Raw genomic sequence first — 54935 nt, 5'->3', positions numbered from 1 at the left:
GGCGCTGGAGGACGCGAAGGTCAGGCCGCAGGAACTGAACGCCTACGACATGGGCGTGGTCACGGCCAGTTCTTCCGGCGGCTTCGAGTTCGGGCAGAACGAACTCCAGAAGCTGTGGAGCAAGGGCGGCCAGTACGTCAGCGCCTACCAGTCGTTCGCCTGGTTCTACGCCGTCAACACCGGCCAGATCTCGATCCGCAACGGCATGAAGGGCCCCAGCGGGGTCGTGGTCAGCGACCAGGCGGGCGGCCTCGACGCCCTCGCCCAGGCGCGGCGGCAGATCCGCAAGGGCACCCGTCTCATCGTCTCCGGCGCGATCGACGCCTCGATCTGCCCGTGGGGCTGGGTCGCCCAGCTCGCCGGCGAACGGCTGAGCCAGGAGGACGACCCGGAGCGGGCGTACCTGCCCTTCGACCCGCACGCCGCCGGGCACGTCCCGGGCGAGGGCGGCGCGATCCTCATCATGGAGGACCTCGCGACGGCCCGCGCCCGTGGCGCCCGGATCTACGGCGAGATCGCCGGCTACGGCGCGACCTTCGACCCGAAGCCCGGCAGCGGCCGGGGGCCGGGCCTGCGCCAGGCGATCCGAACCGCCCTCGACGACGCGGGTACGGCACCCGGCGACATCGACGTGGTCTTCGCCGACGCGGCGGCCGTGCCCGACCTCGACCGTGTCGAGGCCGAGGCCGTCAACGAGGTCTTCGGTGCGCGCGCGGTGCCCGTCACCGCGCCCAAGACGATGACCGGACGGCTCTACTCGGGCGCCGCGCCCCTCGACGTGGCGGCCGCTCTGCTGGCGATCCAGGACGGTGTCATCCCGCCCACCACGCACGTGGAACTCGCCCCGCAGTACGACCTCGACCTGGTCACGGGAGCGCCGCGCACGGCCTCCGTGCGGTCCGCGCTGGTGATCGCCCGCGGCTACGGCGGCTTCAACTCCGCGGTCGTCGTGCGCGCCGCGGGCTGACCCGCCGCCCCGGCCGGCACCCCGGCCCCGAAAACAGCACACACCACCCTCAGCACCGTCAGCACTGGAGGAAGTCGACATGTCCGACCGGACGTTCACCCTGGACGACCTGCGCCGCATCCTGCTGGAGAGCGCGGGCGCGGAAGAAGGCGTCGACCTGTACGCCGACATCTCCGACACCGGGTTCGAGGAACTGGGCTACGAGTCCCTCGCGCTCCTGGAGGCGGGCGGCCGTATCGAGCGCGAGTTCGGCGTCAGCCTCGACGACGTCAACCTCTCCGACATCACCACGCCGCGGGCCCTCGTCGAGGCCGTCAACGAGCTGCTCTCGGTGGACACCGCCGCGGCCTGACCCCCTGACCCGGCCTGATCCCCCGATCAGGCGGCCCGCTTCCCCCCCGGCCCCGACCGTCCACGGGCCCCGCCCCTTCCTCCTCCTCAACCCTCCCCGCAACAAGGAGACGTACATGACCGAGCAGAACGGCCGGGTCGCCCTGATCACCGGCGCCACGAGCGGGATCGGCCTCGCCGTCGCCCGCGTCCTCGGCAGCGCGCGGCACAAGGTGTTCATCGGCGCGCGCAACGCCGAGAACGTGGCGGAGACGGTGAAGCAGCTCCAGAGCGAGGGCATCGAGGCCGACGGCACCACCCTCGACGTGCGCTCCACCGACTCGGCGCGCGCCTTCGTCCAGGCAGCCGTCGACCGCTTCGGCACCGTCGACATCCTGGTGAACAACGCAGGCCGCAGCGGCGGCGGCGTCACGGCGGACATAGCCGAAGAGCTGTGGGACGACGTCATCGACACCAACCTCAACAGCGTCTTCCGCCTCACCAACGCCGTCCTCAACACAGGCGGCCTGCGCCACAAGGAGTGGGGACGCATCATCAACATCGCGTCCACCGCGGGCAAGCAGGGTGTCGTCCTGGGCGCCCCGTACTCCGCGTCGAAGCACGGCGTCGTCGGCTTCACCAAGGCGCTCGGCAACGAGCTGGCCCCCACCGGGATCACCGTCAACGCGGTGTGCCCCGGATACGTCGAGACGCCGATGGCGCAGCGGGTGCGGGCGGGTTACGCCGCCGCGTACGACGCCACGGAGGAGGCGATCCTCGAGAAGTTCCAGGCCAAGATCCCGCTGGGCCGCTACTCCACTCCGGAGGAGGTCGCCGGCCTGGTCGGCTACCTGGCCTCCGACCCGGCCGCCTCCATCACCTCCCAGGCACTCAACGTCTGCGGCGGCCTGGGCAACTTCTGAGCCCGTCCGCCCTGTCCGCCGACCACGCACCCATTCCAAGGAGCCTGAGCATGTCGCAGCCCGGCCTGCGCGAGGTGGAGCACGAGATCACGGTCTCGGCTCCGGCCGCTGCCGTCTACCGTCTGATCGCCGAGGTCGAGAACTGGCCCCGCATCTTCCCGCCGACCATCTACGTGGACCACCTGGAGCGCGCGGGGGACACCGAGCGCATCCGCATCTGGGCCACCGCCAACGGCGAGGCGAAGAACTGGACCTCCCGCCGTGTCCTGGACCCGGCCGGCCTGCGGATCGAGTTCCGCCAGGAGGTCTCCACACCGCCGGTGGCCGCCATGGGCGGCACCTGGATCATCGAACCGCAGGGCGCCGACACGTCCCGGATCCGTCTGCTGCACGACTACCGTGCCGTCGACGACGACCCGGACGGCCTGAGGTGGATCGACGAGGCGGTCGACCGCAACTCGCGGTCCGAACTGTCCGCGCTGAAGACCAACGTCGAACTCGCCCACGCCGCCGAGGAGGTGACGTTCTCCTTCGAGGACAGCATCCGTATCGACGGCCCGGCCAAGGACGCGTACGACTTCATCAACGAGGCGAACCTGTGGCAGGAGCGCCTCCCCCATGTCGCCTCCGTCCGTCTCGACGAGGAGGTGCCGGGTCTTCAGACGCTGGAGATGGAGACCCGCGCCAAGGACGGGTCCACGCACCTGACCAAGTCCTACCGGGTCTGCCTCGAGGGCCGCAAGATCGCCTACAAGCAGGTGACCCTGCCGGCGCTGATGACCCTGCACACCGGCTACTGGACCTTCACCGAGGACGCGGACGGCACGACGGCCTCCTCCCAGCACACCGTGGTCCTCAACACCGCGAACATCACCAAGATCCTGGGCCCGCAGGCCGGGGTCGCCGAGGCCCGGGAGTACGTCCGCACCGCGCTGAGCACCAACAGCCGGGCCACGCTGGGCCACGCCAAGGCCCACGCCGAGGCGCGCTGACCATGTCCGTCACCCTGCGCACCCAGGTCCTGGTGGTCGGAGCCGGCCCGGCGGGGCTCATGCTCGCCGGGGAACTGCGGCTGGGCGGCGCCGAGGTGCTCGTGGTGGAGCGGCTGGAGACCCCCACCACCGAGTCACGGGCCTCGACCCTGCACGCCAGGACCATGGAGACGCTCGACGCCCGGGGCCTGCTGGACGGGTTCGGCACTCCGCCGAACGAGCCGATGGGCCATTTCGGCGGCATCCCGCTCGACCTGACGCTGCCCGGCACCCACCCGGGACAGTGGAAGATCCTCCAGGCGGAGGTCGAGCGGGTCCTGTGGGAGTGGAGCACCGGCCTGGGCGCGCAGGTGCTGCGCGGCCACGAGCTGCGCGGGCTGACGACCGCCGCCGACCATGTCGGGGCCGAGGTGCTCGGCCCCGACGGGTCGCTGCGCGTCCACGCCGAGTACGTCGTGGGGTGCGACGGGGAACAGAGCGCCGTACGGCGGCTGGCGGGGTTCGACTTCGCCGGCGCGGACGCCGAGCGGGAACTGCTGCGGGCCGACGTGGCGGGCATCGACATCCCGGGCCGGCGTTTCCAGCGGCTGCCGCGAGGGCTCGCGATCGCGGCCCGCCGGCCCGACGGCGTCACCCGGGTCATGGTGCACGAGTTCGGCAGCCCGGCCCGGCCCCGCACCGCGGAACCGGACTTCGGCGAGATCGCCGCAGTCTGGCGCCGGGTCACCGGCGAGGACATCGGCCACGGCACCCCGCTGTGGGCCAACTCCTTCGGCGACGCCTCCCGTCAGGTGACCGAGTACCGCAGGGACCGCGTCCTGCTCGCCGGGGACGCCGCCCACCGGCAGATGCCGATCGGCGGGCAGGCCCTCAACCTGGCGCTCCAGGACGCGGTCAACCTCGGCTGGAAGCTGGCCGCGACGGTGACCGGCCGGGGCGGCGAGGACCTGCTGGACTCCTACCACGGCGAACGCCACCCGGTCGGCCGCCGCGTCCTGAGCAACATCAAGGCCCAGGCCCGGCTGCTGCTGGGCGGCGCGGAAGTGGAGGCCGTCCGCGAGGTGTTCGGGGAGCTGGTCTCCCTGCCGCCCGCCCGGTCCCATCTCGCCGCGATGATCGCGGGCCTGGACATCACCTACGACGGCGCGACCGGCGGTGCGGACGGCGGCGGTGGGGACGGCGGTGGTGGGGACGGCGGCCATCCGCTGCTCGGCCGGCGCTTCCCCCCGCTGTCCCTGACCACGCCGGAGGGCGGCGCCACGGTGGCCGAGCTGCTGCGGACGGGCCACGGCGTCCTGCTCGACCTCTCCGGCGACACCGGTCGACGGGCCGAGTGGGCCGCCGCACTGCGGCCCTGGACCGGGCGGGTGTCCCTGGCCCCGGCCCGGCCGCGGCGCGGCGAGGATCTCGCCGGCGTCACGGACACCGCCGCGTTCCTGCTGCGGCCGGACGGCTACGTCGCCTGGGCGGCGACGTCCGGCACCGCGGAACTCACCGCGGAACTCACCGCGGCCCTGCACCGCTGGTTCGGCACCCCGCCCGGCGCCCCGGCCGCCACTCCCGCCACCTCACCCGGCCGGCCCACCGCCGCGACCGGCACACCGACCAAGACACCCGCCACATCAGCCGACTACGGCAACCACAGGAGGACCACGATGGGAACGCTGACCGGGAAGACCGCACTGGTCACGGGATCGAGCCGAGGAATCGGCCGGGCGACGGCCCTGCGCCTCGCCGGCGAAGGAGCACTCGTCGCCGTCCACTACACCAGCAACCAGGAGGCGGCCGACGACGTCGTCCGCACGATCGAGAAGGAGGGCGGCCGGGCCTTCGCCGTCCAGGCCGAACTCGGCGTCCCGGGAGACGTCCACGAGCTGTTCCTCGGCGTCGAGCAGGGACTCAAGGAGCGCACCGGCGCCACCGACCTGAACATCCTGGTGAACAACGCCGGCGTGATGGGGGGCGTGTCCCCGGAGGACACCACTCCGGAACTGTTCGACCGGGTCATCGCGGTCAACGCCAAGGCACCGTTCTTCATCATCCAGCGCGCGCTGACGATCATGCCCGACGGTGGTCGCATCATCAACATCTCCACGGGACTGACCAAGGTCGCCAACCCCCAGGAGATCGCCTACGCCATGAGCAAGGGCGCCGTCGAGATGCTCGCGCTGCACTTCGCCAAGCACCTCGGACCGCGCGGCATCACGGTCAACAGCGTCGCGCCGGGCATCACCCGCAACAGCAACCCGGTCTTCGACATCCCGGAGGTCGTCGAGCAGATGGCCCAGTTGTCGGTCTTCAACCGGGTGGGCGAACCCCGCGACGTCGGTGACATCGTCGCGCTGCTCGCGTCCGACGACGCCCGCTGGATCACCGGCGCCTTCGTCGACGCCAGCGGCGGCACCCTCGTCGGCTGAGCGGGCGGGCGGACGGGCGAGCCGGCGGACGGGCGGACGGACAGACGTGACGAGACGAGAGGGGGGCCCGACCATGGGACCGACGACAGCGGCACCGGTCGCCGGCCGGCCGGGCGCGGGCGGCGGGGCCGGACGCTGGACCCCGCGCCAGTGGGGCCTGCTGCTCGTACTGGCCGGCAACATGCTCATCGACGCCCTGGAGGTGTCGGTGGCCGTGGTCGCCCTCCCGTCGATCGGCGGGGACCTGGGGGCGGACCCGGCCTCGCTGCACTGGGTCATGAGCGGCTTCGCCGTGGGCTTCGGGGCTGTCATCCTGTTCGGCACCCGGCTCGTGGAACGACTGGGGCGTCGCCGGGTGTACCTGGCGGCCGTCACCGTCTTCGCCGTCGCCTCGCTGGCCGGGGCGCTGGCCGACGCCGCGTGGCTGTTGATCGCCACCCGCGTGGTCAAGGGGGTGTGCGCGGCGCTCACCGCCCCCACCGGACTGGCGATCATCACCAGTACGTTTCCGGAGGGCCCCGCCCGCGACCGGGCCGTCTCGGTGTACAGCCTCTTCGGAGCGAGCGGCTTCTCCCTGGGACTGGTCCTCTCGGGGCTGCTGACCGAGGCCAGCTGGCGCTGGACGTTCGCCTTCCCCGCACCCGTCGCCGCCGTGCTGCTCCTGGTCGGACTGCGTCTCGTCCCGGACCAGCCCGGCAGGGGCCGGGCGGACGGCGGCCGTCCGTACGAGCTGCCGACCGCACTGGGCCTGCCCGGCGCCCTGCTGGCGCTGGTGTACGGGATCGGGAACGTACCCCGACACGGCTGGGGCGCGCCCGGGACCCTCATCGGATTCGCGCTCGCCGCCGCACTGGGTGCCCTGGTCGTGGCCAGGGAGCGGCGGGCCGCGCATCCGCTGCTGCCGCTGCGGGTGCTGGCCCGACCGGCCCTGCGGCGATCCGCGTTCGGTGCCGCGGCCCTGAACGGTTCCTATCTGGGGCTTCTGTTCGTCCTCACCTTCCATCTCCAGACCGTGCTGGGGTGGTCACCGGCCAGGACGGGACTGGCGCTGCTGCCCGCCGCCCTGCCGCTGACGATCTCCGCCGCGTACTCCGGGCGGCTGGTCAAGCGGTTCGGGGCGCACCGGCTGATCGCGGTGGGCTCCCTGGCCCCACCGCTCGGCTACGCCCTGTACCTGCGCGCGTCGGTGCCCACCCGGTACGCCACCGACGTACTGCCCACGCTGCTGCTGCTGGGCCTGGCCTTCGTCCTGTGCTTCGCGGCCCTGCACATGCAGGCGCTGAGCGCGGCCCCGAAGGGGGAACCCGGCAGCACGAGCGGCGTCTACCAGACCGCCGTCCAGTTCGGCGCCGCGCTGACGCTGGCCCTGGTGGCCGCGCTGATGTCGGCTCACCGGCCGGGGCCGGGCGCGTCCTCCGCGGACGTCCTCGCCGGCCACCACCCGGCGCTCCTGCTGATCACCGCCGTCGGCGTGGCGGGCCTGGCCGTCTCGGTCACCGGCGTCCTGCCGCGGCGTACCCCCGAACCGGGCACGTCATGACGGGGCGAGGGCAGGACCCCCCGATGTCACCACGTGCGGCCTCGCACGGCACCCGGTCCCCCCGGCGGGCGGCGCAGGCGGGCCCGGACGGCCGTGTCGCCGTCGGCCTCTGGCTGGTGCGGCTGCCGCCACCGCCGGCCGCGGGACTCCGGCTCGCCGTGGACGAACTCGACGCCGAGGAGCGCGCCCGTGCCGCCTCGTTCCTGCGGCCCCGGGACGCCCTGCTCTACACCGCCGCCCACATCGCCCTGCGCCGGCTGCTCGCGGCCACCCTCGGGCTCGCGCCGCGGGAGGTGGCGTACGGCCGTGAGCCCTGCCATGGGTGCGGCGGACCGCACGGCAGGCCCGTGCTGCGGCCCGGCCCCGGCGACCGCGGCCACGGACCCGCCGTGCACTTCTCGCTGTCCCACAGCGGCGGAAAGGCCCTCGTGGCGGTGGCCACGGTGCCGGTCGGAGTGGACGTCCAGCGGACGCCCCCGGCGCGGACCGCGCAGGTCTGCGCGCCCCGGCTCCATCCCGGCGAGCGCGCCGAACTGGAGGACCTGCCGCAGGACCGGCTGGGCGCCGCCTTCGGGCAGTTGTGGGCCCGCAAGGAGGCCTACCTCAAAGGCATCGGAACCGGCCTCCAACGCCCCCCGCGCGCCGACTACCTGGGCACGCCGGGGCGCGGCGGCTGGCTGAGGCCGCCGCGCTGGACCGTCCTCGACCTGCCCGGCGGTCCGGCGCACTCGGCCGCCGTCGCCGTCCGGGGCACCCCCGCCGACCCCTGCCCGGTCCGCCCGCTGCCCGCCCGGTGGCTGTACGAGGCCGACGCCGCCCGCGTCCTGGCGGAGATGACGGAGACGTCGGAGACGACATGGGAGACGACGTCGGAGACGGCGCACCCGACCACGGCCACTCGCGTGAAGGAGACACACCTATGACCACCACCGCCTTCGTCTTCCCGGGGCAGGGTTCACAGCGCGTCGGCATGGGCCGCGAACTCGTCACCCGCTGGCCCCACCTGCTCGACGCCTACTACCGGCCCGCCGACGAGCTGCTCGGTCTCCCGCTCAGCGAGCTGTGCTGGGAGGGCCCGGCCGACACCCTCGCGGACACGGCCGTCACCCAGCCCGCCATCCTCCTGACCAGCGTCGCCACCCTCGACGTACTGCTGCGCAACGGGGTCCGCCCCACTCTGGTGGCGGGCCACAGCCTGGGCGAGTACGCCGCACTGGTCGCCGCCGACGTCCTGGACTGGCTCGACGCCCTGCGGCTGGTCCGGCTGCGCGGCCGGCTGATGGCCGCCGTCAACGAGCGGGTGCCCGGCCGGATGGCCGCGGTCATGGGTCTTGACCTGCGGACCGTGGAGGGCCTGTGCGCCGCCGTGCGGGAACTGAGCGGCCAGGTCGTCGAGGTGGCGAACGACAACGAGTTCGCCCAGACGGTCGTGTCGGGCCAGGCCGAGGCGGTGGACGAGCTGATCACCGCGGCACGCGCGGCGGGCGCCACCCGTGCCCTCGCGCTGAAGGTCGGCGCGCCCTTCCACAGCAGCCTGATGGCCCCGGTGGAGCAGGAGTTCACCGAGGCCCTGCTGCGCACGGAGTTCCGTGACCCGGCGGTCCCGGTGATCTCCGCGGTGACGGCGGCGCCGGTGACCAGCGCGGCGGAGGTCGTCGACACCCTGCGGCGCCAGCTGACGGGACGGGTGCGGTGGACCGAGTCGGTGACCCGCCTGGCCGGCGAAGGGACGGACCACATCCTCGAGGTCGGCCCCGGCAAGGTCCTGTCCGGTCTGTGCCGCCGGATCGCGCCGGACGTGCCCGCCCACACCACGCACGACGGGGACCACGTCGCACGGGCTCTGGAACTCCTCGCGGAGGCCGAAGGCCCCGTCGGTTCCGTCACCACCGTCTGACCGCCACGCCGAAGCCGGCCGACAGCACGCCACTCCACGCCTCGTCACATCTCGCCACGCCACGCCACGCCTCGTCAAGGAGGGGGAAACCATGCCCACCACCGGCAACACGATCCAGGAACGCCTGGACGAACTGGAAGCCGTCAAGGAGTCGGTCCTGGCGGGACCGGACCCCGCGGCCACCGAACGCCAGCACGCCAAGGGCAAACTGACCGCCCGGGAACGTGTCGAACTGCTTCTGGACAAGGGGTCGTTCAACGAGGTCGAGCCGCTGCGCCGGCACCGCGCGACCAGCTTCGGCCTCGAGGCGAGGAAGCCCTACACGGACGGTGTGGTCACCGGCTGGGGAACCGTCGACGGCCGGACCGTCTTCGTCTACGCGCACGACTTCCGGATCTTCGGCGGCGCTCTCGGCGAGGCGCACGCCCAGAAGATCCACAAGATCCTGGACATGGCGGAGGCCGCCGGCGCTCCCGTGGTGAGCCTCAACGACGGTGCCGGCGCCCGCATCCAGGAGGGCGTCACCGCGCTGGCCGGCTACGGCGGCATCTTCCAGCGCAACACCCGCGCCTCCGGCGTCATCCCGCAGATCAGCGTGATGCTCGGCCCGTGCGCGGGCGGCGCGGCCTACTCCCCGGCGCTCACCGACTTCGTGTTCATGGTCCGGGAGACCTCGCAGATGTTCATCACCGGGCCGGACGTGGTCAAGGCCGTGACCGGCGAGGAGATCACCCAGAACGGCCTCGGCGGCGCCGACGTGCACGCCGGCACGAGCGGCGTCGCGCACTTCGCCTACGACGACGAGGAGGGCTGCCTGGAGGACGTGCGGTTCCTGCTCGGGCTGCTCCCCTCCAACAACCGCGAGACGTCTCCGGTCGTCGCGACCGCCGACCCCGCGGACCGGACCACGGACGCCCTGCTGGACCTGGTGCCGGCCGACGCCAGCCGCTCGTACGACGTACGGGCCGTCATCGAGGAGATCGTCGACGACGGCGAGTCGTTCGAGGTGCACGCCGGCTGGGCGCCCAACATCGTCGTGGCGTTCGCCCGGCTGGACGGGCATGTCGTGGGCATCGTGGCCAACCAGCCCGCCGCCATGGCCGGCGTGCTCGACATCGAGTCGTCGGAGAAGGCCGCCAGGTTCGTCCAGCTGTGCGACGCCTTCAACATCCCCCTGGTCACCCTGGTCGACGTTCCCGGCTTCCTGCCCGGCGTCGACCAGGAGCACAACGGCATCATCCGGCGGGGCGCCAAGCTGCTCTACGCGTACTGCAACGCCACGGTGCCGCGCATCTCCCTGATCATGCGCAAGGCGTACGGCGGCGCCTACATCGTCATGGACTCGCGTTCCATCGGCGCGGACCTCGCCTTCGCGTGGCCCACCAACGAGATCGCGGTCATGGGTGCGGAGGGTGCCGCCAACGTCATCTTCCGCCGGGAGATCAACGCCTCCGACGATCCGGACCTGGTCCGCCGGCAGAAGATCGACGAGTACCAGGCGGAGCTGATGCACCCCTACTACGCCGCCGAACGCGGCCTGATCGACGACGTCATCGACCCGCGCCAGACGCGAGCGGTGCTGATCAGGTCGTTGGCGATGCTCCGGGCCAAGCACGCCGAACTGCCCTCCCGCAAGCACGGAAACCCGCCCCAGTGAGGAGTCCTCGCATGACCACCGCTCCCTTCGCCCCGTTCGCGTCCTCCGAACCGCTGATCCGCGTCGAGAGGGGTACCGCCGGCCCGGCCGAACTGGCCGCGCTCACCGCGGTACTGCTCCACCGCGCCGCGTACGGCGCCGACGCGGCCGCCGTCGCCGAGCAGTGCCGGGCGCCGGCTCCGCGCTGGCGCAGGGCGGGCACCCGGCACGCGGCGGGCACCCCGCTGAGCTGGCGGTCGGCGCCCGTAGGGGATGCCGCCCGCCGTCCCTGGCAGGGCTGACCGCCCCGCTTCCCGAGGGCTCCGGCCGTTGTCGCCGTGCCCTCGACCTGTCTTCCTTCGACCGACCTCCAAGCCAGCAGAGGGGATGGACCATCGTGCGCAAGGTGCTCGTCGCCAACCGCGGTGAGATCGCAGTCCGCGTGGCCCGGGCCTGCCGGGATGCCGGTATCGCAAGTGTCGCCGTGTATGCCGAACCGGACCGGGACATCCACGAAGCCTTTCTCGGCCTCGCCACCTGCCTCATCACCCACCGACACGTCCAACGCCTTTGTTAGGACCTCTAAGGCCCCTGCCCCGCCTACCGCGCTTTCGCGCCTCCTACTCTGTCCGTATCCAGGACGAGGAGTTGGAGAGTCAGCTCGGGGACAGGAACACGACGATGTCCGTCTCGCTGCCCGGCAGTGGATCAGGCTCCTGCCAGCCGATGCGGCGGTAGAAGGCGAGCGTGTCGTGCGCCTGGTACCAGGTCAGCAGCCATGACCGACCGCCGCACACGGTGGCGTCGGCGGTGAGGGCGGACAGCAGCCGCCGACCCAGACCGGTGCTGCGGGCGTGTGGACGTACTCCCAGTTCGTCGACCTCGAAGGCACCCACCAGCAGCTCGTTGACCCGGTCGGCGCCAAGCCGTCTGGTCACCTTCCCGTAGGCGCGGTCGGTGCGGAACGGGGCCTGGGTGGTCCAGCCCGTGGCGAAGCCGTCCACCACACCATCGTCCGACACGGCCAGCACGGCACGGAAACCGGGACGGTGCGCATCGGCCTCTAGCCGCTCCCGGAATGCCGCCCGGGTCGCCTTGGCGTTACGGTGCTCCCAGGGCGGTGCGGCGAAGATCTCGACGTATGCCACCGTGAGCTCGTCGGCGACGCTGAGGACATCCGAGCTGAAGTAGCGCATGCCCAGGAACCTATCTCCGGTCCTGCTGCTTTGCCGCAGGTTCCGTCAGTCACTGACTGTTCTGGTAGCAGGGGTCGATGCGGCCGAGCCACGAGTCCTGATCGTCGGCCAACGGCTGCTGCAGGGGGAGCGGGAGGAAACCGCAGGCGAAGGCGAGGCCGGCGTCGTCACCGTCGCCTGTCGTGAACATCACCCGACCGTGGATCTGGGCGCCTCCCAAACCCGTGAACAACGGGCTTCACAACCCGTGAATAGAGCCAACGTGCTCATGACCGGCCCCTTCGTCCAGGCGGATGGCACCAACTGGATCGACATCGACGTCTGGACGTGGGGCAGCATCAAGACCGGGTGGCAGAAGATCCCCCGATTCCTGAACAACTCCTTCGGATGGATGGTCGCCACGGTCTGAACGCCCAGTGCACACGCCGTTCTGTCCGCCAGTTCACCGAGGAGGTGAACAATCGCATCCACCGGGCAACTTGCCGTCGGCCCACCGAGCTCCTGGCCAAAGAAGCCCACCGGCTGCTCCGGCTTCTGGAGAAATCGTTCACCGCGGCTCCCGGCACGACGAGGAAGGTCGCGAACGGCGCAACCATCTCAGCGGACCCGGTCCGCACACTGAGGACCTCCGGAAAACCAAACCCTCTCCAGGTCCCAGGTTCCCAAACTGGGAATCCGCCTCGGCGCGAACGTCGTCGGACACGAGCCGGCCGCCCAGACTGCTGACCCGCGACCGGCATTCCGTCACCTGACGAGCCGCATTTCGTCGGTAGCCGCTCTATGCCGTTGATGCAGAGTCCGGCTCGGAAGACCGTTCAGGATTTCCCCCCGATCGCTCAAGGGCGGAGATCAAGTCGCCCCGCCTGAAAGACCTCGGCACACTGGAAGAAGCGGTGGTCCGTTCGGCCGAACGGAGGATTCAGATGCTGCGGCCCGGAGAACCCTTCCCCATTCCGCCCGGCGCATACGAGGCCCTGGACTCAATGAGAGACGCCTACGCACCCGCGTTGCCGACCGAAGTGGCATTTGGGGTCGGTCTGAAGCGGATCGGCGGCACCTACGTCGAAGAGCTCGCGCTGATCGTCTACGTCCCGGACAAGCGCCCGCCCACCGAGCTCCCCCTGAAAGCGATGATCCCACGGACGTGGGAGGGATACGCGACCGATGTCGTCGAGAGCCACCCCGAGCCGCTCGCGCTCCTCAACGACACGGCCTTCTTCCAGGCGCCTCGCGGCGGTGTCTCCATCGGTTGGGAGGACCCCTTCCAGGTGCATATCGGAACTCTGGGCGCCGTGGCACAGCGACGCAGCGACGGAGCAAGGCGACTGCTCACGGCCAACCACGTCACCCCCGCTCCCGGCATCGAGATGTTCCAGCCGCACCCGGGAGCTCCACAGTCCACACTCCTGGGAATCGTCGAACTGCAAGGGACGGACTGGGACTGCGCCATCCTCGAACCCGACCCAGGCAGAGGAAGTCCCGATTGCTCCGTGCTCGACATAGGAGCCCTCCCCGGCTCGTCCACCGCCCCACCCGGTGATCACGTCTGGAATGCCGTCAGGAAGCGCGGTCGCGCGACAGGGCTCACCAGTGGCGTGATCGTCGCCCATATGCACCCTGGGGAGGTCGGAATCGAGCGCCTCCGCGTGGACACCTTCCCCTTCGGAGGGCTCTTTCTGTGGCACGGCGACTCGGGCTCTGTTCTGGTCAACGCGAACGACGACGTCATCGGGCTGCTCGTGCAGGGAGACGAGATGAAGCCCAGCAGCACCAGCAGCAATCCGACCGCCGCCGTCGGGCTGGCGCTGCCGATCGCACCGGTCCTCGACGAGCTCTCCATCGAGATCGGCGTGAACCCGCCCGTCGTCTCCGACATCAGCCCGGACACCGCTCTGGGCGTGCTGGCGAACGGCGGCAAAGCCATGATCACGGGCCGCGGCTTGGACTCGGCAACCACTGTCACCTTCAACGGAGTCGGCGCTCTCAGCGTGATACCGGCTTCACCGCACCTGCTCGTGGTCATCCCACCCGTCCTGGGGATCCTGGGCACCGTCCCCGTCGTCGTCACGAACGCGTTCGGCGAGCAGTCCACGCCCGGCCCTCAAGCGATGTTCACGTACTGATCCACGAGCCCGAGCCGAGGTGAACGGAATGATCAACCTCGATTTCGACGCGGACGGCGTCCTGATCGGCATCGAGGTGCTGGACGCCCGCTCCAAGCTGCCGCGGCACGTACTCGACGCGGCCCGACGGCTGGACACCGGCGACGTGTGAGGGCGACCTTCGGTACGCCGCCGGGTACGGGGCGGCCTCGCCGTCCAGGGTGGAACAGGGGGCTGCCCCAGCGCAGCCAGCGGTGTTCGAGGAGTTGGCTGGTGTGCGTGGTCCAGCCGAACTGGTCCTGGCGGTAGCGCCAGATGTGCCCGACCACGAACACCGCGAGGCCGATGTACGGGATGGCGACCCACAGCAGGAGGTCGGTGCCGCTCACCGACGCGGCGGCCGACGGGGACAGGGATGCGGCGCTCATCGGGTGCCTTCCATACGGCTGGTGGTCGGGTTGGCGGACGGCACACGGGTCGGCGGAGCGGCCATCGGCGGTACGAACGTGCCCGGAGGGGCGAACTCCCCCTCCCCGTACGTCCCGTAGGGATCGAGGCCGACCTCCTCGTTCGGCGGGCCCTCGGCGACGAGCTGGGCCACCGCCGCGCGGTCCGCCTCGGTGGGCGGCGGCAGCAGGGTGAGCAGCGCGGCCAGGACGTGCCGGTACGGCGAGTCGGCGTCGGCCAACGCCCGGTGGATCAGCTCCAGCCCGCGGCGGTGCTGGCGCAGCGGTGCCTCGCCGCCACTCGGGCCCGCCAGGGCGGCGAACTCCAGCACGACTGGCAGGTGGTCGGGCAGTTCACCCCCGTCAATGTCCCAGCCCGCGGCCTTGTACCGCTGGTTCAAGGTGAGCAGGGCCATGCCCCGGCGGCGGGTGTCGCCGTGCAGGTAGTAAGTGAGGTAGAGGCTGCTCTTGCGGCGCAGGTCGAACATCTCGACGCAGTGCCGCTCGAGATCGTCCGTCTCCTCGCCCGTGAGCCAGGCGGTGAAGTCGGCCAGGTCCGCGGCGGCAGGTGAGGGTGGCAGGGCCTCGACGGTGGCCGTCAGCATGGGCCGGGCGGCGGTGAGTTCGGTGTCCGGGTACTGCAGCAGTAGCGAGCACAGGCGTAGCAGCAGGGTGCGTGTCTCGGCCTCCTCGGGGGTGAGGCGGGACGGGCGGCGTATGGCTGCCCGGACGCGGGTGCGGACGAGGGCGGGAATCGATGGGGGTCCCCCCAGGCGTTCAGCTCTGGGGGAGGGCAGCGGGCTCACGGACGGCCTCCGGCGGGAGTTTCGGGCGCACGGCGGCGCAGGGTGGGGATGCCGAGCATCACCCGTCGACCGCCGTCGTCCGCCGGTTCGCCGGACGACTCGACGGTTGGAGCGGATGCTCTACGACACGGCCCCCGAGGATGAGCAGAAAGTACTGGTCAAAGGCGACCGCCGCGATGCCGCCGTGTACCGCGTGGTCCGTTTCCTGCTGCTCAACCGCATCCCGTTCGCCGTCGAGGGCGGCCCCCAGGGGCAGGGGAGGGTCATCCTGAGGATCGGCGAGCGAGAGCTGCAGAACCCGCCGTTGATCACTCTGGCCGAGGCGCTGCACCTGACCAGATACAGCGGCGGCACCGACTACGACGTGGTCGTGGTCGGCGGCGGGCCGGCGGGGCTGACGGCGGCGATCAACCATGCCGGCCTGTTCGGCCACAAGGTGCTGATCGTCGAGAACGAGGCGCCCGGCGGCGCGGCCGGCACCGCCGTCAATGTCATCGACAACCACTTCGGCTTTCCCGACGGCATCGTCGCCGGTGAGCTGGCCCAGCGAGGACTGCGCCAGGCCCTGAACATGAAAGTGGAGTGGCTCCCCGCCTGCCGGGCCGAGGCGGGAGTCTGTCGACGCTAGAGAACCGCGACGCCGGCGATGGGCAGTCCTCGCTCAGGCGACTTCGGGTGACAGCGCGTCACGACGACGGCCGTTCGGTCGAACTGAGCGCTGCGGCCGTGGTGGTGGCCTGCGGAGTGGCCGCCCGCCGCCAGGGTGGGAAGCACGAGGGCGACTACGAGGGTCGCGGCGTCTACTACATGGCCCTGCCCGCGGACGCCGGACAGGTCTCCAAGGACGACTCGGTCGTGGTCGTGGGTGCCGGCGACACCGCGGGGCGCGCCGCTCTGATGTTCGCGCAGAAGTCCACCAAGGTCACCCTGGTCGTCCGCGGCACCCTCGAAGGCTCCGCGATGCTGCGGCAACTGGTGGCGCGAATGAAGCAGTCCGGCATCAAGGTCTGCGAGAAGACCGAGATCGCCGAGTACGTGGGCACGAACGGGCGGCTCACCGACGTGCGGCTGCGGACGCCCAACAAGCCCCTGGAGACCCTGCCGGTGCGCGCGGTCTACGTGCTGATCGGCGCCGACCCCGACACCAAATGGCTGCAGAGCGCAAACGTCCAGTTGGCCAAGGGGTACGTGGCCACGGGTACCGACGTCGGCCCGGACGTGCCGTCGTACGCCACCAGCGTGCCGGGGGTCTTCGCCGCCGGAGACGTGCGGTACCGCGGGGTGCGACGCATCGCCATGGCCGCGGGAGAGGGAGCGGCGGCCGCACTGGCCGTCCACAACTACTTCACCGGCCGCGCCCAACTACTGCAGATGAACGGTGATACGGCCAACGCGGCGCTGTGCGCCTACTACGCCTGACCAGGCCCGGCCTCCCGTGGAACGCGGCATTGCATGGCTGAAGTCCTGGCAGATCTTCCGAAAATCGTGCACCAGACCAAGGGCATGACCGTCATCGTCAAGACCGTCCTCACCCTGAAGAGGCAACGCTGAAAATCCTCACCACTGATTACGCCCGAACGATGGGTTTGCCGACAAGATCCCCACTGCGGTAGAGCGGAATAGCGGTGTCATATGCAACCCTTGTGCCGAGGCCCCTCCCGTGATCCCTCGTGAATTAGCGGGCGGCATCAGATTTGCCCATCGCAAAGCGGAGGATGGTCCCCGTTCGCGACGTACGCGGATGGTCCGACAATGCGGTGAGCGGCCGCAGTTGGCAGCGGGCCTGCTGCAAACCATGGGTAGTTTCTTAGTGGTTCATCGGTGGATGTAGTGATACGTGCCTGTAATTCTCCAGCTTGAATTCGGATCCTGAGCTAGTTATCTATCGCTAGTGGCATTAACGGGCCTTCGACGGTAATTCGATCACCATGCGTTCTGACGGCTCGTGGAATTTGTCACCGGGCTGTTCTGCCCGTAACCGGGGTGATTTCACCCATGACGCGACAAGGGGTATCAATGACGTCTTACGGCGATACAGACCCGGTGATCTTCCCAGCCGGTGCCGCGACGCAGACCAGCGCCGCCGAGGCTGCGCAAAACGAGTGGGACGCCGTCATTGTCGGTGGTGGCATGGCCGGTTCCATCGTCGCCGAGCAGTTGAGCCAGGCAGGCTACAAGGTGCTGATTGTCGAAGCCGGCCCCGGCAAGGACTTGGACCTCGCCGAGTACGAGTCGTACCTGTCGCGGTTCTACGGCGCCGTCATCAAGGACAATCAGTCCCCGTACCCGTTCAACCCGAATGCCAGGATGCCGAGGAGCACCGACACCATGCCGGTGAATCCGGGCACGCCCCGAGACGACTTCTACCTCGTGCAGGAGGACAAGTACTGCACGGACACCACCTTCACTCGGGTTCTCGGCGGCACCTCCATGCATTGGGAGGGGAAAGCGCTGCGCATGCTTCCCGAAGACTTCGACCTGCGCACCAAGTACGGCCAGGGGCTGAACTGGCCGCTCAGCTATGACGACCTGGAGCCCTACTACCGGCAGGCTGAGGCCGAACTGGGCGTAGCCGCCGAAGTCGAGGACCAGACGTACCTGGGGATGCATTTCCCGAAGGGATATGTCTTCCCGATGCACCGCATGCCGCCGTCCTATCTCGACCAGGTGGTCGCCCAGGGTGTGGACGGCATGCGGGTCAACCTGGCGGACGACGATTACACACTCCAGGTGCGGAGCTTTCCGCAGGCCCGTAACGGTGTGCCGAACGCCGCGTACGACGGCGGCAAGGGCTTCGTCCCGGTCGGCGCGGTGAGCACGAGCCAGGTGGAAGAGGGCGAGCGTTGTCAGGGCAATACCAACTGCGTCCCGATCTGCCCCGTGCAGGCCAAGTATCACGCGGGAAAGACGCTGGCCAAGGCGCTCCGCAAGGGCAACGTCAAGATCGTGACGCAGGCCGTCGCATCCAAGGTCGAGATCAATGAGCAGAACCAGCGGGTGACCGGGATCACCATCAAGAACTACCAGTCGCTCGACTCCGACAGGTACGAGACGTACACGGTGAAGGGCACCGTCTACATTCTCTGCGCGCACGCCATCGAGAACGCCCGGCTCATGCTGGCCTCCGACATGCAGCGTATGAGCCGCAGCAAGCTGATCGGCTGCAACCTGATGGACCACGCCTACCTGCTGTCCTGGGGCCTGTTGCCCAAGCCGGCCGGCACGATGCGAGGCACAAGCTGCACGGGCGGGATCACCGACCTGCGCGGCGGGCGATTCCGCGGAACCCAGGCCGGATTCGGCGTGGACATCCACAACGACGGCTGGGGGTGGGCGACCGGCTCGCCCTACACGGACCTGGTCGAACTCGTGGACAAGCAGGGCCTGCGCGGGCCGGAGTTGCGCAGGACACTCGGGAACCAGATCTCCCGGCAGCTCCTGCTGGCCTTCATGATCGACCTGCTGCCCGACAAGAGCAACAAGGTCACCGTGGACGAGCGATACAAGGACGCCCTCGGCAACTTGAAGCCGGTCGTGTCGCTCAAGATCCCGCCCTACACAATGCGGGGCGCCGCATTCGCCCGCAAGCTCGCGACCGACATCTTCGAGAAGCTCGGCGCCGAAGACAGAACCACGTACGACAAGGACAGCTACAGCGCCGTCGAGCACGACGGCCAGTGGTACAACATCGTGGGCGGCAATCACCTGGCGGGCACCCACATCATGGGAACCGACCCGGCGAACTCGGTGGTCGACCACACCCAGCAGTCATGGGACCACGACAACCTCTACCTTGTCGGGCCCGGCAGCCTGCCCTCGATCGGGACATCCAACATCAGCCTGACCATGGCGGCGCTCGCCTTCCGCAGTTCGACCCACATCGTCAGGCACCTGCGTGCCGCGAAGGCGCCGGCCACCGTCCGCAGCTAAGCGTTCAGCAGATCGGCGGGTCGAACACCACACCGGCCACCGCCGCCACCGCCCACGATTGGGGGACCATGTCCGTTTCAGAATCAGATCCTGCTCCCATGATCCAGACCATCGAGGAGCTACACGAGTACCTCTACAAGGGACTTCAACTGGAGCATGCAACGCTCCCGCCCTACCTGACCGCCCTCTACTCGCTGCATCCGGGGAAGAACTCGGATGCCTGGCACGTCATCAGGGTCGTGGCCGTCGAGGAGATGCTGCACCTCACCCTGGTCGCGAACGTCATGAACGCCGTGGGTGGAATGCCGGACCTCACCAAGCCCGGCTTCGTGCCGAACTATCCGACGCGCCTGCCGTGTGGTCCGGACTACTTCGAAGTGCATCTCCGGCCGTTCTCGCACGAGGCTCTCGACACGTTCCTGAAGATCGAGAAGCCCGCGCAAGCAAGTAGCGAAGAAGACAGAGTCGTACCGATGGACTGGGCGGCCCTTGGGCTGACGTCCAACGGCTCGGCGCCGTCACCGGAGAAACTGGCGGAACTCGAGGAGTCCGGCACCATTCTCGGCCTCGTCCCTGGAGAACCTGCCCAGCGTTTCTCGAGCATCGGTGAGTTCTACGAGGAAATCATGCGGGGAATCAACCACTTGGAGGACCAGGCCCGTAAGGCGGGGACGACGATTTTCACCGGCGATCCCACTCGCCAGGTGACCCCCGAGTATTTCTACTCGGGTGGCGGCGATGTGATCAAGGTGACTGGACGCGACACCGCAATCGCGGCGCTCAACCTCGTTGCGGAGCAGGGCGAGGGGCTGCACGGTGGCATCTTCGACAGCCAGGACGAAATCGCCCACTACTACAGGTTCCAGCAACTGGAGAAGGGGCGCTATTACCAGAAGGGCGACAAGCCGGGCGAGCCTTCCGGCCCGGATCTGAACGTCGACTGGAATGCCGCCTACCCGGTGAAGCCGGACATCAAGATGGCGGACCTCGCGGAGGACCCGGAAATCCTGGCAGCGGCCAAGGAATTCAACCAGTCTTACGCCACCTTCCTCACCAGTATCAATCTCGCCTACAACGGTCAGCCCGACCTACTACTCAAGGCGGTCTGGGAGATGTTCCGCATTCGCGACAGCATGAACCGCCTCATCCGCAACCCGCTCACAGGGCATCCGGGGGCGAACGCCGGCCCGACATTCGAGATCTAGACCGTCGAAGGAGGAGGCATCGTGACGCAAGGAACGACCGCAGAAGAGAAGCTACGCAAATTCGTGAAGTTCTCTGCCACTGTGACCGGGTTCAGCGAGTTCGACCTATGGGGAACTGGTCAGGCGGAGACGTACTACAAGACGGCGGTGAACCAGGAAGGGCCGGATGCGATCGACAAGGCGATGGCTTCCGATCCCACTGCTGTCCCCGCCGATCCAGTGGTGGGAAGCATCATCAAGCTCTGGTATGTCGGCGTCTGGTACGGCCTGGAACTGGCGGGACGCATGGACGTGGCGGCCTGGACGGCGCCCGGCCGGAGCGGTGCGAAGCCCGCCGTCCCGGATGACAGCCAGCCCGAGGAAAGCCAGCCCTGGCAGGCCGTGTCCGGACAGCACCAGGCCGGGGAAGACCGCGCGCACGCCAGTGACGGACGCAAACCCTTGTTCGTCGTCTCCCCCGACGCCTACACCGAGGGGCTGTTGTGGCGGGCGATCGGTGCCCACCCATCCGGCGCGAAGGCGCCGGGCTACGGGTCGTGGGCCAATCCGCCCACATTCGAGAACTACCAGAAGGAGGAAGTGTCGTGACCGGCACTATCCCGAACCTGGGTCGCGACAAGGTATCACTCGGCGTGACGCCGACACTGTGGTGGAACGACGACTTTCCGCTGATCGACATCGGAATCCCGTTCGAGCAATGCGTGAGCGAGATGGCACTCGTGATGACGAGCGCTCCGCCCTCGCGCAGCCGTGCGGCCAGAGCGCGAAGGACACGGGCGCGATCGCGGATGAACGCGATGGACAGCCGTAGGACGATCAGGTCGTAGCCGTCCTCGGCGAGGTCGCCAGGTCGCCGTGCTCGACATCCAGGCTCAGCCAGCGCACCCCCTCTACCTCGGCATGCTCCGCGCGAGCCCGCTCGAGCGCGCCTTCGGCGAAGTCCGCTCCGTCTACGGTGTAGCCGAGCGAGGTGAGATAGACGGACAACTCGCCCGTGCCACAGCCGATGTCGAGCGCGGGGCCGCCCTCGGGGGCCGAGGCGTGCTCGACGAGCAAGCCCTTCTCCTGGTCACCGAGCCGTCGGAAGCCTCGCCCCTCGTTGTAGTGCTCGGACCAGTCAGTCCGGGTGTATCCCACAGGTCTCTCCTCGTTCGTGAAAGGCGGGGTCAGGGCAGTTCGACGGGGCCGTAGAGGGCGGCCGGCTGCTGGATTTGCAGCGCCCAGTACCGGTCGCCGAACGACCAGCTCCACCACTCCGTGCCGTAGTTGATCAACCCTGCGATGGGCAGCGCGCTGCCCATGGTGGCCCGGTTCGTGCGGGCGCGGGCGCCACGGTTGGGGGCGTTGGTGTAGCAGGCGCCGGAAGATTCCTCCGAAGACGCGTTGACCCGGGTACCCATGTCCAGTTCGCGGCCATGGTGGTCGATCAGGATCACGTCGACGGCTGCGCCGGCGGAGTGCGGTGCGATCTCCGGAGGTGATACGAAGCGGCTGGCGGCCTCCCGGATCGCGGCGGCCTGCCAGTCCGGATGGGCGCGCGCGAGCTCGTCGGAGTACTCCTCGAAGTACCGGCGCTGCAGGGACGGGGGCCGGTAGCACTCGATGAACAGCAACCGCACACCGCCAGGGAGCAGCGATTGCGCCTGCTGGAGCCGCGTGAGCACGCCCTGACGTACGTGGGCCCAGGCGCCCGCAGCGTCCTGCTTGCGGTCTTCGACCATCAGGCCGTGCACGCGGGCATCGAGGAGGACCTCGCCGCGCTCCTGGACAGGGATCGCGGCGACTCTCCGGTCGGACATCAAGACGATGCTGCCGGCGATCACGAGTTCCCCCAGGTGTCGACGTATGCGGCCACGCCGGTGCGGCGGGCCTCCTCCACGGCGCGCGGCCGCACGAAATTGCGGGCCGGCATCAACGCCTCCCACTCGGCCCCGGGCAGGACGCGGACCTCGTCGTGCTCGCGCGGATTGAGGGTGATGCCCCGGATCTGTTCAGCGGTGAGGTGACCGCCGTCGAAGATCAGCTGCAGCGTGCTGTACGGACGCTTCTCCCGGGGCTGCCCGTACACGGTGGCCAGCAGCCGGGGCGGACCCGCGGCGGTCATGCCGGTCTCTTCCCGGCACTCGCGCACCACCGCGTCCCAGGGCCGCTCGCCCAGATCCATCGCGCCGCCGACCATGTGCCAGGGGTGGCCGGGGGAGTAGACGGAGTGGAGTTGGAGCGGCCGGTCGTCCTCGTCGGTGACGTAGAGGCACACGTACGCGGCCGCCCGGGGCAGTGCGTCGGCGTACTGCTGCGGCGGCATCCACGTCGAGTCCGGCTGCGCACCGGGCACGACACCAGCACGTTGACGGTGGCGGGTCATCCGCATCAGTGCCGGGCTGCCGCTGAAGCCGAGCTCTCGGTACAGGGGCGCGGCCTCCGGGCTGGTGTGCAGCTCGAACCGCGTGACGTCCTCAACGGCTGCGAGGTGGTCCAGGAGTGCGGACACGACGGCCCGGGCGTAACCGCGACGCCGGTGGTCCGGGTGCGTGGCGACCAGCTGTACGCGGGCTGCCCGGCCTCGGGGGTAGGCCGGGGCCGGAGCACGGGGTGGATCAGGCCGAGGGCACAGGCGGCCATCGTGCCGTCCGCGGCGTCGACGACGATGGCCTGGGCGTCTCCCTCCGGCGTGAGCCGTGGCGCCAGCTCGTCCGTGCACTGCCGGACCCAGTCCTCGGTGAACGGTGCAGACAGGACATGTTCGGAGCGCATCCGGGTGATGGCTTCGGCGTCAGCGGGGGTTGCCGCGCGGACCAGCGGCAGCCCGTGGACGTCGCGCGGCTCGGCCGCGGCAGTGGGGGCCGTGTCGGCGTTCACGAGGCATCTCCTTTCGGTGAGAGGGCGGCACGGTGCTCGGCGCGCAGGCGGGCCAGGGTCCGCCGGCCGCGTTCGACCAGCTCGGGGTCACTGTGGGCGGCGCCGTAGGCAATCCCGCTCACGGAATCCAGAGCTGCGTCGATGACGAGGCGCCCCTGTTCGGCGGCGGTCAGGGGCCTGCCGTACCCGGCCAGAAACGCCTCGAACAGGTCCGGGCGGGCGGCCCAGGCGTCGGACAGGCGGACCAGATCCCGTACGGCCGGTCCAGGCTCGCTGCGCTCGAGGTCGATTACCGCCACGACGACCTCAAGGTCGTCCGTGTCGTCGGCGGTGTCAGGGGTCGAGAGGATGTTGCGGAGCTGGAAATCGCCGTGGGTCCACCCACTCCAGCGGTGGCACGTCCTTGGCCTGCCGGACGAGGTCGCGGATGAACTCCTCATCGCCCGGCAGGAGATGAGACCGCGCCGCGGCCAGGTGCCGGTCGGCCTTGGTGACAGCCGGGCCGCTGCCGACAGGAGCGGGCCGTGGGGGAGAGGACTGGTGGATGCGGCGGGCCAGTACGCCGATCCGTTGGAAGACCGCCCTCTCCCGCTCCGGTGCCAAATCGGTGCCGTGCAGCGGGCGTCAGGAACCACCGGGCTCCGTCGCTGTCCCGGGCCACGTAGTTGCGGGTCGCGGTCACTGCAGGACCTTCGCCAGCCACGGTCGGGATGATCCGGTAAAACAGCGTCAGGATCCCCGCCACGACCATCACGTCCGACTCGGCGCTGTTCATCGTCGCACCCCCGGGTCGGCCGGGGGGGGGGGGGAGGCAGCAGTTGGCGCAGTGCTTGGGCGTCCACCTGCAGTTGCTCCTCGTCCTGCCGTCCGAGATCGAGCGCTGAGAAGGGCAGCGGCCCGCCCGGCGCCGGGTCCGTTCCGGCTTCGCGTCGCGGAACGCAGTGCCAGTGGGCGTGCGGGATCTGGTTCCCCAGCAGCAAATAGTTCATCTTCAGCGGCTCGTGAGGCGCCTCCACCGCGCGGCTCAGGGCGAGGACGTCGCGCCAGAACACGGCGGCGTCTCCCTCGTCCAGCTCGGTGGGCTCGGCGACATGACGGCCGGTGTAGATCACGACGGCGTACCCGCGGACCTGGCCGCTGCGCCACAGGTAGGCGTTGCTGACCTCCCCGCGCCGCCAGAAGGAGGCCCCGGCCGATGTCGTCGGCGGTGAAGTCGTTCGCGCACATCGGGCAGTCGGTGCCGTAGCGGTGGCCGGTGAGGTCTCCGGCCAGGCACCAGCCGACGCGGGCGCGGGACGGGGCGAGTAGTCGGGCATCACGCGACCTCCCCGGCCTCGGTGCTGTAGCCGTCAGCCTGGAGGGTGAACATGTCGGCGTACTCGCCACGGAGGTCCATCAGCTCCTGGTGCGTGCCGCTCTCGGTGATGCGACCGCCGTTGAAGACGAAGATGCGGTCGCAGGCGACGACGCTGGCCAGGCGGTGGGAGATCAGCACCGTGATCTGATCGGGGCGCGGATTGTCCCGCAGGACCGCCTCGTACACGGCGTGCTCGGCCCGGGGGTCCATGCTGGCCGTCGGTTCGTCCAGCAGCAGGACGGGAGCGTTCTTGTACAGGCCGCGGGCGACGGCGACCTTCGCCCATTGGCCGGCGGACAGTTCCTGGCCGCCGCGGAAGCGCTTGGACAGCAGCGCCTCCCACCGGCCGGGCAGTCCGGCGATGACCTGCTCGGCGCCGGAGGCCCGCGCGGCGTCCAGGGCCCTCTGCGGGTCGGCCTCGGTAAGGGTGCCCCGGGAGACCGTCAGGTTGGCCAGCGCGCTGAACGGGAACCGGACCGGGTCCTGGAGCACGCAGCCCACACGGGCCTGCAACGACTCGGCGTCCATGTCCAGCACGTTCACGCCGTCCCAGCGGACCGTGCCTCCGTCCTGAGGTTCGTACAGCCCGGCGAGGAGGCGTGCGCAGGTGGACTTGCCGGAGCCGTTGACACCGACGAACGCCACCCTTTGACCGGCGTGCAGCGTCATGGAGATGCCGTTGAGCGCCGGGGTGTCCTTGCCCGGATAGGTGAAGGACACGTCTTCCAGCGAGATGGTCTTCACCGTCTCGGCGGCGGGCAGCCCGCTGCGGCGCGGCTGGAGGTCGCGGCAGCGTTCCTGGAACGCCAGCAGGTCATCCACCCACATGGCGTGCTCATAGACCAGGTGGGAGACGTCGACGAGCCGGGTCAGCGAGGCCTGGGCGGCCTGAATGGCGAGGACCGCGCCCGCGCCGGCGGCCAGGGGAAGCCAGCCCGCGATCAGCATGGCGCCGAGCGCCGTGTAGGTGATGCCGGTGCCGATCCCACCGACGGCCCGGCCCGCCAGGGTCAGCCCGGCCGAACTCACGCCCAGGCGGGTGTCCTCCTCGGCGATCCGGGTCGTCAGCCGGCGGTGCTCCTCCAGCAGCGCGCCCTGGGCGGTATCGGAGCGGAGCTCGGCGGCAGCGTCCCGCTCCAACAGCAGCCAGGAGAAGACTCTCACCCTGCGCTGCAGGGTGTTCCACCGCTTGAAGGAGTGGAAGCGCGCCCGGGCGGTGCGTACGGCGGCCGCACCGACCGGCAGCACCGACAGCAGGAGAAGAGGCAACAAGGCCGGGTGGAGGACGCCCAAAACGCCGGCGGTGCCCAGGAGCCCGAGCAGTGCCGCGGCCAGGGAGACGACCTGGCCGACGATCTGCCTGGCATAGAACAAGCCGCGGTCGTTGGCCCGATAGGCCTCGTCGTGCCAGTCCGCGTCGTCGACGACCTCCAACCGCACATGGGCGGTCAGGGTGAGGAACTCCGTCTCCAACGCTGTGCGGATCTTCGGCGTCACCCTGGCCTGCGCGACCGCGACCCCCGCCTCCAGGAGAGCGCGCGCGGCCAGGAAGCCGACCACGATCAGCAGTTGGGGGACGGCCGCCCGCACCCTGTCCGGCGTGGGCCCCTCAGCAAACAGTTCCCGCAGCACCGCCACCGAGGCCATGAGCCCGAACGCCGTCATCGCGGCCGACGCCAGCTGCAGGACTACGACCGCGAGCGTCGCCGTCCGGTCCGCAGTCCAGGCAAGTCTGCCGATCTGGCGCACGATCCGCGGCAGACGCGCGAGGATCTGCCCCACCGTGGCCTTGGACGCAGCGCCGTCGTACACGGACCAGTACGTCTCCTCCAGACCATCGGCGATGTCACCATCGTGCGGTCCACCCGGCACGGCGGCGGGCGGCAGCGGAAGTTCCGCCCCGCGCGGGGCGGGGACCGCGCTCTGTCGGATGGCGTCTGCATCGCTGCCGTCGCTCATGCCTCCCACCTCGTATCCGGTCGTGCTGCGCTGCGAAGGGCGTCAACGCGGCGGAGGGGCCGCGCCACGTGGAGGACGGCAAGCTGGAGCTGTTCGAAGGCGGCGGGGGGATTCACGCGGGCGGGCACAGGATTCACGGGGTTCCTCCAGATGGGGCACATGAGGGGTACTGGTGCTCCAACAACGGCCCCCGGATGGACCCGTAACGGGCAGACCCGGGGCAGATCGTGAACAAAGGTTCTATTGAGGGGTGGACGGCGCTCCAGTGCGGCTCGATGGGAGCGGGGAGACACTCGAACGCTTCGCGTCACCCGTTCGTGGACTTGTCCCGTGGTCGAAAGGGCATGGCTGGGGAGGCAGTGGCGCCGGGCGCGTGCCCGGTAGATTCCGGCGGCGTCGGCGCTGACGATCCGGCCGAGACGCCGATGCCTGGTCGCTTTGTATGCCGTCAGCGCGCAAGGTCGGTGATGCCCTTCACCGTGGTGAACGCCAGGCGCACACGCGTAGGCGAAGGCGACCGCCGCGTGGGAGGCCAGCAGCCAACCCGAGGTGTTCGCCGGCCTCGGTGGGAGCGGGGACGGAACGAGTACAGATTCAGCGCGGCCAGGGTCTGGGCCGGCGGTCCGCGCCCATGCTACGAGCCCGTTCTCGCGAGCCGACCGGAGCCGAATGCGGGCGGCAGATTCCGGGAGCCGCGCACAGTGGGCAGAGCGCAGGGGCGGGCCCGATCAGTTGGCCGACGTGTTCCGTGTCATCTCGGCTGCCTCGGTGATGGCGCGTTGTCTGAGATCGCCGAACAGCTGCATCGTGACGGCGGCCAGGACGTCGTCCCCGCCAACGGTTCGCCCGTCCCCGCGGCGGGTGGACAGGGCGAGGAGGGGGTCCTTGAGTAGCGGGGCCGGGGCTGGCTCGCCCGGCACCACCAGACTGACCGTCCCGAACCGCTTGACCCCGCCCTCGCGGACGACCTTGGCCGCGTCCCGGGCCAGGGCGGTCAGGAACACGCTCGCGATTCCGTCCAGGTCGCGGACCATTGCCGGGACCGCCCTCACCCCCCGGCTCCCCAGCAGCGTCCTCACCCCGGCCTGGAACCGGTGGGCGCCAGCCACACCGCTCGGTGTACGCGCCCCGCGGCGCTCACGAAGAGACACGAGCGCACCATCGGCGCTGCGCACCTCGCCCATCAGGCCGTGGAAGGTCGGGCTGTGCAGGTACCACGCCGATCCCACCTCCACCTCGACGTTCCGGTCGATCGCCGAGATCAGGTCCTTGGGAATCAGCCTCTTCCTGGCCTCCTCGGCCGCCGCGCTTCTCGCGCTGTCGATGATCTCCGTCAGCACGGTCCGCGTCACCGACGCGGCGGCCCACGCGGCCGGCCGGGAGACGTGCAACGAGGTCACGTCCCTGAACACCGCTTTGACGAGCTGAGGCTTGAACGGCAGGTCGGTCACCACGGAAGCGGTCTGCGGACCGCTGCGCTCGGTGCGTAGGGGTTGTGTGGTCATCGAAGAATGTGCTTTCTGCTGTCGGAGGTGTCAGTGGCCCATGCCGCACCGGGCGGCGAGAGTACAGAGCTCTGCGGAGGGCGCCGAGCCGGCGCGGGGCCTCGGGCGGGGCCGCCTGCATACAGAGGTGCAGGCGGCCCCGCCCGGATTCTCGGCGTTCCGGCGACCGGGCGGGCGGCAGGGGGTGCCACCCGGGCGAGGCGCTGTGGTGCGGCGCCGTGCCGGTCAGGCGACCTGGTACCTGCCGACTTCCAGGAAGTGGCGTAGTGCTTGGGGTGTGTTGTCGTCGAGGGCGGCGTTGGCTGCCGCGCGCAGGGCCGGGCTGATGGACGGGTCGGCGAGGATACGGGCGATGGCGACGCGGTCGTCCTCGGCCTGGGCGATCCGGTAGCCGGTCTCCAGCCAGGCACTCGTCCGGCACCAGCCGCTCAACGATCCCCACCACGGCCGACATCCTACCGAACACGCCAAATGAGATGGCTTCTAAGCGTGCTGGCGAGGCAGGTGCTTCTGGTACGCCTCGCGCAGTCCCGCGATCTCTGGGGGGTGAGATCACGAGACCATCTCAGAGCCGGACAACGGGGGGCGACGCGGCTGGGTTGCGCCGGACCCTGGCAGTGCTGCCGCAGCCCAGGGCGGCCGACAACCGGCTGGTCCTCGCGGTCGACGTGACCAACTGGCTGCGTCCGGATGCTCCATGTAGCCCGGAGGCTGTTCTGTCACGTCTACGGACGCTCGGGTCGCTCCAGTGACCAGTTCATTCCCGGCTGGCCGTATTCGTTCGTGGCCGCGCTGGAGACCGGCCGTACCTCGTGGTGTCAGTTGCTGGACGCGGTCCGTCACGGTACTGGCCCTTGACCAGGGGGTGAAGCCGGTGTGGATCCAGAAGCGCGAAAACGCCCCTCGAGAGCCTGGTCGGCCGCCGACACACCGGATCGCGATGTGCCGGGGCCTGGCGGGCTCGGGTAGTTGGCGAGCAGCTCGGGGGCACCGGGGGTGTTCAGGACGACGTAGTGGCATCCCTTGTGACGTGCCTGGTGGCATGTGTGTCGGTCGAGTGGGGTGGATGACTACGGTTGCCACGGTGGTGTCGGCGTACCGTCGGGGTCTAGGCCGTTCGGTCACAGCATGGTGACCAAATTGGGCTTCTGGCGGAGGCGGAGCCGGGCGTTGTCGATGTGGCCGCGGTCTGCGGCCTGGAGTGCCCAAACCTCGGCGCTGTCCCGGTCCCCGGCCTTCGTCAGATCACCCAGCTCCACGCCAGATCCGGCGACCGGACAAACGGACGGTCACGAGATCCGCCGGGCAGAACCTGGTCGTCACAGCCTCTGCCAGATGGCACCGGGCTGCCCCACGCAGTCCCACTGCTGGATTCGGGCACCGTCGTCCTGGGAGGAGTTCTGCACCTCCAGGCACTTCCCGCTCTCGTTGACGATGTACAGCGCCTCGTACTTCACGGACACGATCTTCCAGAACGTGCCGTCCTGACCTTTGCAGTCCCACTGCTGGGCCCTCGCTCCGTTGTCATCCTTGGAGTTGTCGATCTCCAGGCATTTGCCGTTGCTCTCCCGCCGGATGAGCATGTCGGAGCCGGTGCGCTCGAAGGCCCACCGGGCGCCGTCCTGGCCGACGCAGCCCCATTGCTGGGCGAGGGCGCCGTTCTCGTCGGAGGATTCCCTGATCTCCAGGCACTTACCGCTGTTGACGTTCCACACCCCCATCCCCCGCACGGGCTCGAGGACCGCGGTGGTGCTGTAGGAGACGGTGTTCGGCCACCGCCCGTCGTTGCGGGCGGCGGTGAACACCTGGCGGGTGCCGTCGGCGGTGACCGTCGCGGTGCCGAGGTCGTCGTCTCCTGTCAGGTCGTCCTCCTCGATCCGAACGGTGACCGGCTCCCCGACCTTGAAGTACAACTGTTCGTAGCCCCCGCCGTTGGCCCCGTACGCCTGCCCGCACGTGCCGTTGTTGTCGACCCACGGTTCGACGAACTTGACGCAGGTTCCGGCGTGGGAGATGTCGAAGGCGCCGTCGTTCCACGGCCACACCCGGTGGCCGTTGACCAGGACACGCACTTCGTCGCCGTCCCCGGTCATGGAGTCCTCCTCCAGGTCCGCGGCCACCAGACCGCTGAGCTTCAGGGCGATCAGACCGTCTCCCTGAGCGGCGGCCGGTGCCGTGGCACCGACCGTCACGGAGCCGGCTGGAGCGGCGCCCGCCGCGGTCGAGAACAGGAAGGCGATCATCAGAGTGATCAGGGGCAGAGCGCCCCGGAGCATTGAGCGAACACGCATGAGTCTGCTTCCTCGCGTCTCAAAAAGAGGGGGCGCGACGGTTCCCGGCTGCTCAAACGGCCGAGAGGTGCACTCCCGCGGTGCTCCGGAGTCCCCCGTGCCGTGTTCGGAGCCGGCTGCCAACCTAAGGAGCGGTGGGGGACGCCGCCATCCCAGGAATGTGGGGGGCCGACGCGTCAGTGCAGTGGGACGCGCCGATGCGGGGCGGGCGGTGTCTCGACGCGCCGGTGAGCCGAGGTCAGGCCTCGGGGCGGGCCGTCGAGGCGTCCGCGCCCCGCGTCAAGGCAGGCTCGTAGTGCCGTGCGAACAGGGTCGCTACCAGGTCCCGGTGGCTGCGCACGCCCGTCTTGTCGAACACCGCCTTGAGGTGGTCCTGGACGGTGTGCGGCGACAAACCGGTGCGGCGGCCGATCTCAGCGGTCGCGTGTCCCCGCAGGACGAGTTCGGTGACAGCGCGCTCCCGGGGCGTCAGCCCGTGGGCGGTGACCAGGAACGAGGTGCGCTCCTCCGGACGGGCCGGCTCGATCGCCACGGTCACGACTGCCTCGTCCTGGCCCACGGCCCGGGATGGGCTGTGGCCCTCGGACAGCGACCACGCGTGCAGCCGCGCCGGGCCGAGCGTGCGGGTGTGGGCCTAGGCCGTGAGCGATCCGCCGGCCGCCGCCGCGGTGCGGACCGCGGCGGCCGCGGCGCACAGGGAAGGCGGCGGACCGGTGTGCCGGCCGCCGAGCGGAGCGCGGTCGTCGCCCAGCAGCTCGCCGAGCCGCGAACCGGCCGTGGGGCTCTGGTGCAGCACCTGATACCGGTCGTCGAGGGGGCGGTGGGCGCCGGGTTCCGCCACGCCTGCCGGGTCACGTGCAGCCGGCGCAGCGCGTCCCCCAGCGGCTGCGCGAGCGACGCTGCCGTCGCGAGGTCGATGTCATCGAAAGCCGGAGCGTCGCGTCCGCGGCCCAGGATCAGCGCGCCCCACACACCGTGCCGGTCACGCAGCGCCACGCGTAGCTCGTCGCGGCAGCCCAGAGGGCGGATGATGTCCCGGTACCGGGGGCTACCCGCCAGCAGGTCACCGGCCTCACGGCTGAGCAGCCCGACGGGCGACGGGCGCCGCGCCAGATCCGGCAGCAGGTTGACGTCGCCTTCGCGGTACTCGATGTCCAGCATGCGCGGCATCAGCGACTCGGGCACGCCGTGCCGGTAGTTGCCTCCGGTGTTCATCAACGTCGCCGGGTCGACCGTGACACCGGCCCAGATGTCGGACGGGAGCACAGGAGCCAGCGCAGTCATCACCGCGTCGAAGAACTCCTCGACGTTCCGCGCCGCCCTCGCCGCGCGTACGGTCGCTCTACGGGCTCGCCCGACGCTCCCCCCGTCCTCGGACATGGGACCAGCGTAACCACGTGAAAAGTGCCCGTCCACGGCGGTCCGGCCGGGACGGGACGGGCCCTTCTGGCGGGGTCCGGCGCGCTTGCGTCGGCGCATCAGGACGAGGGCGCCCGCGCCAGCCGCGACCAGGGCGGCGCCGCCTACGGCCGCGGCAGGGTGCTGGAGCGCCGCCGGTGGCGGCGAGGACTTCACCCGAGCCCGGACCGCCATGCGCGTTCGGCCGGAAAGTCGCTGTCCGAACCGATCAGCGGCCCGTAGAAATGCCTTGGTCCGTCCACATGCTTCTCGGCCTGGCTGGCCGCCCGTGATCAGAAGGAGTCACCACAGATGCGTCGCCTTCGTTCCACCGTCCTGGCCCTCGCCGGCACGGCAGCGATGTTCGCCCTGACCGCCACGCCCTCCCAGGCCGCCCCCGGTGACGTCTCCACCTCCTGCGCGAGCGTTCTCACACCGGCCGGACACGTCGACGTCAGCTGGGGCTACAGCAGCAGCTGCGGTACGCAGAGCTTCAGCCCGAACATCAAGCAGATCAAGCAGCTCACCGGTCTGCCGGTCGGCACCGTGGTCAGCGCCTGCGCCTCCACCTACCAGCCCGCCGGCTGGGTCCAGACCAGCACGTACTACACCAGCAGCTGCGTCTACTCGTCGACCCCCAGCTTCAGCCACAACGCCTGGCAGCTGAAGCGCGTCTCCTGATCCAGAGATGTGGCGATGCCCCCGTCGAGCTGAGTGAGCGCTGCGAAGACGCCGTCGGCCGACGGCCCCTCCGGGCGCTCCTCGCCGCCCTCCCGTATCTCCGCCACGCGGTACAGGGCGCCGGTGTCGCCGCGGTCGGCGGCGCGGTGGCGGAGGTGGTGGGCCCATGCAGGCGGTGATGATGCTCGGCTGCCTGGCTGAGGGCGTTCAGGTCGTCGTGCGCTGGACTGAAACCGGCTGGGGTGCCCAGGAGCCGAGGGGCAGCTTGCGAATGGGATCAGCTCTCCACAGCCGTTCTCGGGGAACCGGCTTGCTTGGATCCCGTTGGGCATCCATAGCGAAAGTGCCCGCCCGGGACGGCGAACACGAGACCGTGGTGGAGTGACCCATCCCCCCGGTCTACTGCGGACCGCTCCCCTGCAGGGTGAGACGACCTCGTCGCTGATCTGCCGCATCGCGAGCCGCTACGGCTGGAAGCCCGGGCGCTGCGGTCGTGCTGGCACTGGCGCAACTACCCGCCAGGGCACGACGGCGGGGGCGCGCGGGCCGACGCAGAGGTGCTGCTGAACGCAGCCGGACGGCAGCTCCTGGCAGGCCTGTGCGGCGCCGAGGAAGACGTCCTGGCGCGGGCGTTGCCGTCCTGGGGACAGGAGGACTCCAAGCTGTCGGCCGGAAAGCACGGGGTGCCGGCGGCGGCGTGGCGGACCGGCGGCGCAGTCGCCGGTCCGGTCGCCTTCGGCTGCCGCCTGTGCACAGCCCGGCGCACGGGGACGGTGTCTGCGAGGTAGCGGTGGCCTGCTGAGGATGCAGCCCTCCGCACCCGGCCTCCAGGCGGTCCAGGCGTTCGTAGAGGGCGCGGACGAGGCGGGCGCGGTTCCGGACGCAGCGCACGGTGCCCTCGATCGGCACGGACAGCCGGCCTTCCGCCTCGCGCAGGACGACGTCGGCGAGCGCCCGGGGGCCGCTGTCCTTGGGCAGCTGGTCGGCACGGCGTCGGACGTCGGAGGCGACGGCGCGGGCGTGGCCGGTGAGCTGGAGGGTGATCTGCTCCAAGTCGCCTCCAAGTCGCGGGCCGTGGTGCGGGAAGGACGCCCGAACCAGCACCCATCCGCCTTGACCAAAGAAATGGGTCTGCCTCGGACGGCGCGACGAGCCGGACCGGTGGCTGACGGACAGATGTCCCCGGATTCCCGACACCGATCGGAGCTGGCTCGACGCCGCCGGCGCGCGGCGAGCACTGTCTTCGGTATGACTAGCGAACATCCTCTGAGTGGGGGCGCGGATACGACCGGCACCCATGCCGTCCTACGCCGCTGGCCGACCGCGCTCGGGCTGGCGGCCGTGGCCGCCCAGTTCGCGACCGGCGTCGAGCGGGAATCCCTGTCGGTCGTGGTGTGCGTGGCCTGCCTCTGTTACCTCGCCACGGCGGCGTCGGGGCGGCCGCAGGTCGCCTGGCCCGCGATCGTCGGCGGATCGCTGGTGGTGGTGGCCGCCGAACCAGCCGGTCTGCCCTGGTGGAGCGGCATCGCGGGCACGGCGCTGATCCTCGTCGTCCTGGGTCTCGTCACTAGGGTGCCGCGGGCCGCGCTGACCGCGCAGACCGTCGCTATGGCCGGATACGGCGCTGTCGCGCTGGGGGCGCTCGCTCTCGCACCGCGGCTCGGCCTGGCGCTGGCCGGGCTGGGACTGGCGGCCCACGGCTTGTGGGACGTGGTGCACTACCGGCGCGACGCGGTAGTGCCCCGGTCCTTGTCAGAGTTCTGCCTGGTGCTGGACGTGCCATTGGGGCTGGGCGCCCTGGCGCTCGCAGTGCTCTCCTGACCGCGTCGGGCGCGTGCCCTCGGCGGTCGCGGCGGTCCCAGCGCCTGGGTGGCCCGGTAATGCGACGGTGTGATGCCGTACTGGGCCACGAACGCCTGCCGTAATGCCTCGGCGGACGAGAAGCCGCAGCGGGGCGCGATCCGGGCCAGGGACAGACCGCTCGACGTGAGCAGCCGGGCTGCCGCCTCCGTACGCGCGAGCCGTACGAACCGAGCCGGTGTCTGGCCCACATGGGCGAGGAAAAGGCGGGTGAGGTGACGCTCGCTCAGGCCAGCGCGGGCGGCGAGTGCCGCGACCCGCAGGTCGGCGTGCGGTTCGTTGCGGATCGCCGTCACCACCTCGCGCACGAGGTCGTCGGCCGGGGCTGGGGAGGCGACGAACATGCTCATCTGCGCCTGGTTCCCGGGCCGTTGGAGGTAGGTGACCAGTCCCCTGGCCACCTCGCGGGCCAGCTCGGCGCCGTGATCCTCCTCGATGAACGCCAGCGCGAGGTCCAGCGCGCTGCTTACTCCCGCCGCCGTGGTCACCGGGCCGTCGCGGATGAAGAGGGGCGCCGGGTCCACACGCACCGCCGGGTGGTCGGCCGCGAGCACACCGGCGAACAGCCAGTGCGTGGTGACGCGCCGCCCGTCGAGGAGCCCCGTCGCGGCGAGCACCGACGCGCCTGTGCACACCGACGCGATCCGCCCGGCCACGTGCGCCAGGCGGCGCACATGCGCGACGAGACCGCTGTCCGCTGCGGCGGCCAGATGCCCTTCACCGCCGGACACCACGACCGTGTCCAGCGGTCCACGCAGCCGCTCCACGGCGCCCTGCGCCTCCAGCACCAGTCCCGACTGGCAGCGGATCGGCCTCCCGGCGGGTGTCACCACCCGCACCCGGTACACGGGAGTGGCACCAGCCCGGTTGGCATAGTCGAACGCGGTGGTCAGACACGCGATATCGAGCAACTCAGCGCCGGGATAACCGACTACGGCCACGAACCGACATTCCCCCATGGCACGACCGTACTGCGGCCCACCGCCTGTCCGGGACCCCGCAGCGCCCGTGGCTCGACCTTCGAGTCGGATCGGCGGACCGTCATGAAACTTCGAGGCTCAGTGCGATTCACGGGAGGGGTCTGCTCCCCTGCCGCACGAACTCGCCCCCATCCGGGCTGACCGCCGCGATCATCACCGGCCAGGTGCAGCCCGGCATCGTCTGCCCCGCCGTCACCGTCGTGATCGCAGGCATGGCCTACGACGTCGCCCCCCCCAACCCTGCACCAGGGGCGCACTTGACCCGCACAGTGGAGAGGCCTTGACTGCCGGCACCACGCTGGTGATCTGCGCAGGGTCGAGTTCGACTGGACGGTGCGGCTCGGCTGGGTCCGCTTGCCGTAGTCGATCGTCCGCTTCGTCACCAGCCGGGCCAGGGCCGTCGACGTCGCGCTCTACACCACGGCGTCCGTCGAGGCAGTCGTCCCCGCACAACCGGAGGTCGACTAGCGCAGCTGCGCGCGGTGCAGAAGGGCCGGCGCTCTCCACTCGCCGCGGCGGCGGTGAAGGCTGACCCCTCACAGTGCCCCCGCTCCGTGCCCCTCGGCACGAGCGGGGGGTCGGCAACAGGGCCATGCGTGTTGTGCGTCAGGTACGCAACGAGCCGGACACGGGGCCGGTGGACGTCCAGCCTGCGGGGATGGACAAGTTGATCGAGTTGGCCAGCACGCTCGTCTCGGGGGCTTTCATCGCCGTACACGCGGCGTGGCTGACCACCCGCTCCCGCAACCGCCAGGAGCGGCAGGCCGAGATCGGTGCCCTGCGGGTACAGGCCGACGCGATGACGGTGGCCGTGGTGGAACTGCAGGGCGCGGGCCGTCGCCAACCGGCTGCTGTGGGAAGGGCCTGCCGAGCGCGCGAGGACGTTCCTGCTGACGGTGCTCGCCTTCTCGGCGGCGCCGCCCGAGCCCGGATCGTCGGCGGGACGGACCTGCAGAGCGGCCTGGTGGGCTTCGGGCGCGCGGCTGAACTGCTGAGCCGGGAACGGGTGGCCAGTAGACAGACCGTGGCCGCCCTGCGGGAGCCGCTCACCCGGGCCGCCACTGCAGCTGCCCCGCTCATGCGCTCCTCCGACCCGGCTGTCGCCACGGCCACCGAGCAGTTGCTGAACGCCCTGGGCGACATGGAAAACACCGCGCACCTGGAAACGGTCGGCTCGCGGCGAGGGCCCGCAGCCGGCTGCGGGCCCTCGCCGCGAGATCAGCGGGGCGCTTCCCGGCCAAACCCGCTCCGTGCGAATCGATCGCGTCCCGAACCCCGATTGCTGAGGGCACTGGCTTCCCTCATTTGGTCGTTCCTGGCAGCCGGCCGGCTGCCCACACGGTGACCCGCGTCAACGAAGCATGCGAAGGATGTTCTCAGACTCAGGTATCTACAGAGGTATGCGCAGGTCGAGCACAGGCCCGGTGGTGTCGACCGCTGTTGCGTCCAGTTTCTGAAGGACGTGGAGCATCGGCTTGTTGGTCACCGCGACCGTGGCGGCCAGCGTGTGGTGTCCCTCGCGGCGGGCGACGGCCGCCGCATGTTCGGCGAGCGCGGTGCCGAGTCCCCTGGCCTGCCACCCGTCCTCAACCAGGATCGCGAGTTCCCCCACCCCTTGCTGATGGGTCCGCATGACGTTCGTCATGGCGATGATGTGGTCCGTACGCTCGGCCGGAGTGGTCACCAGCGTGGTGCCGCGCTCCGGGTTGGACAACTGATGCCATTCTGCAGGTGAGAGCTGGGACTTGCCCGCGTTGTACCGCAGGGCCCGGCTGCCCAGGGAGCAGCGCCGGTGCAGTTCCTGGACCGGTGTCAGGTCGACGGGGGCCGCCTCCCGGGTCCGGGTGGCGGCGCCGTCCATCAGCGTGATCGAGCATGCGGCGTCCCGGCGGCCGGCGTCAGGCATCGACGTTCTCCTCTTCACTGTGATCGTGACTGCTGTGCCGCGGGCCCGCCCTGGGACGCATAGTGCGGCGTTCCTGCGCAGCAGCCTTATCCCGCCCCCGGGCCGACTCAAGAGGACTTTGGGCCACGTTGATTACGTAGTGCTTACGTTGCACCACGGAATGAAGCGAAGACTCGAAGGAAGCATGGCCATCATCGACGCCGATGCTCAGCAACTCACGACATCACCGCGCCCCGCACCCCCGACCAGCAACACCTGATGGACCTGTGGAACGCCCTGTGGAACGGGCCCTGACCACCCCTGCCGCATGAAAGGAGAGAGCTGTGTCGATCACACCGGACCCGGCCGCACCCGATCGAACTGGCCGAGCTGCTGGACGCCCTCCACGAACGCACCGGCGAATGGCCGGGCGCGGATACCTGCCCCATACGGAGACCCGTACGGCCCGCATGTCGGCGTCCAGATAGGCGACGCCGAGAATCCCCGCCAGTTCAATGCAGGGCAGGACTTCGTCGTCGGGGCCGGCCATCGAGTGAAAGACGGCCGCGCTGTTCGCCGCCGCGGGGATCGGTGAGGTTGAGATTGATGGGTGTGCGGAGGCAGCGGGCGATGTCGTCGGTGTAGAGCGTGTAGCCCTCGTCACCGCGGTGCCGGTCCGTGCCGTAGTAGAGGTCCACGGCCGTTCGGTCGTCGGCCGGAGGGCGATGACGGGACACCCTCCTGGCCGCTGACGTTGTCCCACGAGACGCGCACAACGTGCTGCGCAAGTGAGGCCAGGGCGGAACCTGGACACCGCCGACGAGTAGCTCGTCCGCCCCGACCATACAGTCCCGCTCCAGGTGGAGGCCGAGGACGCCACCGTCTTCAGCAATCTGGGAGCGCCGCGGGCCCCGTCCCGCGTCCCTGCATGGAAGGGCGCCTTCGGCGGCTCGCCGACCGCACCGCCCTCCAGTGCGTCAGGGTGCGGCGACAGGGGGATTGACCCATCCATGTAAGTAGCTATTATGGGAAAAGCGACGTGTTCGTATGGCTCCATCCGTCACGCAGGTGTCCGGCACCGTCACCGGCGACGTGGAAGTTCGCTTCACCGACTCCGGTGTCGCCGTCTGCCGGTTCCGCCTCACCCAGACCCCCACCCAGTGGGACGCAGCCGCGCAGCAGTGGCGCGACGGGACCCCGATCGGCTACGTGTGCACCGCCTGGCGAGACTTGGCCCGCAACGCCACCGAGTCCCTCACCGACGGGGTCAGCGTCCTGATCATGGGGCGCATCACCGAGATTCGGGACAACGTCGTCTACCTGAGTGTGGACGACCTCGGGATCAGCCTGCGCCAGCGCATCGCCTACACCGAGACCAGCCTGCCCAGCCTGGCCGCCGCCGCTCCCATCTCCCCCACCGCTTCGGTCGCTTCGGTCGCTGCCCCCCGCAGCGGCGCGGCCCGCCGGGGCGGGTGCCGGTGGCCCGGCCGCCGGTCAGGCGGGCGGCCCGCCCGCCTGGTGGGAGCAGCGGCGGACCGCCGGATGGCACCACCCCGCCGCCCGCACTCCGGCCGACGTCGGCCCCTAGCCCCTCCCCTTCCTCTCTTCACCGCGCCGCCAGATGCGGCACCGGTTCGCCTGCCGGTCCCGCCCTCCCGTTCTCCCCTTCACCGCGCCACTCGGTGCGGCACCGGTTCACCCGCACCACTTCGTGGGGCGCTGGTTCGCCTGCCGGCGCCCCACCACTTCCCTTGCTGGCGCCCCCGCCCGCCGAAGGCGACGTCCGCTCCGACGGCACCGCCCGTCTGATCGCCGAACACCGCGCCGTGCTGTGTGCGGACGCCACACGAGTGCTCGCTCTGCAGCACCTCCTTGACTGGCGAGCGGGCCGGTTCGAAAGAGGTACAGACGGCTGGCTCGTCGGTGAGGCACTGGACCGGTTGATCCGCACCGGCGAGACGCCGTTCTTCATCCGCCCGGATGGCCGCCACCGTCCCGACCCGTGTTACGCCCAAGCCTTGGGCGGCAACCGGGCCGAGGACACGTGGATGCGGCTGTTCATGACCACCGATGAGGGTTTCGCGCTGATGATCCTGATCATCGCGGCCTACGGGTGGAACGCGACACCGGTCGTCGAGATGAAGGTGCCCGATGCGAGCCCCGACGCGGGCAACGAGGGGCAGATCATCTACCGGGTCGAGTTGGAGAAGCGGCGTCGCCGCCCGGCGGACCGCTACGAGACGAGGAACCTGGCCGACTGGGGAGCGAATTCCCCTGGACGGCTGATCACGCACGCGATCGAGTCCACAGCCCCGGCACGGGAGATGCTGAAGAACGTGGGGGCACCCACCGACCGGCTGATCGTCTGGCGGCTCGCTCAGCGGCGGGCCGCCTACGGCGAGGGAACGGCCGGCCTGTTCGACGGCCACTTCCATGCCAACGTCTGGCGCAACTGGCGCCAGGAGCTGGGCGGCGAGGGCTCGTTGAACCTGCGGCGCCTGCGCAAGACCGTGGTGATCACGCATCAGCGGCAGCCCACGCAGCACAGTCAGGACACCCACGACGGTGCTTATGTCCTGCCAGACCCGCGCACGCACGCGGCGGCCCAACCGGTGATCACGACGGGGTCGAGGAGGCGATCGAGGCGGCCAGGTCGTTGTTCAAGGCCCAGATCAGCCGGGCGGACACGAACGTGGACAAGGACACCCCGACCGCCAGCTGCAGCGACTACACCCACAGCCCGTTCGGGGAACAGGGGATGCCTTGCCGGGCGTCGTTCCTGCTCTGCACGGCCTGCCCGAACGCCGTGATCACCCCGCGTCACCTGCCGCGGCTGGCCTATCTGCTGCACGTGCTGCAGGAGCTGCGGGCGGTGCTTTCGCCGGAGGTGTGGGACCAGGACTGGCGCGAGCCCTTCGCGCGGCTGCGGCACCTGCGCAAGGCCCCCGACTTCACCGACACGGAATGGAACGACGCCTTGGAGAAGGCAAGTGCCCACGACCGAAGGGTCATTGACCAGCTTCTGAAGAAGGGATTCGACGCATGACCCTGGCCTTGAACCCCCGCTTCGCGGCCCCCGCGGCCGACACCTTCGTGTTCGATCCCGACCGGGCGGTCGAGGGCCGCCGCGACTTCGTGCCCCTGTACGGCGACGACGGCTGGTCGTTGCTGGCGCTGACCCAGAACCCCTCGCAAGCGGACGACATCATCCGCTGGCGATGGTTCCCCAGGGTCTTCAGGGAGCCGTTCCGTTACGCGTCCTGGACTTTGATCAACTATCCGCTGCCCGACAGGGACGTTACCCTGCGCGGCGCCGCCATGCGCTCCAAGCTCAGCGTCGGCCGGATCACACAGACGGTCGTTCAATGGTCGATGTTCGCCCAGTGGCTCGACGAGCGCGGGATCAAGCAGCTCTCGCTGGTGACGGCCGAGGACCTGTCGGACTACAGCCACCAGCTCGACAAGGCACGGGGGCTGGCCCGCAACACGGCCACCAGTCATCTGATCGCGCTCTCCCGGCTGCACTACTACGGACGGTTGTATCTGCCCGACACCGACCGGCTCGTCGCGCCGCCCTGGGTCGCGGAAGGCATGGACGACTACCTGCCGGCGGCCTCGCCGCTGGGCGAAAACGTCACCGAGCCGATCTCCCCGGCGACGATGGGCCCGCTGCTGGTCTGGGCCCTGCGGTTCGTCGAGGAGTACGCCGACGACATCCTGGCCGCCTTCGAGGAACATCGACGGCTGGTCGAGATCGCGGAAGGGCTGAAGGGCCCGTTCAAGAAGGGATCGGGCCTGCGGCTGGTCACCTACCTCGAACAGCTGGAGGCCGAGGGCAGGCCCGTCCCGGCGTTGATCAGAGACACGAAGATCTCGACGCCCGGGGTGTTCCTGGCCGGCCTCACGGGGACTCCGATCGCCAAGCCCCTTCGAGGCTGACCGGTGCCGAACATGATCAGCTACACCTATGACTTCGGCGACGACTGGGTCCACCACATCGAGGTGGATAAGGTCCTGTCCGCCCCGTCGGCTACGACCTACCCGCGTTGCCTGACCTACCCGTCGAGCCTGCCCGCCCGAGGACTGCGGCGGCCCTTGGGGCTACGCGGACTTCCTCGCCGCGATCACCGACCCCCGGCACGAGCAGTACGAAGAACTCCTGCACTGGATCGGCGGCACCTTCGATCCCGACCACCTCGGCATCGGCGCCATCAACAAGCGCCTCACCGCCCGAGAGCCATCGGCGGAACTGGTGCGGTGCAGCAACTAGGGTACGGCGTATGAGTCAGACTCCTGTCGACCCCGTCGCGCACAACCGCCTCGCCTGGGACCGCGAGGTGGAGGAGGGCAACGAGTGGTCACGTCCGGTCGGCCCCGAGGTGATCGCGAAGGCTCGGGCCGGCCAGTGGTCCATCGTTCTGATCGGGTACGAGCCGGTCGACCCGACCTGGTTCCCGCCGGAGATCGCCGGTCGCGACGTGCTCTGTCTCGCCTCCGGCGGCGGGCAGCAGGGTCCGGTGCTGGCCGCGGCAGGCGCGCGGGTGACCGTCTTCGATAACTCGCCCCGCCAGCTGGCGCAGGACGACATGGTCGCGGCGCGGGAGGGGCTCGACCTACGCACCGTGCTCGGCGACGCGCGCGACCTGAGCCCGTTCCCGGACGCCTCGTTCGACCTTGTCGTCCACCCGGTCTCCAACCTGTTCATCCCGGAGCTGGCGCCGGTCTGGCGCGAGTGCCACCGCGTGCTGCGCCCCGGCGGGACGCTGCTGTCCGGCTTCCTCAACCCGGACGTCTACCTCTTCGACGCCGAGTCCTTGAAAGCGCGCGGCGAGCTGATGGTGCGCCACCGCCTTCCCTACAGCGACCTCACCCACCTGGAGCCCGCCGAGCGGGAACGGCTGTGGGGCCTCGACGCGCCGGTGGAGTACAGCCACACGCTCACCGAGCAGCTCGGCGGGCAGATCGCGACGGGCTTCGCCATCACCGGCTTCGCCGAGGCGCCGCACCACTCGGAGACCACCGCCGGCTGGCTCTCCGGTTACTTCGCCACGAAAGCGGTCAAGGCTGGCGCCGGTCACTGACCCTCCACCGGCCGGGCCAGGTCAGCAGTGAGGCCCGCGGGCGGCTGGGTCAGGCGGGCAACGACCCTGCTGATACACGGACAGGGAACACCCCGGCGTCGGCAACCCCGCGTCGCTTCCCGGCGTCGGCAACCCGCGTCGCTCATCGTGCTGGCAACCATGGGGCACCCGCACCAACATGACCGCCTCAGCGCCCCGACCGGACCGGCAGTCGTGAACGTCTCCGGGTGGCTGAGGTGAGGCCACCGACAGCGCCCGGTGCCAGCTCTCCGCGACCCGTCAGGGGGCTGTGACGGTGTCAGGCGTCAGGCCACTGTCAGGGCAGGATGCCCCTGAGCTACAGACAGCATTTGGGCGGGCGCCGTCCGCCCCCCAGATGCCGTCCGGGTCCTCCTGAAGAGCCGTGGTGAGGCGCACAGAACGGAAGGGGCCCGGCGGCGCGCCCTCCCCTGCCGTGTTCCTGTTGGAAGCACCCCGAGGAAGGCCTTTACCTGGGAGCAGGCAGACGGCCCGACCGCACGTAAAGGCCGTGTGTGGCGCCTTCCAAATGGAGCACAGTGCGGCAAGCCCGGCGATGGGCCCGCGCGAGCGCAGCGAGCTACCAAAGGGACGTGCCGCCGTAGGCCGCTCCCTACTTCTCCCACACGGTGACGTCGAAACTCGCCGTGGCGGCCTCCTGGTGAACGGCAACGAGCGTGAGCAGTGCCGGGCGCTCCTCGTCGGTTAGCACGCAGGCCTTCCGGCCAACAGTCATGGTGACTGCAGGGTCCGGCTGAGTCGTCACGAGAAGCGTGCAATCTCTTGCGGGCTTGGACTTTCCCCTTCATCCACCAGCGCCGTTTGGTCGAAACTCGTCAGCAAGACGCCTCACCTTCAACGGCACCATCATCGAAACCGGCACCGACTCCTACCGCCTCGCCAGCACCCGAGCCCGAGCCGAACAGGCCGCGGCCGGCTGAAGGCGAGGCCTCTCAGCCGCTCAAGCCGAAGGGGAATCTACTCCGCTGTTCTGATAACACCAGGTAAGCAATGTCACCTGGCGGCCCTTGGCCTCGCGCGTGACGGGGTCGTCGTCGGTGAGCTGGAAGCCAGTTGCGCGAGCGACAGCCAAGCTCGGAGAGTTCCCCGTTTCAATGCGCAGCAGCACTCGCCTTGCGCCCAGCTGGCGACAGGCGTAGTCAGCCATTAACGTGACGGCTCGTGAGGCCAGGCCCTTCCGCCGATGTTGGCTGCCGATGCCGTAAGCGAGCTCGACGTCCCGCGCGTCGAGTTCGCTGCGAAAGAGGAGGACCTCACCGCGCGGCTGCTCACCATCGGTAGTGATCACCAATTGCGCTTTCTTGCGCCCTTCCTCGCGGCCTTCGCGAGCCTTGGTCAGGTACTCACGCGCCGCTCTGGAGTCGAACGGAGAGGGCACCGGAGTCCATCGGTCGATCTCGGGATCGTCATAGAGCTCGACCAACGCGGACAGGTCGGACTCGGCCCACTCCCTCAGCAGTATCCCGTCTCCTGATAACCGAATGCTTGGCGGCAGAACGATCTCACGTTGGCTGGACATGTGCCGATCTTGCCCTGCCAGGGAGTCGAACTCCAGAGCCAGAAACCCGGTTTCGCCGTCCACGCCGGCTGCGTCCGACAATGTACGGACACTCTGGTCACCGACGCACGACACCGTCCCTGCCGTTCAACTCGCGAACAACACTGGCTCGATGACCACCCATCCGCTGTCCAAACTCGTCAACAAACGCCGCCACTAGAAGTGAACGAAACCAACGCGGCCTTGTTCGCCATGATTAGGCTGCCCATCCTTGAACATCCGGACAAACACCGAGATGGGGATCACCATGGTGGCACCCGAGGCAGCTGCGGTAGTCAGAGCCGGCAGCAGCGTGCTGCGCAGCATCGTGAACCAGGGGACGGGCGTGCCCGTATTGCCGAATATGCACGAGGGACTGATCGAGCTGCACGAGATCCTTCGCGAGTGGTGTGAGGCAGCGCGGAAAACCAGCAAGGTGGTCGAGTTGATCCTCGCGGATCAACCACACCTGGCCAGAGCCGAGCACCCCTCCAGTAACTCCTACGCGGGTCCGCTGCCCTTCCGGCGTTCCTTCGCTCGGAACACTCTCGCGCGTCGCACGAGACGCGAGATCAACGCCCTGATGTCACCATCAGCTGCTGTCGCCCAGAGGTGGAGCGGAACGAAGCGCCGTCAAGCAGCTCGACGGAACTTGCGCAGCATGATGCACATCTACTGTCCCAACCTTCTGGGGGAGTTCGATCAGGCCGTCGACGCGCGCGTGGCTTGGGTCAACAGTCACCACGCCGAGCTCCGCGAGGTGATCAAGAGAAGGAGCGCGGATGGGCGGCTTGTGCGACTGCGACACGAGATGACCACCACCGGAGAGCAGTTGGAAGCAGTACGAGCAGCACTCAGCGCCCTCATCCAGGAGAGGTATCCGATGGGAGCCACGCCCGACTGAGTTCAGACGGTGTGATGGGTCACCAAATCGATCTCGGCGAGGGCATACCGCACCCGCTGCGCTGCCGCGCGGTCGGTGAGGTTCTCGGCGAACTGCAACACCACCACCAGCGCCAGTCGGCCCGGTGACCAGCCCGGCCTCCCTCTGGATCCGAACGCCTCGGCGAACTCGGCGTCTGCGAACAATTCGCCCAGCTCGTCACAGACCCGCATCGCCAACGGGTACGGGCTCCGTGCCGCCACCGCCCGCGCCACCTGCGCGGTCAACTGCGGCACCGTCGGCCACGACCTCGGTCGCATCGACATTCCACACCTCACCCGCGACCGGGACGCCAAGGCGGCCGCTACTGTCCTGGCCAACGAGCCGCCAGCCCCGCCGGACACGGAATAAGCCAGCAGGATCGGTGACGATCCTGCTGCTTCGGTCTATGCGATATCCCGCGGGTTCGTGGCTGTTATCTCCCGGTTGCCGCAGGCCAGATCGGCAGGCGGCAGCGATGGATCCGCGTAGATCACGATGGCCCCTCGGGATTCCTGAAGAACCGTCATGATTCTTCCCTAGACGAACAGGCCGAGGGCGGCGAGGTGCCTGGTCAGGCGGGAGAACGACCTGGGCAGGGCAGCGGAAGCCGTTGATAGATTCACCCGTCGTGCGATCAAGTGAGTATGACCTCGACTTCCGTGACCGGGCCGGCCGGACCCGAGCCTGGGGCACCGGCCTGCTGGTCGTGGCCGGACTGCTGTGGAGCTGGTGCACCCTGCTGCTCCTTACCCCGTATGAGGTGGACCGCAAGCCCGACGACCGGTACCCCGTTGAATGCGAGTCGCGGCTGCTGACGGAGAGCGGCACGGCCAACGAAGGGCTGGGCCACGGCGACTACTGTCAGAACGAGCGCGACTGGCCGGAGGCCATGGCCGTGCTGGGACTGTCCGTGCCGGTGTCCGTGGCCGGAGCGGTCCTGTTCACAAGCGGCAGCGTCAGTCGGCGGATGAGCGCCCACGCCGAGGCGATGCGCGAACTGGACCAGATCACGGACGAGCGCGAGGCGCGGGCCGCCCGCGCGCGGTGACGCCCGGGGGCATCGAGACCGCACCCGCGCACGGGGGTGCTCGCCCCCTAGAGCCGATCCACGCCTGAGGACACTCGGCTGGGGAGATCGCTTCGTGCATGAGAGGGTGCGAGTCTGGCCCGGCATCCATCGGTTCAGAAGCTTAAGATGGCCGGTCCGCAGCAGCGGACCTGCTGCGGGTGGCCCGCTGGTCGTTGAGCTTCGGGCCCCTGCGCCGTGCACCGGGGCAGCATCTATTCCTCGCGCTGAGGGCTCACAGGTCTGTCCATGGACGGGGCTTGCCGCCGGCCAACGGTATCCACACGGCCTGAGAAGGACCCTGTTCTTCAAGGTCTTCCAGCACGGCGGCCCCGAGCGGGACTTCGCGGGCGAGGCCCGCTACGAGCGGGTGCTGCGCCACCATCGACTGCAGATCGCTCATCCGGTTCTCCAACCGGTTCCGGGAGGCGCCGGTCAGTACGAACAGCACGCGCGGAAAGACCGGATACCAGCGCAGCCATGACGGTCCGGCAGAGGCCGGCCTGCGACGGCCGACCGGCTGTGCCTCGTACCGGAAGAGACGGGCGTACTCGATGAGCTTCACGGCCAGCCGTTCACTGCCCATGGTCGTGCGGTCAACTTCGATGAAGGCACGCAGCTTGCGGCGCTCTTCACCGTCGACGGCCATGTAGTACATGACGGCGTCGGCCATCACCCGCTCCCCTTCGCCGATGGAATGGGACACCTCCGGCGTCCAGTCCCAGGGGCCGTGCTCGTGTCCGAGCCAGCGGGCATCGGCGGCAAAGGCCAGGTGAGCGCGCACCACGGCCAGGGTATGCGCTGTTTTCAGCGAAGCCGCCGTCGTGGAGGTGATCGGGTAGGGCGGCCGCCCCCGCAGGATCGGCAGGTCCCTCGTCACGCGCGCGCCGTGGGGGGTGAGATACCAGGCGCGTGTGGGGGAGCGATCCGATCCGGGCAGCACCGTGTAGGCGACGAAGCCGTCGGAGCACAGCTTGTTCAAGACGCGGGAGATCAGCTGCCGTGTGCCGTCCGGACGCAGCATCCGTCGCAGCTGGCCGGTGGTGGCGAGGCGGTGCTGAGCGAGGGCGGTCATGATCTGGTGACTCAAAGTCTCGACCGGGCCGGGAGACAGATAGGGAACACGTGTCCTCGAAGAGGAGCGGGGCATGGGGAACTTCTTTTCGGCGCGCGCGTGCGGCCTGAGTCGAGCGCGGGCCGTTCGACCGACAGCACGTTGTCGACGAGGAAACCCAGCCCCGACCAGACCACCGACCACGAAGGCCCGACCACGGTCACGGAAGGGAAACACCTTGCGGTCAAAGCCGTGGTCGGCCCCGTGTCCTCCGGCCACAGACTGCTTGCGCTGCAGAGACGACAGGATGAGATCAGTGGATGGCTGCATCGCAGATCGCCACCCGATCACAGGGCGAGCCTGAAATCTCTGGAAAACGGACGATGGCCGGTCCGCAGCAACACTGGCTGCTGCGCGGCGTAGTGGCGAGCTACGCCATGCCGGCCATCGTTGCGGAATCCGGCCCGCACGGGGATCAACAACCCATAGCCGGAGACCGCGTCTGTGAAGGGCAGGTGAGCGCGTTGCTCACCTGCCCGTTGTGTTACCTGGTCTTGCGCTGGGCGGCCTGCTCGAGGATGCGCCGGCGCGTCCACCGGCGGTATCCGCCTTTCTCACTGAGAGCGTCCACGGTGTTCAGCAGCGGCAGGTTGCCCTGGGCGAGACTGCTGCTGAACGTGTTGATGCTCTTGAACCCGAGCAGGGCGGCGGCCTGAGACGCCCCCAGGAGTTCGTCCGGATCACCGTCGACGGGCACATCTGAAGAAGGGAGGGCAGATCGCTTGGCGTCGCTGCGCTTGCCGCGGCCGGGCCGGGTCGCCATCCAGTCCAGAAGAGTCTGTACCCGCCACAGCTGCCGGCGGTAAGGACGCTCAGAAGTGCCGAGTTCCTCAACGACGTCAGGCTCAGGGAAGTAGCCGGGGTGCTCCCGGATATAGGTAGTGACCTGCTTGGAGCTCTTGTAGCCCAGAAAGCGCGAGGCCTGGGCGGCGTTGAGCAGCTCATTCGGGTCAAGGGTGGGAGGCCGGTGATCCTGAAAGCGGTTGGACACCTTGCGCTCGGCGAACCACTGGTCCACCTCGTCCTTGTTCCACAGCCTGGCCCGACCGCGGCCACGCTGCCCGACAGCCTCGGGGAAACCATTGGCTTCCCGCTCGACGTACAGGCGGCTGATGCTCTGCGGGCTCAGCCCGTGTTCTGCACGGATTCCTGCAGCGTCGATGAGACGTGGCGCGGACGGGGCAGCCATGACCTGAACATCCCGTCGCGTAGCGAGGAGCCGGCCCACCCGACTCACGTCACCCATAATGACGTGAGTTGCCTGGCGAAGTCCAGTCGACTGACACATTTCAGGCTGGCCGGCCCATGCCCACCCCGGACGATGTGGTGTTGGCGTACACGCGGCGAATGTACCCAGTCGGGTACTGACGAGCGTGCCCGGCACGGACCTTCAGCTGATCCGCCGGGGAGGTAGTCCCGCTTTGGCACGCCAGTGGTCGGCGTCGTGCGGATCGGCCAGCCAGCCGGTGAGGCGTTCGGCGCCGGCGCGGAATGCATCGGACAACGGAGTCTTCTCGCCGACCACGAGCCTGAGGGCGTCGACGTCATGGGTGGCGTGGTCGGTCTCGCACCAGCAGGCCACGTTCACCGACGCATGGACCGCGAGCTGGCCCGGGTCGGTCCACACCACCTGAAGCAGGAACTCCAGCTGGTCGCCTCCCTCGGCGTGCTCGTTGACATCCAGCCCAAGGACGATCGGCGTCCCCAGTTGTGTGCCCGGAAAGGCGGCATGCTCCAGGACCCACTCCCAATCCGCCGTGCTTCTGCCTGCACGAGCCTCGTCGACCGTGCCGGCCGCCTGATGCAAGGAGTCCACGTCCGCAGGCGTCAGGAGAGGAAAGAGCGCGGTCAAAGGGACGTGGTCGAAGGCACCTCGCATCATGGGGTGATCATCCCTGTCTCGGTTCGTACCACGAGCCCTTCCCAGCTCTCCCGCCTGTGGCTGACTGGCTGGGCACGTTCATCCGTACCGGATCGGGTACATCGACGAGTACGCCGACATGTGGGCAGGGACGGACCGGAGCGCCAACGCGCCAGCCGTCCGAACCGGACATCAAAGGGCCGCATGCCCACCGTTTGACCCGGGTCGGGATCGTGGGCAAGACGTCATTCCTCGGGGAGAAGGCTGACTCCTCGGCGCGCGGCGTCTTCCACCATGGCTGAGTAGGCGAGCGCCGAAGGGGTCATGTCCCACTCGGCCAAGGCGAGAAGCAGAACCATCTCCGCACGGTCCCGTGAGGGGTCGTAGGGAACCTTGGCTGCGTCGGCTGCGGCCGCGAGGTCGGCGGTGGACAGCCCCTGCAGGCGGGTCGCGGTCGCCTGGTGTGTCTCCTGCAGGCCCTGGTGGTAGAGGACGTTGCCTTCGCGCAGCAGGTCCAGGAGGTCCCCGCCATCGGCGACCGGTGCGGCCGCGGACAGTTCCAATAGGCGCTGGGTGCTCGTCGTCATCATGGTCAGTATGCCTCTCTAGAAGGACTGGGAAGGAAGGTCGGGGGCGATAGAGGCCGCAGCGCAGCCGCCACAGACTGGGCCGGAGGCCGGGCGGGCGGCCAGGTCGACGGCTTTGCGTGGTGGCTGTTGCAGGGCGGTGCGGATCTGCCTCTCCAGCAGGTCCATGTCGGGGCCGTCGTCCGGGAGGACGATGCCGGGGTCTGGGGCGGTGGGCAGACGGCTTTGTTCGATCAGGTCGCTGATGCGCCAGTCGGGACGGAAGCTGTCGCCGCGGGCATGCTCGACCTCGGCGTACAGCGCGGCGAGCCGGGGCCGGCGGGCGATGGCCAGCAGCAGGTCCCGCTTGGAGGCGAACACGCACAGAGAACAGGAGCATCGGCTGGTGCCCCTGAAATCCCTGGCACCGGGGAAGGAGTCGTAGGTCCAGTGGTAGGGCACAGGGGCGTCCTGGTGCCATTCGAGGACCGCGGCGGTGGGCCAGTCCTTCACCGGCAGCCACTCGTCCACGATCCGCACGCCGTTGGTCAGGACGTTGCGGTAGGCGGGGTGGTGGGCGGTCGCGGCTCTCGTCGGCCCGCAACCCCATGACCTTCAGGATCCGCACGGGCCGGCCGAGTTCGTGGCGCAGCCGCCGCACCAGGGGAGTCCAGGCGGTGGAGATGATCGACTCTTTGGCGTACTTGCGGCAGTAGGGGCTGCCCATGCGGGGGAAGCGGCCGTAGGCGGCGATCTCGGTGAGCAGGAACGCGGGCCGTGCGACTTCCACATGGCGACCGGGTGGGATGCCGCAGGCCGCACTCTGGGCGGCGGCGAGCTCGGACATCGACGCAAAGCGCGTGCCGTCGACGTGCACGGCCGGCCACTCCAGCGGTCCGAGCGTGGCGTGGTAGGTGATCACCCGATTGATGACCCCGGCCGCCGTGGCGTCCTGCATGAACGACCACAGCATCACGCCGCTGTCCTTGCCGCCCGACAGCTGTGGGGCGAGCAGGTCGTAGGCGGTCAGGTCCGGGGTGTCGGACGGGCAGGCGGTGGGGCGTGCGGGCATGACTGCTCCAAGGAAGGCAGGGAATGGGAGGGGCCGTCACAGGGCGGCTGGTTCGGGGTCGGGACGGCGCGGACAGGGCGGTCGGGCATCAATCCCGGTCTTGATGTGGGTACGGTGCCGCCGGTTTCGGCCGAGGGGAAAGGTGATGAGAGTCAGGCGAGGGGAAGCCGGGCGGCGGAGCCGGAGAGCAGGGCGTGCCATTCCTGCTCGAAGGTGTCTTCCTGTTTGTCGATCACGCGGGCGGGGGCGGTGACGAACAGCTCCTCCGCCATCGGCCAGGCCTCGCGGCGGGGGCGGAGCCAGGCGCGGGCGCGGCCGTAGAGCGGGTCGTGCTCGACGTCGATGCCGTGCCGATCGGACACGGTGATCAGCCGCCGGGCCAGTTGCCGGGAGCGGCCGGTGTCGACGCGTTCGATGGAGCGCATGACGGGGCGGCGCTTGCCGGTCTGGGACAGCAGGAACAGGCGGCGCACGTGGTAGAGCGCCCAGGGCACATCGAGCTCACGCTCGAACGCCTCCAGGCAGGCACGGTCCCTGGGCCTGGAGGGGGCGAAGAGCTCCAGCAGGTTGCGCCTGCCGTACAGCCTGGCGTTGGGGTTCAGACTCATCGCCGTGTACTCCAGGCGCAGCACCTCACCGGCGATGTCCGGGTGCGAGCGCATGCGCTCCAGGTGGGCCGGAAGCGCGCCCATGGAGACGGGAAAACAGCAGAAGGTTTCCCTGTCAAGTCTGGCTGTGTTGTAGCGATCTCTCATTTGACTCCTGGTGTTGGTTGTTGAGGTGACTCCGCGTAATAGCGGAGAGGGTGGCTCTATTCACGAATCCCGAAAGCAGATCGACACTTCGGGATGCGGCCCGCCGCTGCCGAAGTCGATGCTCACGAGAATGGGAGGCATCTCGTCCCCGGCAGGCGTGGTTGTAGGGCCCGCCCCCTTGGCGAGGATGGGGCCCGGGCCGGTGGCTTGATCGGTCTGCGATTCTTGATCGCTGCCGAGCGTGCTGATTGGCTGGCCGACATGACTGAGCTCGGACCCATCGCCTGGCCCCCTGCCCCGATCAGGACCGAGAGGCTCGTACTCCGTGAGCCCGAGGCCCGCGACCGGGCGGCGTTCATCGAACTGCTCGCCTCGCCAGAGGTGCACACCTACCTCGGCGGCCCCCGCCCACGTGACGAGCTTGAGCGCGAGACGCCCAAGGTGCCCGAGCAGTGGCCCGGAAGTTTCGTCGTTGATCTCGACGGGGCGATGATCGGCCAGATCCTGCTCAGGAGAGCACCGGAGCACCATCGCCCGGCTGCCGCGGGGAAGGCAGATCTCGGCTACCTGTTCCTGCCGCGAGCGTGGGGATTCGGATACGCCGCCGAGGCGTGCGCGGCGGCACTCGACTGGTTCGACGGCGTCCTTCCCGGCGAGCCGGTGGTGCTTGCCACCCAGACTGCCAACGTCGGCTCGATGCGCCTCGCGGCGAAGCTGGGATTCATAGAGGTAGAGCGGTTCCATGCCTGGGACGCCGAGCAATGGCTCGGCATGCGGTCCCCCGTCATGCCCTCTGAATGAGCTCGTGCTCGACAGGCCCTGTGGTCTCGTCCTGACCGCGCAGCGGTCAGGATGAGACGAGGCGGTGCAACTACGAGCCGGGCTCGGGGGCCGGGCGCAAGGCCACCACCAGGGCTCGCTTATGCCCCGACTGGCCGCGGAGCTGGTGGTTCTCAACGGTGAGGACGTTCACCACGCGGGCGAATGTCTCGATCTCGGCCTGCTGCCGCTTGTTCTCCTCGATCAGCTCGGCCAGTCTCTCCTTGGTCTTCTTCAGCTCGGCCCGCAGTTTGCGTTCGCTGTCGGGGATCCGTCCCTGAGCTCGGACCTTCGCGTAGAACTCGTCCTTGAGGTCGGTATGCCGGTGGGTGAGGACGTGCCGTTTCACGTCCGCCTCGGCGGCCAGCGCCAAGACGGCCAGCGCTCCATCGGACCGCAGCGGGGTGCCGGCCAGCAGCCGGTCCATCGCGGCCCTGATGTTCTTCCTCTCGTCGTCGTAGCTCACAACTCGGCCCCCGCTGCCGCCAGGACGCGGTCGTGGTCGTGCTGGTCGGCGAGCTCGGTCAGGACCTGGGCCCGTTCCCGCAGCCGGTCGGCCAGCGGTTCGGGAACCAGGCCAGAGACGGCCTGGCGACCCAAGTCATCGGCCGCGTCCCGAAGTTGATGTGCGTGGGTGTCGGTGCGGGCGATGTTCGCGCAATTGACCTTGCAGCGGTCCAGGCTGGGGGCCTCGCTCTTCGTGTCGCGGCCGGGGTGGCAGAGCGCCTTGGCCCGGTCGTAGTTGCAGAACAGAAACGCTTCCTTGTTCTCGAAGACGTTCAGGTCGGGTCGGCCAGCAGGTCTTTGGCCTGGCGGACGGAGGTGATGAGACCGCCGAAGCGGTGGTGTTCCTGGGTGGCGGCGTTGATCAGGCGTCTCGCGGCGGGGCCCGAGACGCCCTCGCCGTCCTGGATGGCCTCGTGGACCTCGCTGAGTTGCTCGGCGACGTTGCGGGCGGTTTCAAAGTCGAGCAGGTCGTGCATGCCGCCGCGCGAGCGCGATCCGTAGCCCTCGCTGATCAGCGTGCGCATGTGCCCGTACTGAACCGCCAGGGCCACCAGTCCGCCCGGCCTGCGGGCGATGTGCCAGGCCAACGTGCGGCGGAAGCGGCCCGTGCCGACCCGCCCATGCGGGTCGGCCGGGATTACCTCCGCCTGGCGCCCCCGGTTGTGGGCATGGCTGTTGACCCACTCGATGAACGACTCGATGCGGTTGCTCATCGTGGCGATCGCCAGGGACCTGCCGCTGCGGCGCTCGGGCTGGAGCGGATCGTGGACTTCGATCGCGAACAGCAGTCCGTGCCCGCCGAGCTGTTCCAGCACCCGCACTGCCGTGACGACCTGCGGGACTGCGACCCAGGGAGCTTCGCGTACGACTCCGGCGGATTGGTGATTGCCGTCCTCGTCGCAGGCGACTTTGAACTGCCCGGCATAGATGAGGTGCCGCCGGGCTGCCTCCGGCGGCCCCTGCGGATCCGGGCAGCACCCGTTCTCCAGGGCCAAGAGCTCTCCGCTCCGCATCCCCGTGAGATAGCCCAGGACGATGAAACAGGCGGTGACCAGGTGTTTCAGGATCCCGGGGACGTCGTGGAAGTCGAACGGACCGTGCCAGGGCTCCCCGCCCAGCTTCGCGGTGATGGAGGTGTCCAGCAGGCACCGGCCGTGATTAGACCGAACCAATCACCGAGAAGCCACCTCGGCCTTCACATCGAAGACGCCACCGCGCCCCGACGCCTACGAATCCAAACCGAACACCGTTCCCGGCCCAGCACAAAGAGAACGCAAGTGTCATCCTCCCGCGGGCGAATGATCCCGCAGCCGCGTCGGTGACAAGGCGTCAGCGTTCCCTCAGCAGGGCTTTCAACAGCCTCGGCGAGCTTCCTGAGAGCATCCCGTTCCGCCGGAGCCCCTCGGTCCGGGCACCGAGCCGCTACGCAGTTCCACCGCAGCCGACTCGACCCGCACCGCTGACCGCACCCTCGCCCTCCCCTGCACCCGCGCCGCACAACACGACGGCGATGCAGACCTATCCCCCACGACCGCCGAAAAAGTCCAAACCATCCCCGGCAGCCAGAAACAGAGGTGGGCTACGTGGGCCCGATGCCCGGCCCCAGGCCTCCGCAGACCCAGCGCAGCCGTGGCGGCGGCACCAAAATCATGCCGTAGGCTTGCCGCACCAACGCGGGGTGGAGCAGCTCGGTAGCTCGCTGGGCTCATAACCCAGAGGTCGCAGGTTCAAATCCTGTCCCCGCTACCAACGCACCGGCCCCCTCGACCTGATGGTCGAGGGGGCCGGCCGCATTCCAGGCTTGCCGGCCTGGCGTGACAACCCGTTCCCGTAGCCCGCTCTGCCATCACCGCTTCGCCCTCGGCCACCGGCAGCGCCGGGATGCCATGTACGGCCGGCCCACTTGCACATCGCCTGCCTGGCCGGTTCTCCCCTTCCTTGATCACCCTAGGTCCTGATGCTCTGACGCGTTGTCAGTGCCCCCTGCCATCATGGGGGGGGCTGTGCGGGGAAGTTGGACGAGGGGGAGGCTTGCATGCCTTGGGTACGGCCGTACGTACGCTCTGACGGGACACCGGTTCGCGGGCATTCGCGCTGGGCGCCGGGTGCAAAACGAGAGACTATGATCTTCGGTGTAGTGGCCTTAGAGGTCCTAACAGAAGTTGTTGATCAAGTGACCGTCGGCTTGTTCGCTCGTTGGTCGGGGCGTGGGGAAACGTCAGTCGCGGCCGTGGATCGTGTCGGACGAACTGTGGTCGCTCATCGAGCCGTTGTTGCCAGAGCCAGGTCCGAAGCTGGTGGCGGGCCGGCCTCGGGTGCCGGACCGACAAGCCTTGTGCGGGATCCTGTTCGTGCTGCACACGGGCATCCAGTGGGAGTACCTGCCGCAAGAGTTGGGCTTCGGCTCGGGCATGACCTGCTGGCGGCGCCT

58 protein-coding genes, 1 tRNA gene and 13 pseudogenes (1 of these 72 running past the window's edge) are annotated in these 54935 nt (G+C 69.4%); 38 read left to right on the top strand and 34 right to left on the bottom strand.

From position 1 onward, the window contains the following. From BM536_RS00935 to BM536_RS43815, 11 genes and pseudogenes are all read left to right on the top strand, one after another. Positions 1–967 carry the 3' portion of a ketosynthase chain-length factor gene (locus BM536_RS00935; RefSeq protein WP_073496215.1) on the top strand. 248 nt of this gene lie to the left of the window's left edge, so only the last 967 of its 1215 coding nucleotides appear in the window; its start codon lies off the left edge, out of view; the stop codon is at positions 965–967. 79 nt (positions 968–1046) lie between these two features. Then, positions 1047–1319 carry an acyl carrier protein gene (locus BM536_RS00930; protein ID WP_094102369.1) on the top strand — a complete coding sequence of 91 codons (273 nt, stop codon included), beginning with the start codon at positions 1047–1049 and terminating at the stop codon, positions 1317–1319. A gap of 115 nt (positions 1320–1434) precedes the next feature. Further along, complete coding sequence (gene fabG / locus BM536_RS00925) at positions 1435–2220, top strand: 3-oxoacyl-ACP reductase FabG (protein ID WP_073496216.1); 786 nt, start codon at positions 1435–1437, stop codon at positions 2218–2220. 50 nt (positions 2221–2270) lie between these two features. Continuing rightward, positions 2271–3212: an aromatase/cyclase gene (locus BM536_RS00920; protein ID WP_073496228.1), complete on the top strand. Its 942-nt coding sequence runs from the start codon at positions 2271–2273 to the stop codon at positions 3210–3212. A 2-nt stretch (positions 3213–3214) separates the two neighbouring features. Beyond that, positions 3215–5629, top strand: coding sequence for an SDR family oxidoreductase (locus BM536_RS00915; protein ID WP_094102368.1), 2415 nt, complete (start codon positions 3215–3217; stop codon positions 5627–5629). Positions 5630–5702: 73 nt separating this feature from the next. Further along, positions 5703–7169, top strand: coding sequence for an MFS transporter (locus BM536_RS00910; RefSeq protein ID WP_094102367.1), 1467 nt, complete (start codon positions 5703–5705; stop codon positions 7167–7169). Between the two features lie 23 nt (positions 7170–7192). Then, on the top strand, positions 7193–8092 hold the full coding sequence (locus tag BM536_RS00905) for a 4'-phosphopantetheinyl transferase family protein (protein WP_094102366.1): 900 nt from the start codon (positions 7193–7195) through the stop codon (positions 8090–8092). Next, positions 8089–9066, top strand: coding sequence for an ACP S-malonyltransferase (gene fabD / locus BM536_RS00900; RefSeq protein WP_073496230.1), 978 nt, complete (start codon positions 8089–8091; stop codon positions 9064–9066). The genes BM536_RS00905 and fabD overlap by 4 nt, the downstream gene beginning before the upstream one ends. A gap of 91 nt (positions 9067–9157) precedes the next feature. Further along, positions 9158–10723, top strand: coding sequence for an acyl-CoA carboxylase subunit beta (locus BM536_RS00895; RefSeq protein ID WP_073496220.1), 1566 nt, complete (start codon positions 9158–9160; stop codon positions 10721–10723). An 11-nt stretch (positions 10724–10734) separates the two neighbouring features. Further along, entirely contained in the window at positions 10735–11004 is a 270-nt protein-coding gene (locus BM536_RS00890; RefSeq protein ID WP_094102365.1) for an acyl-CoA carboxylase epsilon subunit, read from the top strand. Between the two features lie 95 nt (positions 11005–11099). Continuing rightward, positions 11100–11210, top strand: a pseudogene (locus tag BM536_RS43815) (biotin carboxylase N-terminal domain-containing protein); the annotation flags it as partial. Positions 11211–11358: 148 nt separating this feature from the next. Here the strand turns inward: BM536_RS43815 and BM536_RS00880 are convergent. Together BM536_RS00880 and BM536_RS00875 are read right to left on the bottom strand one after the other, a co-directional pair. After that, positions 11359–11898 carry a GNAT family N-acetyltransferase gene (locus tag BM536_RS00880; protein ID WP_073497515.1) on the bottom strand — a complete coding sequence of 180 codons (540 nt, stop codon included), beginning with the start codon at positions 11896–11898 and terminating at the stop codon, positions 11359–11361. 49 nt (positions 11899–11947) lie between these two features. Beyond that, positions 11948–12088, bottom strand: a complete 141-nt coding sequence (locus tag BM536_RS00875; RefSeq protein WP_425444589.1) for an NUDIX hydrolase — start codon at positions 12086–12088, stop codon at positions 11948–11950. Positions 12089–12166: 78 nt separating this feature from the next. Between BM536_RS00875 and BM536_RS40640 the strand changes: the two genes are divergently transcribed. The 3 genes and pseudogenes from BM536_RS40640 to BM536_RS00865 form a co-directional block, all read left to right on the top strand. Continuing rightward, a complete protein-coding gene (locus BM536_RS40640) occupies positions 12167–12307 on the top strand; it encodes a hypothetical protein (RefSeq protein ID WP_158086479.1) in 141 nt (46 codons plus the stop codon). 514 nt (positions 12308–12821) lie between these two features. Next, positions 12822–14021, top strand: coding sequence for an IPT/TIG domain-containing protein (locus tag BM536_RS00870; RefSeq protein ID WP_107439530.1), 1200 nt, complete (start codon positions 12822–12824; stop codon positions 14019–14021). A gap of 16 nt (positions 14022–14037) precedes the next feature. After that, positions 14038–14172: pseudogene (locus tag BM536_RS00865) on the top strand (DUF2283 domain-containing protein); the annotation flags it as partial. Between the two features lie 43 nt (positions 14173–14215). On the opposite strand, the pseudogene BM536_RS00860 reads toward BM536_RS00865, so the two are convergent. Beyond that, a pseudogene (locus tag BM536_RS00860) lies at positions 14216–14428 on the bottom strand (respiratory nitrate reductase subunit gamma); the annotation flags it as partial. Continuing rightward, complete coding sequence (gene narJ, locus BM536_RS00855) at positions 14425–15252, bottom strand: nitrate reductase molybdenum cofactor assembly chaperone (protein ID WP_079275178.1); 828 nt, start codon at positions 15250–15252, stop codon at positions 14425–14427. The pseudogene BM536_RS00860 and the gene narJ, both read right to left, overlap by 4 nt. 115 nt (positions 15253–15367) lie before the next feature. On the opposite strand from narJ, the gene BM536_RS00850 reads away from it, so the two are divergent. From BM536_RS00850 to BM536_RS41595, 7 genes and pseudogenes are all read left to right on the top strand, one after another. Beyond that, entirely contained in the window at positions 15368–15880 is a 513-nt protein-coding gene (locus tag BM536_RS00850) for an FAD-dependent oxidoreductase (RefSeq protein WP_073497521.1), read from the top strand. A 47-nt stretch (positions 15881–15927) separates the two neighbouring features. After that, positions 15928–16671: an NAD(P)/FAD-dependent oxidoreductase gene (locus BM536_RS00845; protein WP_073497522.1), complete on the top strand. Its 744-nt coding sequence runs from the start codon at positions 15928–15930 to the stop codon at positions 16669–16671. A gap of 4 nt (positions 16672–16675) precedes the next feature. Further along, positions 16676–16803, top strand: a pseudogene (locus BM536_RS42135) (IS5/IS1182 family transposase); the annotation flags it as partial. Between the two features lie 465 nt (positions 16804–17268). After that, positions 17269–19182 carry a GMC family oxidoreductase gene (locus BM536_RS00840; protein ID WP_094102362.1) on the top strand — a complete coding sequence of 638 codons (1914 nt, stop codon included), beginning with the start codon at positions 17269–17271 and terminating at the stop codon, positions 19180–19182. A gap of 98 nt (positions 19183–19280) precedes the next feature. Further along, positions 19281–20387, top strand: coding sequence for a ferritin-like domain-containing protein (locus BM536_RS00835; protein ID WP_094102361.1), 1107 nt, complete (start codon positions 19281–19283; stop codon positions 20385–20387). Between the two features lie 21 nt (positions 20388–20408). Beyond that, complete coding sequence (locus tag BM536_RS00830) at positions 20409–20975, top strand: hypothetical protein (RefSeq protein WP_079275180.1); 567 nt, start codon at positions 20409–20411, stop codon at positions 20973–20975. Beyond that, the gene (locus tag BM536_RS41595; RefSeq protein WP_073497530.1) at positions 20972–21214 is read left to right on the top strand and encodes a hypothetical protein; all 243 of its coding nucleotides are present in this window, start codon (positions 20972–20974) and stop codon (positions 21212–21214) included. The genes BM536_RS00830 and BM536_RS41595 overlap by 4 nt, the downstream gene beginning before the upstream one ends. On the opposite strand, the gene BM536_RS00820 is transcribed toward BM536_RS41595, so the two are convergent. The 9 genes and pseudogenes from BM536_RS00820 to BM536_RS00785 form a co-directional block, all read right to left on the bottom strand. Then, positions 21204–21524, bottom strand: coding sequence for a class I SAM-dependent methyltransferase (locus tag BM536_RS00820; protein ID WP_073497532.1), 321 nt, complete (start codon positions 21522–21524; stop codon positions 21204–21206). The genes BM536_RS41595 and BM536_RS00820 overlap by 11 nt on opposite strands. Before the next feature lie 29 nt (positions 21525–21553). Beyond that, positions 21554–22186, bottom strand: a complete 633-nt coding sequence (locus BM536_RS00815) for a M15 family metallopeptidase (RefSeq protein WP_073497542.1) — start codon at positions 22184–22186, stop codon at positions 21554–21556. Positions 22187–22206: 20 nt separating this feature from the next. Next, positions 22207–22722, bottom strand: a complete 516-nt coding sequence (locus tag BM536_RS42130; protein WP_245873220.1) for an NUDIX domain-containing protein — start codon at positions 22720–22722, stop codon at positions 22207–22209. A gap of 111 nt (positions 22723–22833) precedes the next feature. Continuing rightward, positions 22834–23088, bottom strand: a pseudogene (locus BM536_RS42125) (GNAT family N-acetyltransferase); the annotation flags it as partial. Continuing rightward, positions 23040–23141: pseudogene (locus tag BM536_RS44190) on the bottom strand (GNAT family N-acetyltransferase); the annotation flags it as partial. The pseudogenes BM536_RS44190 and BM536_RS42125, both read right to left, overlap by 49 nt. Positions 23142–23242: 101 nt before the next feature. After that, positions 23243–23686 carry a phosphotransferase gene (locus BM536_RS00805; protein WP_245873204.1) on the bottom strand — a complete coding sequence of 148 codons (444 nt, stop codon included), beginning with the start codon at positions 23684–23686 and terminating at the stop codon, positions 23243–23245. Between the two features lie 875 nt (positions 23687–24561). Further along, the gene (locus BM536_RS00795; RefSeq protein ID WP_073497534.1) at positions 24562–26562 is read right to left on the bottom strand and encodes an ATP-binding cassette domain-containing protein; all 2001 of its coding nucleotides are present in this window, start codon (positions 26560–26562) and stop codon (positions 24562–24564) included. Positions 26563–27290: 728 nt separating this feature from the next. After that, entirely contained in the window at positions 27291–28067 is a 777-nt protein-coding gene (locus BM536_RS00790; RefSeq protein WP_073497536.1) for a hypothetical protein, read from the bottom strand. 225 nt (positions 28068–28292) lie between these two features. Further along, positions 28293–28475, bottom strand: a pseudogene (locus BM536_RS00785) (ALF repeat-containing protein); the annotation flags it as partial. A gap of 179 nt (positions 28476–28654) precedes the next feature. On the opposite strand from BM536_RS00785, the pseudogene BM536_RS00780 reads away from it, so the two are divergent. Continuing rightward, a pseudogene (locus tag BM536_RS00780) lies at positions 28655–28913 on the top strand (transposase); the annotation flags it as partial. A gap of 275 nt (positions 28914–29188) precedes the next feature. Here BM536_RS00780 and BM536_RS40630 read toward each other — a convergent pair. The 5 genes and pseudogenes from BM536_RS40630 to BM536_RS44185 form a co-directional block, all read right to left on the bottom strand. Continuing rightward, positions 29189–29326 carry a hypothetical protein gene (locus tag BM536_RS40630; RefSeq protein ID WP_158086478.1) on the bottom strand — a complete coding sequence of 46 codons (138 nt, stop codon included), beginning with the start codon at positions 29324–29326 and terminating at the stop codon, positions 29189–29191. 60 nt (positions 29327–29386) lie between these two features. Beyond that, positions 29387–30358, bottom strand: a complete 972-nt coding sequence (locus tag BM536_RS00775; RefSeq protein ID WP_079275089.1) for an RICIN domain-containing protein — start codon at positions 30356–30358, stop codon at positions 29387–29389. Positions 30359–30596: 238 nt separating this feature from the next. Further along, positions 30597–30896 carry a helix-turn-helix domain-containing protein gene (locus tag BM536_RS42115; protein WP_245873203.1) on the bottom strand — a complete coding sequence of 100 codons (300 nt, stop codon included), beginning with the start codon at positions 30894–30896 and terminating at the stop codon, positions 30597–30599. 96 nt (positions 30897–30992) lie between these two features. Further along, positions 30993–31199 carry a hypothetical protein gene (locus BM536_RS42110; protein WP_094102359.1) on the bottom strand — a complete coding sequence of 69 codons (207 nt, stop codon included), beginning with the start codon at positions 31197–31199 and terminating at the stop codon, positions 30993–30995. A gap of 89 nt (positions 31200–31288) precedes the next feature. Further along, a pseudogene (locus tag BM536_RS44185) lies at positions 31289–31642 on the bottom strand (helix-turn-helix transcriptional regulator); the annotation flags it as partial. A gap of 426 nt (positions 31643–32068) precedes the next feature. Between BM536_RS44185 and BM536_RS00760 the strand changes: the two are divergent. Continuing rightward, positions 32069–32437, top strand: a complete 369-nt coding sequence (locus BM536_RS00760) for a hypothetical protein (protein ID WP_073495619.1) — start codon at positions 32069–32071, stop codon at positions 32435–32437. Between the two features lie 822 nt (positions 32438–33259). On the opposite strand, the pseudogene BM536_RS42105 reads toward BM536_RS00760, so the two are convergent. Continuing rightward, positions 33260–33493, bottom strand: a pseudogene (locus tag BM536_RS42105) (DUF6415 family natural product biosynthesis protein); the annotation flags it as partial. Between the two features lie 192 nt (positions 33494–33685). Here BM536_RS42105 and BM536_RS00745 point away from each other — a divergent pair. Then, the gene (locus BM536_RS00745; protein WP_094102417.1) at positions 33686–34258 is read left to right on the top strand and encodes a hypothetical protein; all 573 of its coding nucleotides are present in this window, start codon (positions 33686–33688) and stop codon (positions 34256–34258) included. Here the strand turns inward: BM536_RS00745 and BM536_RS00740 are convergent. Beyond that, on the bottom strand, positions 34156–35256 hold the full coding sequence (locus tag BM536_RS00740) for a GlxA family transcriptional regulator (RefSeq protein ID WP_079275087.1): 1101 nt from the start codon (positions 35254–35256) through the stop codon (positions 34156–34158). The genes BM536_RS00745 and BM536_RS00740 overlap by 103 nt on opposite strands. Before the next feature lie 679 nt (positions 35257–35935). Between BM536_RS00740 and BM536_RS00735 the strand changes: the two genes are divergently transcribed. Beyond that, the gene (locus BM536_RS00735; protein ID WP_158086477.1) at positions 35936–36622 is read left to right on the top strand and encodes a hypothetical protein; all 687 of its coding nucleotides are present in this window, start codon (positions 35936–35938) and stop codon (positions 36620–36622) included. Positions 36623–36667: 45 nt separating this feature from the next. Here the strand turns inward: BM536_RS00735 and BM536_RS00730 are convergent, their stop codons facing one another. Continuing rightward, positions 36668–37183, bottom strand: a complete 516-nt coding sequence (locus tag BM536_RS00730; protein ID WP_073495613.1) for a GNAT family N-acetyltransferase — start codon at positions 37181–37183, stop codon at positions 36668–36670. A gap of 491 nt (positions 37184–37674) precedes the next feature. Next, on the bottom strand, positions 37675–37860 hold the full coding sequence (locus tag BM536_RS41585; RefSeq protein WP_073495610.1) for a hypothetical protein: 186 nt from the start codon (positions 37858–37860) through the stop codon (positions 37675–37677). Positions 37861–38209: 349 nt separating this feature from the next. Between BM536_RS41585 and BM536_RS00715 the strand changes: the two genes are divergently transcribed. From BM536_RS00715 to BM536_RS00690, 7 genes and pseudogenes are all read left to right on the top strand, one after another. Then, positions 38210–38971, top strand: a complete 762-nt coding sequence (locus BM536_RS00715) for a single-stranded DNA-binding protein (protein ID WP_245873202.1) — start codon at positions 38210–38212, stop codon at positions 38969–38971. A gap of 251 nt (positions 38972–39222) precedes the next feature. After that, positions 39223–39972, top strand: coding sequence for a hypothetical protein (locus BM536_RS00710; protein ID WP_170109866.1), 750 nt, complete (start codon positions 39223–39225; stop codon positions 39970–39972). After that, positions 39969–40208, top strand: coding sequence for a hypothetical protein (locus BM536_RS00705; RefSeq protein WP_094102356.1), 240 nt, complete (start codon positions 39969–39971; stop codon positions 40206–40208). The genes BM536_RS00710 and BM536_RS00705 overlap by 4 nt, the downstream gene beginning before the upstream one ends. Further along, positions 40205–41101 (top strand): hypothetical protein, encoded by an 897-nt coding sequence (locus BM536_RS00700; protein WP_211362796.1) that lies wholly within the window; start codon positions 40205–40207, stop codon positions 41099–41101. Before BM536_RS00705 ends, BM536_RS00700 begins: the two co-directional genes overlap by 4 nt. A gap of 12 nt (positions 41102–41113) precedes the next feature. Beyond that, a pseudogene (locus tag BM536_RS44645) lies at positions 41114–41206 on the top strand (IS1096 element passenger TnpR family protein); the annotation flags it as partial. A 28-nt stretch (positions 41207–41234) separates the two neighbouring features. Then, positions 41235–41432 (top strand): annotated as a pseudogene (locus BM536_RS44640) (IS1096 element passenger TnpR family protein); the annotation flags it as partial. Positions 41433–41442: 10 nt separating this feature from the next. Continuing rightward, positions 41443–42243 (top strand): class I SAM-dependent methyltransferase, encoded by an 801-nt coding sequence (locus tag BM536_RS00690; RefSeq protein ID WP_073495602.1) that lies wholly within the window; start codon positions 41443–41445, stop codon positions 42241–42243. Between the two features lie 631 nt (positions 42244–42874). On the opposite strand, the gene BM536_RS43810 is transcribed toward BM536_RS00690, so the two are convergent. Continuing rightward, a complete protein-coding gene (locus BM536_RS43810; protein WP_281258526.1) occupies positions 42875–42997 on the bottom strand; it encodes a hypothetical protein in 123 nt (40 codons plus the stop codon). Positions 42998–43106: 109 nt separating this feature from the next. On the opposite strand from BM536_RS43810, the pseudogene BM536_RS42100 reads away from it, so the two are divergent. After that, a pseudogene (locus BM536_RS42100) lies at positions 43107–43202 on the top strand (IS21-like element helper ATPase IstB); the annotation flags it as partial. Between the two features lie 20 nt (positions 43203–43222). Here the strand turns inward: BM536_RS42100 and BM536_RS00685 are convergent. Beyond that, entirely contained in the window at positions 43223–43864 is a 642-nt protein-coding gene (locus tag BM536_RS00685; protein ID WP_245873201.1) for a GNAT family N-acetyltransferase, read from the bottom strand. A gap of 211 nt (positions 43865–44075) precedes the next feature. Between BM536_RS00685 and BM536_RS00680 the strand changes: the two genes are divergently transcribed. Next, positions 44076–44723 carry a hypothetical protein gene (locus BM536_RS00680; protein WP_094102355.1) on the top strand — a complete coding sequence of 216 codons (648 nt, stop codon included), beginning with the start codon at positions 44076–44078 and terminating at the stop codon, positions 44721–44723. A 2-nt stretch (positions 44724–44725) separates the two neighbouring features. Here BM536_RS00680 and BM536_RS45205 read toward each other — a convergent pair whose 3' ends face one another. After that, on the bottom strand, positions 44726–44989 hold the full coding sequence (locus tag BM536_RS45205; protein WP_245873200.1) for a transposase: 264 nt from the start codon (positions 44987–44989) through the stop codon (positions 44726–44728). 383 nt (positions 44990–45372) lie between these two features. Between BM536_RS45205 and BM536_RS00670 the strand changes: the two genes are divergently transcribed. Next, on the top strand, positions 45373–45792 hold the full coding sequence (locus BM536_RS00670) for a hypothetical protein (protein ID WP_073495596.1): 420 nt from the start codon (positions 45373–45375) through the stop codon (positions 45790–45792). Between the two features lie 253 nt (positions 45793–46045). On the opposite strand, the gene BM536_RS00665 is transcribed toward BM536_RS00670, so the two are convergent. The 6 genes from BM536_RS00665 to BM536_RS00640 all read right to left on the bottom strand — a co-directional run bounded on the left by BM536_RS00665 (position 46046) and on the right by BM536_RS00640 (position 51115). Beyond that, positions 46046–46885 carry a replication-relaxation family protein gene (locus tag BM536_RS00665; protein WP_245873199.1) on the bottom strand — a complete coding sequence of 280 codons (840 nt, stop codon included), beginning with the start codon at positions 46883–46885 and terminating at the stop codon, positions 46046–46048. Positions 46886–47408: 523 nt separating this feature from the next. Next, a complete protein-coding gene (locus BM536_RS00660; protein ID WP_073495630.1) occupies positions 47409–48113 on the bottom strand; it encodes a helix-turn-helix transcriptional regulator in 705 nt (234 codons plus the stop codon). Between the two features lie 201 nt (positions 48114–48314). Next, complete coding sequence (locus BM536_RS00655) at positions 48315–48806, bottom strand: hypothetical protein (protein WP_073495591.1); 492 nt, start codon at positions 48804–48806, stop codon at positions 48315–48317. Between the two features lie 224 nt (positions 48807–49030). Continuing rightward, entirely contained in the window at positions 49031–49372 is a 342-nt protein-coding gene (locus BM536_RS00650) for a hypothetical protein (RefSeq protein WP_245873198.1), read from the bottom strand. An 18-nt stretch (positions 49373–49390) separates the two neighbouring features. Then, entirely contained in the window at positions 49391–49891 is a 501-nt protein-coding gene (locus tag BM536_RS42095) for a hypothetical protein (protein ID WP_245873197.1), read from the bottom strand. Between the two features lie 684 nt (positions 49892–50575). Next, positions 50576–51115, bottom strand: a complete 540-nt coding sequence (locus BM536_RS00640; RefSeq protein WP_245873196.1) for a hypothetical protein — start codon at positions 51113–51115, stop codon at positions 50576–50578. A gap of 324 nt (positions 51116–51439) precedes the next feature. Here BM536_RS00640 and BM536_RS00635 point away from each other — a divergent pair, with 324 nt between their 5' ends. Further along, complete coding sequence (locus tag BM536_RS00635) at positions 51440–51979, top strand: GNAT family N-acetyltransferase (RefSeq protein WP_073495628.1); 540 nt, start codon at positions 51440–51442, stop codon at positions 51977–51979. A gap of 70 nt (positions 51980–52049) precedes the next feature. Here the strand turns inward: BM536_RS00635 and BM536_RS00630 are convergent, their stop codons facing one another. The 3 genes from BM536_RS00630 to BM536_RS41570 all read right to left on the bottom strand — a co-directional run bounded on the left by BM536_RS00630 (position 52050) and on the right by BM536_RS41570 (position 53676). Next, positions 52050–52463: a hypothetical protein gene (locus BM536_RS00630; protein ID WP_245873195.1), complete on the bottom strand. Its 414-nt coding sequence runs from the start codon at positions 52461–52463 to the stop codon at positions 52050–52052. Further along, the gene (locus BM536_RS41575) at positions 52460–52597 is read right to left on the bottom strand and encodes a hypothetical protein (protein WP_211362795.1); all 138 of its coding nucleotides are present in this window, start codon (positions 52595–52597) and stop codon (positions 52460–52462) included. The genes BM536_RS00630 and BM536_RS41575 overlap by 4 nt, the downstream gene beginning before the upstream one ends. 179 nt (positions 52598–52776) lie before the next feature. Then, positions 52777–53676 carry a hypothetical protein gene (locus BM536_RS41570; protein WP_211362794.1) on the bottom strand — a complete coding sequence of 300 codons (900 nt, stop codon included), beginning with the start codon at positions 53674–53676 and terminating at the stop codon, positions 52777–52779. Between the two features lie 500 nt (positions 53677–54176). On the opposite strand from BM536_RS41570, the gene BM536_RS00620 reads away from it, so the two are divergent. After that, positions 54177–54253: transfer RNA gene (locus BM536_RS00620), tRNA-Met, on the top strand. Positions 54254–54711: 458 nt separating this feature from the next. Next, positions 54712–54935, top strand: a 224-nt coding sequence (locus tag BM536_RS00615; RefSeq protein WP_157855696.1) for a transposase, incomplete at its 3' end; no start/stop codon positions are given.

This window comes from Streptomyces phaeoluteigriseus (assembly GCF_001896135.2).
Classification (GTDB): Bacteria; Actinomycetota; Actinomycetes; order Streptomycetales; family Streptomycetaceae; genus Streptomyces; species Streptomyces phaeoluteigriseus.
This window is presented reverse-complemented; position numbering and strand designations above follow the sequence as displayed.

Bases quoted from the DNA above. Each gene is read 5' to 3' on its own strand.
- BM536_RS00930 (WP_094102369.1), top strand. From the start codon at position 1,047: ATGTCCGACCGGACGTTCACCCTGGACGACCTGCGCCGCATCCTGCTG.
- fabG (WP_073496216.1), top strand. From the start codon at position 1,435: ATGACCGAGCAGAACGGCCGGGTCGCCCTGATCACCGGCGCCACGAGC.
- BM536_RS00920 (WP_073496228.1), top strand. From the start codon at position 2,271: ATGTCGCAGCCCGGCCTGCGCGAGGTGGAGCACGAGATCACGGTCTCG.
- BM536_RS00915 (WP_094102368.1), top strand. From the start codon at position 3,215: ATGTCCGTCACCCTGCGCACCCAGGTCCTGGTGGTCGGAGCCGGCCCG.
- BM536_RS00910 (WP_094102367.1), top strand. From the start codon at position 5,703: ATGGGACCGACGACAGCGGCACCGGTCGCCGGCCGGCCGGGCGCGGGC.
- BM536_RS00905 (WP_094102366.1), top strand. From the start codon at position 7,193: ATGTCACCACGTGCGGCCTCGCACGGCACCCGGTCCCCCCGGCGGGCG.
- fabD (WP_073496230.1), top strand. From the start codon at position 8,089: ATGACCACCACCGCCTTCGTCTTCCCGGGGCAGGGTTCACAGCGCGTC.
- BM536_RS00895 (WP_073496220.1), top strand. From the start codon at position 9,158: ATGCCCACCACCGGCAACACGATCCAGGAACGCCTGGACGAACTGGAA.
- BM536_RS00890 (WP_094102365.1), top strand. From the start codon at position 10,735: ATGACCACCGCTCCCTTCGCCCCGTTCGCGTCCTCCGAACCGCTGATC.
- BM536_RS00880 (WP_073497515.1), bottom strand. From the start codon at position 11,898: ATGCGCTACTTCAGCTCGGATGTCCTCAGCGTCGCCGACGAGCTCACG.
- BM536_RS00875 (WP_425444589.1), bottom strand. From the start codon at position 12,088: ATGTTCACGACAGGCGACGGTGACGACGCCGGCCTCGCCTTCGCCTGC.
- BM536_RS40640 (WP_158086479.1), top strand. From the start codon at position 12,167: ATGACCGGCCCCTTCGTCCAGGCGGATGGCACCAACTGGATCGACATC.
- BM536_RS00870 (WP_107439530.1), top strand. From the start codon at position 12,822: ATGCTGCGGCCCGGAGAACCCTTCCCCATTCCGCCCGGCGCATACGAG.
- BM536_RS00850 (WP_073497521.1), top strand. From the start codon at position 15,368: ATGCTCTACGACACGGCCCCCGAGGATGAGCAGAAAGTACTGGTCAAA.
- BM536_RS00840 (WP_094102362.1), top strand. From the start codon at position 17,269: ATGACGTCTTACGGCGATACAGACCCGGTGATCTTCCCAGCCGGTGCC.
- BM536_RS00835 (WP_094102361.1), top strand. From the start codon at position 19,281: ATGATCCAGACCATCGAGGAGCTACACGAGTACCTCTACAAGGGACTT.
- BM536_RS00815 (WP_073497542.1), bottom strand. From the start codon at position 22,186: ATGTCCGACCGGAGAGTCGCCGCGATCCCTGTCCAGGAGCGCGGCGAG.
- BM536_RS00805 (WP_245873204.1), bottom strand. From the start codon at position 23,686: ATGAGGAGTTCATCCGCGACCTCGTCCGGCAGGCCAAGGACGTGCCAC.
- BM536_RS00795 (WP_073497534.1), bottom strand. From the start codon at position 26,562: ATGAGCGACGGCAGCGATGCAGACGCCATCCGACAGAGCGCGGTCCCC.
- BM536_RS00790 (WP_073497536.1), bottom strand. From the start codon at position 28,067: ATGACCACACAACCCCTACGCACCGAGCGCAGCGGTCCGCAGACCGCT.
- BM536_RS00775 (WP_079275089.1), bottom strand. From the start codon at position 30,358: ATGCGTGTTCGCTCAATGCTCCGGGGCGCTCTGCCCCTGATCACTCTG.
- BM536_RS00760 (WP_073495619.1), top strand. From the start codon at position 32,069: ATGCGTCGCCTTCGTTCCACCGTCCTGGCCCTCGCCGGCACGGCAGCG.
- BM536_RS00745 (WP_094102417.1), top strand. From the start codon at position 33,686: ATGACTAGCGAACATCCTCTGAGTGGGGGCGCGGATACGACCGGCACC.
- BM536_RS00740 (WP_079275087.1), bottom strand. From the start codon at position 35,256: ATGGGGGAATGTCGGTTCGTGGCCGTAGTCGGTTATCCCGGCGCTGAG.
- BM536_RS00735 (WP_158086477.1), top strand. From the start codon at position 35,936: ATGGACAAGTTGATCGAGTTGGCCAGCACGCTCGTCTCGGGGGCTTTC.
- BM536_RS00730 (WP_073495613.1), bottom strand. From the start codon at position 37,183: ATGCCTGACGCCGGCCGCCGGGACGCCGCATGCTCGATCACGCTGATG.
- BM536_RS00715 (WP_245873202.1), top strand. From the start codon at position 38,210: ATGGCTCCATCCGTCACGCAGGTGTCCGGCACCGTCACCGGCGACGTG.
- BM536_RS00710 (WP_170109866.1), top strand. From the start codon at position 39,223: ATGACCACCGATGAGGGTTTCGCGCTGATGATCCTGATCATCGCGGCC.
- BM536_RS00700 (WP_211362796.1), top strand. From the start codon at position 40,205: ATGACCCTGGCCTTGAACCCCCGCTTCGCGGCCCCCGCGGCCGACACC.
- BM536_RS00690 (WP_073495602.1), top strand. From the start codon at position 41,443: ATGAGTCAGACTCCTGTCGACCCCGTCGCGCACAACCGCCTCGCCTGG.
- BM536_RS43810 (WP_281258526.1), bottom strand. From the start codon at position 42,997: ATGACTGTTGGCCGGAAGGCCTGCGTGCTAACCGACGAGGAGCGCCCG.
- BM536_RS00680 (WP_094102355.1), top strand. From the start codon at position 44,076: ATGGGGATCACCATGGTGGCACCCGAGGCAGCTGCGGTAGTCAGAGCC.
- BM536_RS00665 (WP_245873199.1), bottom strand. From the start codon at position 46,885: ATGACCGCCCTCGCTCAGCACCGCCTCGCCACCACCGGCCAGCTGCGA.
- BM536_RS00660 (WP_073495630.1), bottom strand. From the start codon at position 48,113: ATGGCTGCCCCGTCCGCGCCACGTCTCATCGACGCTGCAGGAATCCGT.
- BM536_RS00655 (WP_073495591.1), bottom strand. From the start codon at position 48,806: ATGATGCGAGGTGCCTTCGACCACGTCCCTTTGACCGCGCTCTTTCCT.
- BM536_RS00650 (WP_245873198.1), bottom strand. From the start codon at position 49,372: ATGACGACGAGCACCCAGCGCCTATTGGAACTGTCCGCGGCCGCACCG.
- BM536_RS00640 (WP_245873196.1), bottom strand. From the start codon at position 51,115: ATGGGCGCGCTTCCGGCCCACCTGGAGCGCATGCGCTCGCACCCGGAC.
- BM536_RS00635 (WP_073495628.1), top strand. From the start codon at position 51,440: ATGACTGAGCTCGGACCCATCGCCTGGCCCCCTGCCCCGATCAGGACC.